Origin of the sequence: Pseudohongiella sp. O18 (assembly GCF_021729085.1) — a bacterium.
Lineage (GTDB): Bacteria > Pseudomonadota > Gammaproteobacteria > Pseudomonadales > Pseudohongiellaceae > Pseudohongiella.
Window position 1 is genome coordinate 57,672 of record NZ_JAJSAR010000001.1, and the last position, 57,671, is coordinate 115,342.

45 protein-coding genes and 1 pseudogene (2 of these 46 cut by a window edge) are annotated in these 57,671 nt (G+C 55.7%); 22 read left to right on the forward strand and 24 right to left on the reverse strand.

Annotation, left to right across the window (positions count from 1 at the left end; genetic code table 11):
• Both LVD14_RS00285 and LVD14_RS00290 read left to right on the forward strand, forming a co-directional pair.
• Positions 1–423, forward strand: partial view of a hotdog fold thioesterase gene (locus LVD14_RS00285; protein WP_237132029.1) — the 3' portion only. It extends 3 nt beyond the left edge of the window; 423 of the gene's 426 nt are visible here — the last part of the coding sequence; its start codon lies off the left edge, out of view; the stop codon is at positions 421–423.
• Between the two features lie 77 nt (positions 424–500).
• Complete coding sequence (locus LVD14_RS00290; RefSeq protein WP_237132030.1) at positions 501–2,030, forward strand: alanine/glycine:cation symporter family protein; 1,530 nt, start codon at positions 501–503, stop codon at positions 2,028–2,030.
• Between the two features lie 15 nt (positions 2,031–2,045).
• Here LVD14_RS00290 and LVD14_RS00295 read toward each other — a convergent pair whose 3' ends face one another.
• Complete coding sequence (locus LVD14_RS00295; protein WP_237132031.1) at positions 2,046–2,645, reverse strand: YhgN family NAAT transporter; 600 nt, start codon at positions 2,643–2,645, stop codon at positions 2,046–2,048.
• Positions 2,646–2,719: 74 nt separating this feature from the next.
• On the opposite strand from LVD14_RS00295, the gene LVD14_RS00300 reads away from it, so the two are divergent.
• The 9 genes from LVD14_RS00300 (at position 2,720) to LVD14_RS00340 (ending at position 13,814) form a co-directional block, all read left to right on the forward strand.
• Positions 2,720–4,222, forward strand: coding sequence for a UbiA family prenyltransferase (locus LVD14_RS00300; protein WP_272907145.1), 1,503 nt, complete (start codon positions 2,720–2,722; stop codon positions 4,220–4,222).
• Positions 4,219–5,532 carry an FAD-dependent oxidoreductase gene (locus LVD14_RS00305; RefSeq protein WP_237132032.1) on the forward strand — a complete coding sequence of 438 codons (1,314 nt, stop codon included), beginning with the start codon at positions 4,219–4,221 and terminating at the stop codon, positions 5,530–5,532. The genes LVD14_RS00300 and LVD14_RS00305 overlap by 4 nt, the downstream gene beginning before the upstream one ends.
• Positions 5,533–5,557: 25 nt before the next feature.
• Entirely contained in the window at positions 5,558–6,322 is a 765-nt protein-coding gene (locus LVD14_RS00310) for an SDR family NAD(P)-dependent oxidoreductase (RefSeq protein ID WP_237132033.1), read from the forward strand.
• Positions 6,323–6,326: 4 nt separating this feature from the next.
• A complete protein-coding gene (locus tag LVD14_RS00315; RefSeq protein ID WP_237132034.1) occupies positions 6,327–8,060 on the forward strand; it encodes a hypothetical protein in 1,734 nt (577 codons plus the stop codon).
• A 5-nt stretch (positions 8,061–8,065) separates the two neighbouring features.
• The gene (locus LVD14_RS00320) at positions 8,066–9,049 is read left to right on the forward strand and encodes an NAD-dependent epimerase/dehydratase family protein (RefSeq protein ID WP_237132035.1); all 984 of its coding nucleotides are present in this window, start codon (positions 8,066–8,068) and stop codon (positions 9,047–9,049) included.
• Positions 9,050–10,354: an NAD(P)/FAD-dependent oxidoreductase gene (locus LVD14_RS00325; protein WP_237132036.1), complete on the forward strand. Its 1,305-nt coding sequence runs from the start codon at positions 9,050–9,052 to the stop codon at positions 10,352–10,354.
• Positions 10,351–10,758 (forward strand): GtrA family protein, encoded by a 408-nt coding sequence (locus tag LVD14_RS00330; RefSeq protein WP_237132037.1) that lies wholly within the window; start codon positions 10,351–10,353, stop codon positions 10,756–10,758. Before LVD14_RS00325 ends, LVD14_RS00330 begins: the two co-directional genes overlap by 4 nt.
• Positions 10,759–10,833: 75 nt before the next feature.
• Positions 10,834–11,814 (forward strand): calcium/sodium antiporter, encoded by a 981-nt coding sequence (locus tag LVD14_RS00335; RefSeq protein ID WP_237132038.1) that lies wholly within the window; start codon positions 10,834–10,836, stop codon positions 11,812–11,814.
• 41 nt (positions 11,815–11,855) lie between these two features.
• Positions 11,856–13,814 carry a NosR/NirI family protein gene (locus LVD14_RS00340; RefSeq protein ID WP_237132039.1) on the forward strand — a complete coding sequence of 653 codons (1,959 nt, stop codon included), beginning with the start codon at positions 11,856–11,858 and terminating at the stop codon, positions 13,812–13,814.
• Between the two features lie 160 nt (positions 13,815–13,974).
• On the opposite strand, the gene LVD14_RS00345 is transcribed toward LVD14_RS00340, so the two are convergent.
• The gene (locus LVD14_RS00345) at positions 13,975–16,107 is read right to left on the reverse strand and encodes a TonB-dependent receptor plug domain-containing protein (RefSeq protein ID WP_237132040.1); all 2,133 of its coding nucleotides are present in this window, start codon (positions 16,105–16,107) and stop codon (positions 13,975–13,977) included.
• 205 nt (positions 16,108–16,312) lie between these two features.
• On the opposite strand from LVD14_RS00345, the gene LVD14_RS00350 reads away from it, so the two are divergent.
• Positions 16,313–17,587 (forward strand): DEAD/DEAH box helicase, encoded by a 1,275-nt coding sequence (locus tag LVD14_RS00350; RefSeq protein ID WP_237132041.1) that lies wholly within the window; start codon positions 16,313–16,315, stop codon positions 17,585–17,587.
• On the opposite strand, the gene LVD14_RS00355 is transcribed toward LVD14_RS00350, so the two are convergent.
• Positions 17,571–18,224, reverse strand: a complete 654-nt coding sequence (locus LVD14_RS00355) for a response regulator (protein WP_237132042.1) — start codon at positions 18,222–18,224, stop codon at positions 17,571–17,573. The genes LVD14_RS00350 and LVD14_RS00355 overlap by 17 nt on opposite strands.
• 165 nt (positions 18,225–18,389) lie before the next feature.
• Here LVD14_RS00355 and LVD14_RS00360 point away from each other — a divergent pair, with 165 nt between their 5' ends.
• Entirely contained in the window at positions 18,390–20,255 is a 1,866-nt protein-coding gene (locus LVD14_RS00360; protein WP_237132043.1) for an ATP-binding protein, read from the forward strand.
• On the opposite strand, the gene LVD14_RS00365 is transcribed toward LVD14_RS00360, so the two are convergent.
• On the reverse strand, positions 20,218–21,489 hold the full coding sequence (locus tag LVD14_RS00365; RefSeq protein ID WP_237132044.1) for a Glu/Leu/Phe/Val family dehydrogenase: 1,272 nt from the start codon (positions 21,487–21,489) through the stop codon (positions 20,218–20,220). The two genes, LVD14_RS00360 and LVD14_RS00365, sit on opposite strands and share 38 nt — an antisense overlap.
• A 134-nt stretch (positions 21,490–21,623) precedes the next feature.
• Here LVD14_RS00365 and LVD14_RS00370 point away from each other — a divergent pair, with 134 nt between their 5' ends.
• Both LVD14_RS00370 and LVD14_RS00375 read left to right on the forward strand, forming a co-directional pair.
• A complete protein-coding gene (locus LVD14_RS00370; protein ID WP_237132045.1) occupies positions 21,624–23,789 on the forward strand; it encodes an EAL domain-containing protein in 2,166 nt (721 codons plus the stop codon).
• A 93-nt stretch (positions 23,790–23,882) separates the two neighbouring features.
• Positions 23,883–24,500 carry a glutathione S-transferase family protein gene (locus LVD14_RS00375; RefSeq protein WP_237133382.1) on the forward strand — a complete coding sequence of 206 codons (618 nt, stop codon included), beginning with the start codon at positions 23,883–23,885 and terminating at the stop codon, positions 24,498–24,500.
• 41 nt (positions 24,501–24,541) lie between these two features.
• Here LVD14_RS00375 and LVD14_RS00380 read toward each other — a convergent pair whose 3' ends face one another.
• Complete coding sequence (locus LVD14_RS00380) at positions 24,542–26,464, reverse strand: hypothetical protein (RefSeq protein WP_237132046.1); 1,923 nt, start codon at positions 26,462–26,464, stop codon at positions 24,542–24,544.
• 162 nt (positions 26,465–26,626) lie between these two features.
• Here LVD14_RS00380 and LVD14_RS00385 point away from each other — a divergent pair, with 162 nt between their 5' ends.
• Both LVD14_RS00385 and LVD14_RS00390 read left to right on the forward strand, forming a co-directional pair.
• Positions 26,627–27,043 carry a hypothetical protein gene (locus tag LVD14_RS00385; protein WP_237132047.1) on the forward strand — a complete coding sequence of 139 codons (417 nt, stop codon included), beginning with the start codon at positions 26,627–26,629 and terminating at the stop codon, positions 27,041–27,043.
• 5 nt (positions 27,044–27,048) lie between these two features.
• Entirely contained in the window at positions 27,049–27,513 is a 465-nt protein-coding gene (locus LVD14_RS00390) for a CYTH domain-containing protein (protein ID WP_237132048.1), read from the forward strand.
• A 4-nt stretch (positions 27,514–27,517) separates the two neighbouring features.
• On the opposite strand, the gene LVD14_RS00395 is transcribed toward LVD14_RS00390, so the two are convergent.
• Positions 27,518–28,864 (reverse strand): MFS transporter, encoded by a 1,347-nt coding sequence (locus LVD14_RS00395; protein ID WP_237132049.1) that lies wholly within the window; start codon positions 28,862–28,864, stop codon positions 27,518–27,520.
• A 100-nt stretch (positions 28,865–28,964) separates the two neighbouring features.
• On the opposite strand from LVD14_RS00395, the gene LVD14_RS00400 reads away from it, so the two are divergent.
• Together LVD14_RS00400 and LVD14_RS00405 are read left to right on the forward strand one after the other, a co-directional pair.
• On the forward strand, positions 28,965–30,275 hold the full coding sequence (locus tag LVD14_RS00400; protein WP_237132050.1) for a parallel beta-helix domain-containing protein: 1,311 nt from the start codon (positions 28,965–28,967) through the stop codon (positions 30,273–30,275).
• Between the two features lie 5 nt (positions 30,276–30,280).
• A complete protein-coding gene (locus LVD14_RS00405) occupies positions 30,281–31,423 on the forward strand; it encodes an SO2930 family diheme c-type cytochrome (RefSeq protein ID WP_237132051.1) in 1,143 nt (380 codons plus the stop codon).
• 60 nt (positions 31,424–31,483) lie between these two features.
• Here LVD14_RS00405 and LVD14_RS00410 read toward each other — a convergent pair whose 3' ends face one another.
• Entirely contained in the window at positions 31,484–33,718 is a 2,235-nt protein-coding gene (locus LVD14_RS00410) for an acyl-CoA dehydrogenase (RefSeq protein WP_237132052.1), read from the reverse strand.
• A gap of 251 nt (positions 33,719–33,969) precedes the next feature.
• On the opposite strand from LVD14_RS00410, the gene LVD14_RS15500 reads away from it, so the two are divergent.
• The 3 genes from LVD14_RS15500 to LVD14_RS00425 all read left to right on the forward strand — a co-directional run bounded on the left by LVD14_RS15500 (position 33,970) and on the right by LVD14_RS00425 (position 37,718).
• Positions 33,970–34,251, forward strand: coding sequence for an alkaline phosphatase (locus LVD14_RS15500; protein ID WP_317622687.1), 282 nt, complete (start codon positions 33,970–33,972; stop codon positions 34,249–34,251).
• 73 nt (positions 34,252–34,324) lie between these two features.
• On the forward strand, positions 34,325–36,433 hold the full coding sequence (locus LVD14_RS00420) for a 3-hydroxyacyl-CoA dehydrogenase NAD-binding domain-containing protein (protein WP_237132053.1): 2,109 nt from the start codon (positions 34,325–34,327) through the stop codon (positions 36,431–36,433).
• A complete protein-coding gene (locus tag LVD14_RS00425) occupies positions 36,426–37,718 on the forward strand; it encodes an acetyl-CoA C-acetyltransferase (protein WP_237132054.1) in 1,293 nt (430 codons plus the stop codon). Before LVD14_RS00420 ends, LVD14_RS00425 begins: the two co-directional genes overlap by 8 nt.
• Here the strand turns inward: LVD14_RS00425 and LVD14_RS15505 are convergent, their stop codons facing one another.
• The 17 genes and pseudogenes from LVD14_RS15505 to LVD14_RS00505 form a co-directional block, all read right to left on the reverse strand.
• Positions 37,719–38,816, reverse strand: a complete 1,098-nt coding sequence (locus LVD14_RS15505) for a phosphate acyltransferase (RefSeq protein ID WP_317622688.1) — start codon at positions 38,814–38,816, stop codon at positions 37,719–37,721.
• A pseudogene (locus LVD14_RS15510) lies at positions 38,790–40,016 on the reverse strand (malic enzyme-like NAD(P)-binding protein); the annotation flags it as partial. The pseudogene LVD14_RS15510 and the gene LVD14_RS15505, both read right to left, overlap by 27 nt.
• A gap of 225 nt (positions 40,017–40,241) precedes the next feature.
• Positions 40,242–41,276, reverse strand: coding sequence for an alpha/beta fold hydrolase (locus LVD14_RS00435; RefSeq protein ID WP_237132056.1), 1,035 nt, complete (start codon positions 41,274–41,276; stop codon positions 40,242–40,244).
• A gap of 96 nt (positions 41,277–41,372) precedes the next feature.
• On the reverse strand, positions 41,373–43,097 hold the full coding sequence (locus LVD14_RS00440) for a potassium/proton antiporter (protein ID WP_237132057.1): 1,725 nt from the start codon (positions 43,095–43,097) through the stop codon (positions 41,373–41,375).
• Between the two features lie 120 nt (positions 43,098–43,217).
• The gene (locus tag LVD14_RS00445; protein WP_237132058.1) at positions 43,218–44,510 is read right to left on the reverse strand and encodes an adenylosuccinate synthase; all 1,293 of its coding nucleotides are present in this window, start codon (positions 44,508–44,510) and stop codon (positions 43,218–43,220) included.
• 25 nt (positions 44,511–44,535) lie between these two features.
• A complete protein-coding gene (locus LVD14_RS00450) occupies positions 44,536–45,747 on the reverse strand; it encodes an ATP phosphoribosyltransferase regulatory subunit (protein ID WP_237132059.1) in 1,212 nt (403 codons plus the stop codon).
• Positions 45,748–45,814: 67 nt separating this feature from the next.
• Complete coding sequence (gene hflC, locus LVD14_RS00455) at positions 45,815–46,681, reverse strand: protease modulator HflC (RefSeq protein ID WP_237132060.1); 867 nt, start codon at positions 46,679–46,681, stop codon at positions 45,815–45,817.
• A gap of 6 nt (positions 46,682–46,687) precedes the next feature.
• Complete coding sequence (hflK, locus tag LVD14_RS00460; protein ID WP_237132061.1) at positions 46,688–47,908, reverse strand: FtsH protease activity modulator HflK; 1,221 nt, start codon at positions 47,906–47,908, stop codon at positions 46,688–46,690.
• A gap of 76 nt (positions 47,909–47,984) precedes the next feature.
• Complete coding sequence (hflX, locus tag LVD14_RS00465; protein WP_237132062.1) at positions 47,985–49,253, reverse strand: ribosome rescue GTPase HflX; 1,269 nt, start codon at positions 49,251–49,253, stop codon at positions 47,985–47,987.
• A gap of 13 nt (positions 49,254–49,266) precedes the next feature.
• A complete protein-coding gene (gene hfq, locus LVD14_RS00470; protein WP_237132063.1) occupies positions 49,267–49,539 on the reverse strand; it encodes an RNA chaperone Hfq in 273 nt (90 codons plus the stop codon).
• A gap of 86 nt (positions 49,540–49,625) precedes the next feature.
• Positions 49,626–50,606 carry a tRNA (adenosine(37)-N6)-dimethylallyltransferase MiaA gene (miaA, locus tag LVD14_RS00475; protein WP_237132064.1) on the reverse strand — a complete coding sequence of 327 codons (981 nt, stop codon included), beginning with the start codon at positions 50,604–50,606 and terminating at the stop codon, positions 49,626–49,628.
• A 4-nt stretch (positions 50,607–50,610) separates the two neighbouring features.
• Positions 50,611–52,467, reverse strand: coding sequence for a DNA mismatch repair endonuclease MutL (mutL, locus tag LVD14_RS00480; RefSeq protein WP_237132065.1), 1,857 nt, complete (start codon positions 52,465–52,467; stop codon positions 50,611–50,613).
• Between the two features lie 14 nt (positions 52,468–52,481).
• Entirely contained in the window at positions 52,482–54,098 is a 1,617-nt protein-coding gene (locus LVD14_RS00485; protein WP_237132066.1) for an N-acetylmuramoyl-L-alanine amidase, read from the reverse strand.
• A gap of 26 nt (positions 54,099–54,124) precedes the next feature.
• Positions 54,125–54,634 carry a tRNA (adenosine(37)-N6)-threonylcarbamoyltransferase complex ATPase subunit type 1 TsaE gene (gene tsaE / locus LVD14_RS00490; RefSeq protein WP_237132067.1) on the reverse strand — a complete coding sequence of 170 codons (510 nt, stop codon included), beginning with the start codon at positions 54,632–54,634 and terminating at the stop codon, positions 54,125–54,127.
• The gene (locus LVD14_RS00495; RefSeq protein ID WP_237132068.1) at positions 54,631–56,205 is read right to left on the reverse strand and encodes an NAD(P)H-hydrate dehydratase; all 1,575 of its coding nucleotides are present in this window, start codon (positions 56,203–56,205) and stop codon (positions 54,631–54,633) included. The genes tsaE and LVD14_RS00495 overlap by 4 nt, the downstream gene beginning before the upstream one ends.
• 7 nt (positions 56,206–56,212) lie before the next feature.
• On the reverse strand, positions 56,213–56,653 hold the full coding sequence (locus LVD14_RS00500) for a MarR family winged helix-turn-helix transcriptional regulator (protein ID WP_237132069.1): 441 nt from the start codon (positions 56,651–56,653) through the stop codon (positions 56,213–56,215).
• A protein-coding gene (locus LVD14_RS00505; protein ID WP_237132070.1) for a 2Fe-2S iron-sulfur cluster-binding protein crosses the window boundary here: on the reverse strand, positions 56,650–57,671 show its 3' end. It continues 1,039 nt past the right edge of the window; the window shows 1,022 of its 2,061 coding nt (coding positions 1,040–2,061); its start codon lies off the right edge, out of view — the gene reads right to left on this strand; it ends in the stop codon at positions 56,650–56,652. The genes LVD14_RS00500 and LVD14_RS00505 overlap by 4 nt, the downstream gene beginning before the upstream one ends.

Consider the following 57,671-nt stretch of genomic DNA (forward strand, 5'->3'; position numbering starts at 1 on the left):
GCCATCTGGAAGCGCACACCCTCACTGGAACGGCTTGCCGAGAACGCTAAAAACACCGCTGTCGCCCACCTTGGCATAGAAATTACAGAGATTGGCGATGATTTTCTGACCGGGCGTATGCCCGTTGACCATCGCACAGTGCAACCACATCGTATTCTTCACGGTGGCGCCTCGGTGCTGTTTGCCGAAACGCTGGGCAGCATGGCCGCGAATCTGTGCCTTGGCTCTGAGACTCAGGCAGCGGTTGGTCTCGACATCAATGCCAACCATCTCCGCCCTGTCAGCAGCGGCTGGGTGTATGGCACGGCCCGCCCGGTTCATATCGGAGCCACCACACAGGTGTGGGAAATCAAGATCAGTAATGAAGCAGGCAAGGCAGTGTGCATTTCGCGCCTGACCATGGCAGTAATCAAGGCACGTTAGAACCAATTCGGGATTGAATACACCCACCCCCTCGGTTATTGTTTGGCAGCGGCCTAACAATAACACAGGGTACTTAGATGGAAGCTCTCGTCAACACGATCAATAATATCGTCTGGAGTCCGGCACTGGTGTTCCTGTGCCTGGGTGCCGGTCTCTTCTACTCCATCCTCACTCGCTTCGCCCAGCTTCGACATTTCAAAGAGATGTGGCGCCTGCTGTTTCAGGGCAGTGAATCAGCCGAGGGCATTTCATCTTTCCAGGCGTTGGCGGTTTCCCTGTCGGGTCGTGTTGGCGTCGGCAACATTGCAGGCGTCGCGGCAGCCATAGGATTCGGCGGGCCCGGCGCTGTTTTCTGGATGTGGGTCGTGGCATTCCTCGGGGCGAGCACAGCCTATGCAGAATCCACATTGGGCCAGCTCTATAAAGTCGAGGAAGATGGCCAGTATCGGGGTGGCCCTGCCTATTACTTCGAGCGATGTCTTGGACAGCGCTGGCTGGCCGTCCTGTTTGCAATTGCCGCCATTGTGGCCTGTGGTGTGTTTCTGCCGGGTGTTCAGGCCAATGCCGTCGGCAATGCCGTCACTCAGGTTTTTGGCGAGGGCAACATTGTTTCGACCCAGTTTGGCGACGTTGGCACCAATAAACTGGTGGCGCTGGCAGTCATCCTGATGATCCTGGCATTTATCATTTTTGGCGGCATCAAGCGTATTGCCCATTTTACCCAGATCGTTGTTCCGTTCATGGCGCTGGGTTACATCATCATGGCGCTAATCATCGTGTTCATCAATTTTGACCAGATTCCGGGTGTATTTGCGCTGATCGTGGGCGATGCGTTTACTGCCCAGGCCGGTTTTGGCGCGGCAATAGGCTGGGGCGTGAGACGCGGCATCTATTCAAATGAGGCTGGCCAGGGAACCGGGCCGCATGCTGCCTCTGCAGCTGAAGTCGACCACCCGGCCCAACAGGGCCTGGTGCAGGCATTCTCCGTGTATGTCGACACGCTGTTTGTCTGCTCGGCAACCGCATTCATGATACTGATCACTGAACAATACAATATTCAGGGCACCCTGGAAGCCGGTCAGTTTGTCCTGCAGAATGTGCCTGCTGACACCGAGATAGCCTCTGCCGCCTTTACACAGATGGCGCTGTTCAGTGTGTTTGGTAACTTTGGCCCCGTCTTTGTGGGCATTTCCCTGTTCTTCTTTGCCTTCACCACCATACTCGCCTACTACTACATCGCCGAGACGAATGCAGCCTACCTCAATCGCTATTTCAAGGCTCGCATCCCACTGGTTCTGGTCAAAGTTGTGATCATGATGATGGTCAGCTATGGCATGGTGAACAGTGCAGGTTATATCTGGATGATTGGTGACATTGGCGTGGGCCTGATGGCCTGGATTAATATCGTTGGCATCCTGGCCATCTTTTTTGTGTCAGGGCCTGCCATGGCATGCCTCAAGGACTATGAGGAGCAGCGCGCTGCTGGCGGCCCCATTCATTTCGACCCCAGAAAGCTTGGCATCAAGAACGCGACTTTCTGGGAGCAGCGCATGGACAAGCAGGTAAAGCAGGCTGAAGAACAGGCTGATGGTGAGACCCGGCACTGATTTAACATCAGTGCCTTATGCCGGAGCTGAGCTCAGATAACTGGCAATGCCATTGAGCAGCATCTGCACCGATACAGAAATGAGGATCATGCCCATCAGGCGCTCGATGGCCTTCAAACCACGGGCGCCCAGCACCTTGTAAAGTCGCTGCGACATCATCAGGATGATGGCCGTGACAGTCCACGCGCCACCCAGCGCGATCAGCCAGTCAACACTGCGGTCGGGGCCGGATTCGGCGAGTAGAATGAGCGTAGCAAGCACCGATGGGCCAGCAATCAGGGGAACCGCGAGTGGCACGACCAATGGTTCGCCATCATCGTCATCGGAGCCCATGACACCGCCCCGCGACGGGAAAATCATACGTACGGCTATGATCATCAGTACCAGACCGCCGCCGATGGAAACGGCCTCGCGTGACAGGGCCAGCAAATGCAGAATGCCTGGCCCCATGAAGAGAAACAACAGCATAAGCCCCAGGGCGATCAGCAGCTCGCGCAGCAGGACTCGCCTGCGACGTTGCTCAGGCACCCTCGACAGCACGCTGAGGAATATGGGTATATTGCCCAGAGGATCCATAATCAGAAACAGAGTGACAGCAGCAGCGAACGTTTCCATGTACAAGATCACTATGTGTGTAGTGGCTGAAACCGTTATCTTACGCCGGTCTGTAAAAAATTCCCACGGATTTTATGATTACTGCTACCATACCGCCTCATCAGACATGGCTGGCGGATACGTATGCCTGCGCTTTTCAGGGACTGGAGACATTGCGACCACTGGTAGTTGACCTCGACGGCACGCTGATTCATACCGATATGTTGCACGAATCAGCATTGAAGGTGTTCCGGGAATCACCCTGGAGCGCCTTGCTGCTGCCTGTCTGGTTGCTGCAGGGAAAAGCCGTCTTGAAACAACGATTGGCGCAGCGCACCGCGTTCAACGCTGGCGTCCTGCCCTATAACCAGACGCTGATTGACTGGTTGCGCGAACAAAAGCAGCTGGGTCGTGAGATCGTGCTGTGCACCGCATCCGACCAGCGTTTCGCAGAGGCTATCGCTGAGCAGCTGGGGCTGTTCGACAGCGTGCTGGCCAGCGACGGTCAGACAAACCTGTCGGGGCGACAAAAAGCTCAGGCACTGGTTGATCGCTATGGCGAACAGGGATTTGACTATGCAGGCAATTCAACCAAAGACCTGCCTGTCTGGGCCAGCGCGCATCAGGCTGTTGTGGTGAATGCCTCCACGGCAGTCACCGAACGCGCCCAACAGTGTGCGCGCGTAGAGACGGTATTCCCTCCTGCACCCACCGGTATCATGGCCTGGCTGAAAGTAGTTCGTGCTCACCAGTGGCTGAAAAACCTTCTGCTATTTTTTCCGGCTATCGCCGCACACGACCTCAACGACCCGGCGATTCTGGGGGTCCTGGCTTTGGCGTTCTGCTCATTCAGCCTCTGTGCGTCAGCGGTTTACATTACCAATGACCTGACTGACCTGGAGAGTGATCGCCTGCATCCACGCAAGCGCAACCGTCCCTTTGCATCAGGTGCGATTGCAGCCTGGAAAGGTGTGCTGCTGTCACCCATGTTGCTACTCGGCAGCGTTGTGATCGGAAGCCTGGTAAGCATGGAGTTTCTAGGCTGGCTGGCAGTATATTTCCTGCTGACGCTGGCCTACTCATTCGGACTCAAGCGCCTGATGATCGTCGACTGCCTCGTGTTGGCAATGCTGTACACGCTGCGAATTATCGCCGGCGCGGCAGCCTCCGAAAATGCCCTGACCTTCTGGCTGTTGACCGAGTCCGTTTTCCTGTTTTTGTCGCTTGCTTTTGTCAAACGCTATGCGGAACTGAAACTGCAGTCGAAGGCGGGTGCCAGTCAGGCACATGGTCGCGGCTACCTGACCAGCGACGCGCCGCTGATTCAGAACCTCGGGATCAGTGCAGGATTCATTGCGGTGCTGGTACTGGCACTTTACCTGAATAGCGACTCCGTGCTTGGCCTTTACCAGAATACGGCGTTGGTTTGGGCCGCCATCCCTATCCTGCTGTTCTGGATCAGCTGGATGTGGATGCAGGCTAACCGCGGCAATATGAACGACGATCCCCTGGTTTTTGCCGTGAAAGACAAGACAAGTCTGATGGCAGGCGCGGCGTTTGCTCTGGTTCTGGCGCTGGCAACACTGGGGTGGCCATGATAAAACTCAGCTCCTGGGGCCGCCTTAGCCGTCAGCCGCATACCTGTATTGCCTTAAACGACCGCAGCAGCGTGGCAGGCCAGCTTGAACAGTTCCAGCCCGGCATTTGTTATGGCATGGGGCGCAGTTACGGGGATGTGTGCCTGAACAGAGAGGGAATAAGCTGGCAGACTCGCGGTCTGGACCGCCTGATTGAATTCGATGCAGAGACTGGCGTGCTCGTCTGCGAATCAGGAGCCCTGCTAAAGGAAATCCAGGATCTGATGGTACCCCGAGGCTGGATGCTGCCGGTGACACCTGGTACCCAGCTGATCACCGTGGGGGGAGCAATCGCCAATGATGTTCATGGTAAAAACCATCATGTGCACGGCACCTTCGGCGAGCATGTGCAGGAGCTGATTCTGCAGCGCACCGATGGCCAGCTGCTGCGCTGCAGCTCTGCGGAAAATGCCGATATGTTCCGGGCCACCATCGGAGGCCTTGGATTAACGGGCGTCATTCTGCAGGCAAGCCTGAAGCTGCGGCCGGTCGGCTCCGCCTGGCTGGACACAGACACACTGGCTTACCAGTCGCTACCCGAATTTTTTGAACTGTCGCAGGCGTCGGAGGCAGACTGGGAACATACTGTATCCTGGATCGACTGCCTGTCCGGGGACACGCCAAGGGGCATTTTTCTGCGAGCGAACCACCGGGAACAGGTACCCCCTGATCATAAATCACAGTCTTCACGAAAAAAATCAGGCCTGCAGATGCCATTGGTCCCACCAGTGTCTCTGGTCAACCGTCTTAGCCTGCGGCCCTTCAACACTGCCTACTACGCGCTTAACAAACGCAAAGAGGGTGCCGGTATCGCACATTACCAGCCATTTTTTTATCCACTTGATGCAATCGGTCACTGGAACAGAATGTACGGCCCACGCGGCTTCTATCAGTACCAGTGTGTGGTGCCAGAGGACAACATGCATGGAGCGATAGGCGAAATGCTGACTGCCATTGCCCGCAGCGGTCAGGGTTCTTTTCTGGCTGTACTAAAAACATTTGGCAAGCGGCCAGCGGCCGGCCTGCTGAGTTTCCCTATGCCAGGCGCGACACTGGCGCTGGACTTCCCCAATCAGGGGCAAAAAACACTTTCATTGTTTACCAGGCTGGATGACATCGTCAGTCAGGCTGGCGGCCGCCTTTATGCTGCCAAAGACGCACGCATGCCGGCGGATATGTTCCTGCGCGCGTACCCTGCTTTGTCCGAATTCACTAACTACCGAGATCCTGGCATCAGTTCCGACATGTCACGTCGGCTGATGGGCAGTTAAAACAACGGTACGGAGAACTCCACTCATGAGCAGTCCCTCTGCCAATAAAGTACAGCGAATTGTCATCGTCGGCGCCACCTCGGCAATAGCCGAACGTTGCGCCAGATGCTGGGCCGAACAGGGCGCCACGCACTTCTACCTGCTGGCCCGTAATCAGGAGAAGCTGTCGGCAATTGCGGCAGATTTGAAAGTACGACAACCGCAGGCGGAAATCGTCACAGCCGTTGGCGATTTTGTTGACCCTGCAGCCATACAGTCGCAGGTAACTGAAATCATGACGCAGGCGGCAGATATCGTGCTGATTGCGCATGGCAATCTTCCTGACCAGCAGCAGTGCCAGGCCTCACTTTCAGAGACTGCCGAGGCCATACAGATTAATGGCATTTCTCCGGTGTTATTCGCCGAGGCGTTTGCGACATTAATGAGTCAGGCAGATCGTGGCACTCTGGCAGTCATTGGTTCAGTTGCGGGTGACCGGGGACGAAAGTCCAATTATGTTTATGGTTCGGCAAAAGGCCTGGTGACCCGCTATGTGCAGGGTCTGCAACACCGCACTGCCGGCTCCGGGTTTAAAGTGGTGCTGGTAAAACCAGGCCCGACGGACACCCCCATGACTGCGCATCTGAAGCAGAATGGCGCCGCACTGGCCAGCGTAGAGGATGTCGCTGACGACATCGTAAACGGCATAGCAAAAGGCAAACCGGTAATCTACACGCCATCAAAATGGGCGTTGATCATGATGATCATTCGCCATCTGCCACGTTTTATTTTCAACAGAATGGATATCTGATCTCATGCAATTGCAATGGATGCGCCGCAATCCCGCGATGACCGCTGCCTGGTCGTTCGCAATCATTATTGTCCTGCTTGCCGTCATCGGCGCAATTCGTGCGTTTTCGGTAGTGCCGTACTGGGACATGTGGGGTGGCACGCTTGGTTTCTACATCGCCGCTGCGCTGGACGGTAATTCGGCGGCTTGGTGGGCACAACACAATGAGCACCGCATCGTACTGTCGCGACTCTTGTTCTGGCTGGACTATGCCCTGTTCGGCGGGACCAGCGTATTTCTCATCATCATGAACTTCGTGATTGTTGGTCTGGCATTGCTGACCTTTTACCGTATCGTCAGACAACGCATGAGGGATGTGTCTGGCGGCAATCAGTCAGCAGACGTCACGGTATGGGCTGCCATGGCCTTCCTGGTCGCCTGGCTCTACCACTGGATGCAGTGGGAAAATCTGGCCTGGGGATTTCAGAGCCAGTTCTTTCTGGCACAGTTGCTGCCACTGGTCGCTCTTTATTTGTTAAGCGCTGCGCGACAGGCTGACGCGGCTGGGCGCAATCGTTTTGTCCTGGCCTGCATCACTGGGTTTGCGTGTATAGGTACCATGGCAAACGGCGTCATTGCCCTGCCACTGATGACAGTGTATGCCCTGCTCACACGTTTCCCATGGCAGCGCAGTCTGACTCTTGCCCTGCTTACCCTGTTCGCATTATCGCTGTATTTTTATGGCTATAGCTCGCCAGGCAATCATGGTTCGATTCTGGAAACCTTTCTGCGTCAGCCCGATGACCTCGTCTACTATGTTTTACTCTACCTTGGTACGCCGTTCTACTTCCTGACCGGCGGTGATGTCGGCATGCGCTTTGCCGCCGTAGGCACTGCGGTGATGGCGGCACTGACCGTTTACGCTCTGGTTAAAAGCCTGCGCTCTCCGACGCAGAACCTGCTTGCACTGGCGCTGGTGTTTTACATTGCGTACATCGCTGGCACGGCGCTGGGAACCGGTGGTGGTCGACTGGTGTTCGGCGTAGAACAGGCTGCCACTAACCGCTACACCACACCTGCGTTGATGGCATGGGCAGCATTGCTGGTGCTTTTTCTGCCTGCGGTGGAGCGTGCCTGGCGGCAATACCGGCCGGTGGCGCTGATCGCGATAGTCTGCCTCGGCGCAGCCATGCTATGGCGTCAGACACTTGCTCTGCAGCCACAACAGCAAGTGGTATTCAACCGCGAAGTGGCTGCGCTCGCATTGGAACTCAGAGTGAGGGATGAGCAACAGATCAACTCGGTATATGTCATGGACCAGGGATTGTTCAATACCGTTGCAGTCGCTTCGGAATATAATATCGGCATATTTGATCGCTTCCCATGGCGGGATCTGGCACCGCAACTGGGGGATATTGTTCGAGCTGGTGAAGCGGCAAGCTGTCAGGGACATATTGATCAGGTCAGCGCCATTGATGGTGATACCAACTACCTGCGTGTTGACGGCTGGCTCTTCAGCAACACTGAGGACAGCGCGCCTCAACTCATTCAGATACGTAACCCGATCGGAGAAATAAGCGGCTTTGCGCTCACTGGCCAGCCGCGCCCGGACGTCGCCGAAGCAGTTGACGACGACGCTGGACGCTCAGGCTTCCGTGGTTATATTCGCCGTGAATACAGCCAGCCACAAATGATACTCAGTGGTGTTGATGTCGGCTGCGACTTGCAGGTCGACATACCTGCCACTTTGTTAGAGTAAATACAATGACAGCTCAGCCCTCTGAAAAAGACAATTCAGTAAAGTTTGGCACGGAGGCCAGAATAGTGCTCCCCGGCGGCGCCGGCCTGGTCGGCCAGAACCTGGTAGCAAGGCTGCGCGACCAGGGCTTCCACAATATTGTCGTGCTGGACAAACATGAAGCAAATCTGAGCATCCTGCGCCAGGTTCAGCCGGAAATTTGCTGTGAATATGCAGACCTGGCTGAGCCAGGTCCCTGGCAGGAGCACGTTCGCAGCGCAGATGTCGTTGTCATGCTGCAGGCGCAGATCGGTGGGCTGCATTACGACGAATTCATTCGCAATAACGTCACAGCAACCGAGCTGATTCTTGAGTCGATAAAGGACGCTACCGAACAACCCTACCTGGTGCATATCAGCTCTTCGGTAGTCGAGTCGGTAGCCGACGACTTTTATACGCGCAGCAAGCGCGCGCAGGAGCAATTGATTCTCGATAGCGGTATCACTTGTCCCATTTTACGGCCAACACTGATGTTTGGATGGTTTGACCGAAAACACCTGGGCTGGCTCTCACGTTTCATGCAAAAAGTACCGGTTTTCCCTATCCCAAGTCACGGCCGCTATATGCGACAGCCTCTCTACGTTGGCGATTTTTGCGATATCATCATCAGCTGTATTCGCAGCCGCCATGAACAGGGTATCTACAATATTTCCGGGCATGAAAAAATCGACTATATCGACATGATTCGCCTGATAAAGCGGGTTACGGGCAGCAAGACACGCATCATCAAGATCCCCTACCGGCTGTTCTACGCCTTGCTGTGGGTGTGGGCCCTGTTCGATCGCAAACCGCCATTTACTACCCAACAGTTAGAGGCACTGGTCGCCCGGGACGAGTTCGAGGTCATAGACTGGCCTGAACTGTTTGGTGTTCAGTTCACGCCTTTTGCACAGGCACTCGAAGAAACCTTTCACGATTCACGTTACAGCGACATAGTACTGGAGTTTTAAATGCGGATAGCCGTCATTGGCGCCGGCCCGATGGGCCTGGCCGCAGCCTACCAATTGACACGCGACGGCCATCAGGTGGTTGTCTACGAGGCGGATGACCGTCTTGGCGGCATGACGGCGAGTTTCGATTTCTCGGGTCTGAGTATTGAACGTTATTACCACTTTCACTGCACCTCGGACCGCGGCTTTTTGCAGATGCTGGATGAACTCGGCATTGCGTCGTCGATGCGCTGGACTGAAACGCGCATGGGGTACTGGTACGGTGGTTTGTTGCAGGACTGGGGCAACCCGGTGGCCCTGCTCAAATTCAGGGGACTTGGACTGCTCGGCAAACTACGCTACGGGCTGCACGCTTTCGCTTCAACCAAACGTCGTGACTGGCAGCCACTGGATCGTGTCGAGGCCAGTGGCTGGATCAAACGCTGGGTGGGTACGGCGGCCTGGGACGTATTGTGGCGCACACTGTTTGACTACAAGTTTTATCAGTACGCAGACAACCTTTCGGCTGCCTGGATATGGAGCAGAATCAACCGCGTTGGCCGATCACGATACAGCCTGATGCGGGAAAAACTGGGTTATCTGGAGGGTGGATCCGAGACACTGCTGCAGGCGATGGCAGCGGCCATTAAAGCAGCTGGCGGGGAAATCCACCTGTCCTGCCCTGTACAGCAGGTGGTCAGCGCAGACTCCGGTCAGTCGGTCGCAGGGATTCAGCTGACTGGTGACAAATTTGAAGCCTTTGACCGGGTAGTCAGCACCATACCGCTGCCATTTGTGCCAAGGCTGATCCCGGACCTGCCTGCTGAAGTACAACAGCAGTATCAGGCCCTGAACAATATCGCCGTGGTCTGTGTGATCGTCAAACTGGACCAGCCGCTTAGCGACAAGTTCTGGCTGAATATCAACGACCCTGAGATGGACATCCCGGGACTCGTTGAATACAGCAATCTGCGTCCTCTGGATCAGCATGTGGTCTATGTGCCATTTTACCTGCCTGGCGATCATCCCAAGTTTCAGGAGCCAGACAGCAACTTCATAAACAAGGTAAAAAGCTACCTGAGAACAATCAATCCGGGATTAACGGACGACAGCTTTATTGATATACGCGCCAGCCGGTATCGCTACGCGCAGCCAGTCTGTCAGCCGGGTTTCCTGGACAGCCTGCCACCCTACCGCAGCTGCATCGACGGACTGTGGGTAGCAGACACTTCCTACTACTATCCCTACGACCGCGGCATTTCTGAAAGCATAGACTTTGGCCGCAGGCTGGGCCGCGAAGCCGGCAATACCGGGAACAGTCAATGATCAGACAGTTTGCTTCACGTCAATTTCTGATTTTTCTGGCCACCGGCGGCACTGCAGCGCTAGTCAATTTTGTTTCCCGTATCATTTACGACCAGTGGCTTGCATTCTCCACGTCCGTATTACTTGCTTACATGACGGGCATGGTGACTGCCTATGTGCTGGCCCGCGCATTCGTGTTCAAGACCAGCGTTCAACCTCTGTATCGATCGATTGCCTTTTTTGTGCTGGTCAATGTCCTGGCCATTGTGCAGACCTGGGCCATCAGCCTGCTGATGCTCTACCAGGTGCTGCCCGCGTTGCAAATTGACCTGCTCGCGCCAGAGCTGGCGCATGCTACCGGCATCGTGGTGCCTGTATTCACCAGTTACCTCGGGCACAAATACTGGTCATTCCGCTCCGGTTAAAGCTGACAGCCAGCGTCCTTTCAGCATACACTGCAAGGTTCAGTTTTCTGGATTGTTTTGCCAGGTTAGAGCGCTATGTTGTTACCCGTTGTTGCAGTTGTTTCCGGTTTGCTGGTGCTGGTCTGGAGTGCAGACCGCTTTGTTGATGGCGCCGCCAGTGCAGCCAGACATTTCAACGTGCCCGCCCTGCTTATCGGTATCGTCATTATCGGATTCGGTACCTCAGCCCCAGAAATGGTGGTCTCCGCGCTTGCCTCATCGCAAGGTAATCCGGGTATCGCACTGGGTAACGCCTACGGCTCTAATATCACCAACATCGGTCTGATTCTGGGCATCACCGCAGTGCTGGCACCGATTGCTGTAGATTCGCAGGTCCTGCGCCGCACACTGCCTCTGTTGACCATCGTGACCCTGCTGTCTGCTGTGCTGATGCTTGATGACAATATCAGCCGCATTGACGCAATCATCCTGCTGGTGCTGTTTGCCGTTTTGATGGCGCTCACCATCATTCAGGGCATGAAGGATCAAAAACGCCCGGTTCACGATGCCTGGGCGGATGACGTCAGCGAGGCCACTGCCCACCCGATGCCGCTCAAAACGGCCATCATCTGGGTTGTTGTTGGACTCATACTGCTGATTGCCAGCTCCCGACTGCTGGTCTGGGGTGCGGTAACAATCGCGCAGAGTCTTGGTGTCAGCGACCTCATCATCGGCCTGACGATAATCGCCGTGGGTACCTCACTGCCCGAACTGGCCTCATCCATCATCGCCGCTCGTAAAGGCGAACATGACATGGCCGTTGGCAACATCCTCGGATCCAACCTGTTTAACACGCTTGCGGTGGTGGGTATTGCCGGTGCCATCCACCCAATGGCGGTGGGTCACGAGGTGCTGACGCGTGACATGCTGGTCATGGTAGGACTCACCCTGTCACTGTTCGTATTCGGTTTCGGTTTCAAGCGCCGTCAGGGTTGTATCAATCGATGGGAAGGCGCTATTCTTGTGGCGGTTTATCTGATGTACACCGCCTGGCTGGTCCGGACAGCATTTGCCTGACGCGGTGTGTGGTCCTTTTGATCCGGGAACAATAATAAAACATGACACTTCATATCCTGTCGCCAGGATCTCTCCTGCGACCCTTCCTGGCGACCTGCCTGATAGTCATCAGTTCGCTTTTGAATCATACCGCTCTGGCTCAAACACCCTTTACCACTCAGGTAGATGAGGAGCTGCTAAGACAGGTATTCCCGGCTGCCAGCAGCTTTAGCGCAAAAGCAGGTGAACCACCCGTGTTCACCGCTTATGGCACCTCCCAGGGTTCCGAGCCGCCGCCTGTGCTTGGTTATGTCTTCCAGACATCCGACCTGCCACCTGAGGAGATCGGCTTCAGCGCGCCGATTGAGGTGCTGGTGGGTCTGGACAACTCGGCCACAGTGACCGCTATCAAGGTTCTCGACTACCACGAATCATTTCGCTCAAGTCGTGGTGACTTTATGGGAGGGCCGGTTTTCCATGGTCAATTCCGCCAGAAACCACTTAGTGACGACTTCCGCGTGGGGCGGGACATCGACGGCGTTTCCCGGGCAACCATCACTAGCTGGGCAACCACCCGCGGCGTATACAACGCGGCGCGACGTGTGGCCGCCGTTTACCTACCCGACAGTGGTGTGACTGCCCAAGCCGATGACGCCGAGCGAGTGCGCACCATTCTCGAACCGCTGAGCTGGCAGGACATGCTCGACACAGGCCTGATCAGACAGCTTAAGCACGATTACCCCGATGGCACACAACTGACCTTGTCGATGACCTATATGGGCAATGAAGTGCTGGGTGAAATTCTTGTCGGGCTGGATGCCTACTCGACTGCAGAGCGCGCCGCCAGCGCCCGCTTTGACGACGGCCGGCTGTTTCTGGTGGGCATAGCGGGCAATGCATCCGATCCCTTCCGTCAGGAGCGTTTATCCATCACGCAGGGAGATACCGTTTATCCGATGCCGCGACTGCGCACGGTCTATGCCGGCAGTGCGAACGCCGGCAAAATTGCGGAGATGGAGAACGGCACGTTTGCGGTTGCCATGGTGCTGGATCCAGCGATGGATTTCAGCCAACCGTTTACTGTCTACTACGATCCGGAGAATGGACAGCCTCCTGCCAGTGCAGACGTCGAGATTCTGGGCGTTCAGCGCAATCTGGCGCTGGGGCAGGAAGTGCCTGACCCGAACGCGCAGTTGGCAGCAGACTCGGGCAGTGATACCAACTGGGTACGGGTTGCCGGATTGATCGCCATACTCAGCCTGGTCACGCTCACCTTCTGGCGGAAAAGTGCAAAACTGCGCTGGGTCACGCTGTCTGCAACCCTGGTTTATCTTGGCTTTGTTACCGGCGGATTTCTGTCAGTCTCGCATATCACCAATACCATCAACCTTGGTCCATCGATGATTCTCAGCGATACGCCTTTGCTGATCATGGTCCTGTTTACGCTGATCACAACGCTGATATGGGGGCGCATCTTCTGTTCGACGGTCTGCCCATTCGGTGCTTTACAGGATTTTATTACCCGCTTGAGCCCAAAGCGCTGGCAGATTACCGTACCTGCACACATCCATGACAAAGCGATCTATCTGAAATATGCATTCCTTGGCCTTATCGTGGTGATGGCTATCGTGCAGGGCAGCGTCAGCATTTTTCAGTACTTTGAACCCTTCGGCACACTCTTTTTCTACAGCACCTCACTGGTATTGTGGGCGATCCTGATTGCCATCCTGTTGGCCTCAGTTGTGATCAAGCGCTTTTACTGCCGCTACGTATGCCCGCTGGGCGCCGCACTCGGTGTGCTTTCACTGATCAGCCTGAAACGCATCAAACGCGTCCCGCAATGCACAGCCTGCAAAGTCTGCGAACACAGCTGTCCAACCGGAGCGATCCGCAGGGAGGCAATCGATTTCAAGGAGTGCGTGCGCTGTGACGTTTGTGAAGCAAAACTGATTCAACGCGCAGGGGTATGCCGGCACTCAGTTGAGTCGCTGCAGCTGCGTGGCGTGATAGCACGCGGCTGAGCAGCAACGCCTGTGCCGAGGATCTGATCGATAGACGGTGATTCGCAAGGCGACTCACAGCTCATACTGCACGAGCCAAAACAAAACGCCCCCGGATGATTCAGCCATCCGGGGGCGTTTTTCTTAGGTCAGGTCTGTTCAGATCGATGGTCAGCTCCGGTCAGAACGTACCGTTGATCTTGATTGATACAACTCGCGCAGCCTCAAAACAATAGTTCTCAATCTCGCGGATGCTGCCAGTGCTGATGCGTCCATCATAACGGGTACGAATGCGACACTGGTCATTGTTGGTTGCATTGCGCGCGTCGAAGCGGATTCGAATATTGCTGGCTGTGACAAACTCCAGGAATGCGGTAACGTTCGGATCACCATAAACCGACTCGATATTGTCGATATCATAGCGCTTGATATTGCCATCGAGACGATTGTTCCAGTTCAGGCCGTAATTCATGCGCCACTCCGGGATGTCATGACGGAATCCAAGCTGGAATCGACCTCGATCATAGTCCTGGAAGCGACGGGTGATGCCCAGGAACGGATCGGTAATCTCCGAATCCTTGACATTGAACCGGCTGGTGATCATCAGATTTGGCATGTTGATCATGGCCATACGGATACTGGCGTTCAGCTCCATACCCCACATTTCGCCGTCACCGATGTTGCCATTGGCGGACTGCAGGGAACCACCCTGACGTGTCACGTCAACACGCTCAATGACGTCGTAGTGCTCCATGTAGAAAACGCTGCCATCAATTACGCCGAGGTCATTGGGCAGACGGTATTCACCGCCGACGTTGAAATTCCACACCTGCTCCTGACGCAGGTTGGCATTTCCGGCCATGGTGTTAGCATCATCATCGCGAGTGTCACTGGAAGCAACAAAGTCCGAAAAGCTAAGCTGCCGCACCGCTTTAGTAGCCGAAGCACGCAGCTGCATGCCCGGCATGATGTCGAAACGCCAGTCCAGCTTGGGTTTGACAAAGCTGAAATCACGCTGGTTATTTACATCACCAGTCTGGGTTATCTCAGAGGCTTCATAGATAACAGAGGTTTCCAGCGACATGCGCGGACTGATCTGCCAGTTATGAACAACGAAAGGTTCGTAACGGATCTCTTCAACCATAGAGTCGGCATTGCTCACTGCGACTGGCGTCAATCCACCATGACTGGGCGACCCGGCACCTGAGCCAGCAACACCAAGTTTGAGCAGAGAGTCCAGAGTTGTCTGAGCGCGCTCGACACCAAACTCAACATCCTGTGTTTCAGCAACGCCAAGCGAATACGAGGTACGGACAATCTTCTCTTCCAGAGTGGAGTCCGAGCTTACGTAAAGATCTTTCTGCTCGGAGCCATCAGCAGCTACCTGGAATCGCTCACGTTCACTGAACTCATTGCGCTGGTTGGTAATAAAAAGAATCTTGAAACGATGGTCGTTGGCAAGACGTAGTTCATAGTCTCCGCCTATTTCCCAGTTATTGTTCTCGCCGGGCGTCTCTTCCCGCTGCAGATTTGTCTGCGGTGGATTGACAGTCAAATCGGTAATTGAACGATCAACTTCCAGGGTATTATCGAAGTCGGAATACAGCATGTTGAGGCGAGCGCTGCTGTCGGCGTTGATGTCGTACGCCAGGTTAGCCGCGTAGGTATAGGTATACTGATCGCGTGTACGTTCTTCGACAATCCGGTCGTTTGGTGTGAAGTCGCCAAGAATACTTGATTCGCGGCTGGGACGATAATCGTGGCGCGGCTCTGCCTCAGCGCTTAACAGATAATTCAGCCCACCCTGTGTGCCGTTGACAGAGAACTTGCCACCCGGCTGGACATGGTTATCCATGTAACGATCAGTGTTGATTTCGTACGCATAGCTGCGACTCGACAATGCTTCTGTCAGGACAATATTCAGGATCTGGTCGCCACGCACATCCAGCTCGGCGGAGGTACCACGTATCAGTTCGATATGCTGTACTTTGTCGGCAGAAATACGTTGCAACTGGCTGTTGGCCTCGTTGCTCTTGCCTGCCACGCGTTTGCCGTTAATGAGAATCTGATTGCCTCCGCCACCACCCAGGCCACGGCCAGAGTTGTTATTGGCAAAGTTACCGCCTGTCGGTGACCCGATTCCTGGAATACGATTGATCATATCCTGAGCGGTTACTGGAGCCCACTGAGCAAAATACTCTGATGTGTAGACTACCGTGGAATCTTCAGCGCTGGTCTCCTGAGCCTGCAGCAACACAGGTGCTGCAGCCAGCGTGAGGGTGAGTACGACGCGGGGGAATACAGAAAAACGCATTATTACTATCTCATTATTTTTTAGTTATTGGTTGGTTAAAAACCCGGTAACTTAAGCAATATGGCTGCCTCTGGCAATCAATTTGTATCGGCAAGTTGCGCCAATGTGTTACAATCTTCGATCGTCGATTTAACTGCACAGCGGGCAATCATTGCCTGACTCGATTGATGCTCAAGTCCTGAGCTTCCTAATTCCCGGATATTTAATGACTTTTAATGACCTTGGCCTGTCTCAGGCACTTTTGAAGGCTGTTGCCGAACAACAGTACACCCAACCTACTCCCATTCAGGAAAAAGCCATTCCGGCGGTATTGCAGGGCCACGATCTATTGGCCTCGGCCCAGACCGGCACTGGAAAAACCGCAGGGTTTACGCTGCCAATTATCCAGCGTCTGAGTGGCGGAGAAACTGTTGGACGAACACGCATTCGGGCACTGGTTTTGACACCGACACGAGAACTGGCCGCCCAGGTTCACGACAGCATCAAGACCTATGGCAAATATGAGCGCACGCGAAGCGCGGTGGTGTTTGGCGGCGTCAAAATAAACCCGCAGATCAGTATTCTGCGCGGCGGCCTGGACATTCTGGTTGCGACACCCGGGCGCCTGCTGGACCTGCACCAGCAAAATGCAGTCAGCTTTGATCAGCTGGAAATACTGGTACTGGACGAAGCCGACCGGATGCTGGATATGGGGTTCATCCGGGACATTAAAAAAATCCTCGCGCTGCTGCCAAAGAAACGGCAGAACCTGTTGTTCTCGGCAACTTTCTCGACTGAAATTCAGGCACTGGCCAAAGGCTTGTTGAATCAGCCTGTGGAAATCAATGTGGCACCTGCCAATGCTACTGCAGACCGCGTTGACCAACGTATTCATCCGGTCGACAAGTCCCGTAAAACAGCACTGCTCAGCCACCTGATCAGCAGCAATAACTGGTATCAGGTACTGGTTTTCAGCCGTACCAAACATGGCGCCAATAAACTGGTCAAAATGCTTGAAGGCGATGGTATTGACGCTGCAGCCATCCATGGCAATAAAAGCCAGGCGCAACGGACTCGTGTACTGGAGTTATTCAAAAATGGTGGCCTGCAGGTACTGGTCGCAACCGACATCGCGGCCCGCGGTATTGATATTGAACAACTGCCACATGTGATCAACTATGACCTGCCCGATGTTCCAGAAGACTATGTCCACCGGATCGGTCGAACTGCCCGCGCAGGCTCGGACGGTGAGGCCATATCACTGCTGTCAGAAGACCAGACCAAGCAGATCAAGGCCATCGAGAAAGTCCTGAAGCGCTCATTGCCTCGCACTGTCATCCCTGGTTTTGAGCCCAGCGCGAGACCAGCGGTGGCGGCCGAAGACAAACCGGCTCGAAAAGCACCGGCAGCAAGGCGAAGACGCCCCCAGTCTCGCCCTGGCCGTCAGTCGTCTGAAAATTCACGTTTTGATGCGGACCGTCCGGTCAATCGGCGTCGATAATACCGAGCCGGATAGCCTCAAGGGTTGCTTCTGAGCGGTTGGATACACCAAGTTTGGCATAAATACTCTTGATGTATCCCTTCACGGTATCGGACGACAGCGCGAGCATCTGCGCGCTGTCATCCACGCTGTAACCTTTGCCAATCAAGCAAAGCACATCCGTTTCTCGCGGCGTGAGTCTGGCATCCTGCAGCGCATCGCCTTTGCTGTTGAAGTGCTGAATCAGTCGCTGTGAAGAGGCTGGCGACAGTGGCGGTTGATTCTTCTTGATGCCCTGCAGATAGCTGACAATCCGGGCTCGATCCTGATCCTTCAGGATATAGCCCCTGGCACCTGCCTTGAGCGCAGAGAAAAGGTTTTTGTCGTCGTCATAGATCGTCGCCACCACGACATAGCAGGCACCAGACGCCTGCTGCAAAGCCCGTACGACATCCATTCCACTGCCGTCAGGCAGGCCAAGATCCACCAGCGCCAGATCAAACTGTCCCGTCGAAACAAGCTCCATGGCGGATGCAAGGTTGGCCGCATCGACCACCTGCAGCTCGGGAAATGCCGAATTGACGCACGAAACCAGCCAGGCCCGAGTCTCGGCATTGTCTTCAACTACCAGTGCGCGGGCGTGTTCTGACGACCACATGTTGCGTTTTCCTTGGTCTCAAGCATTGCTTTTCCGTGCCGACTGTAGACAATGACCTGACGGTTGTATACCCCACAATGAGGGGGACGCGAACAGATACCTTGAATACCTGCGGCGCACCTCGCAGCGTCCAGACCAAAACCGGCTACCAGGATTCACTGACACGTGTTGAGAATCGCGACTTTTTGGGTGTTGTTGCTAGCGGCCGCTGCCGGTTGGCCACAGACAGATGATATCACTGAACTGGAAAGTGCCAGCCAGCTGGTGTTCTCCGGCGCTGGGCTGCCACCGGTCAGTGCCGACTGGCAGCCGACCCGACTGCCATTCAGGGGCATTGATGTCGAGCCTGATGTTTGGCAACAGGCGGTAGAGGAAGGTGCCATCTGGCTGCGTTTCCGGATCGAACGACCGACACAAAGCCCCAACATCAGCCTGCTATTGTGGCGATACAATCATTCTTTAACTGTATATTTCAATCGAGTTGAAATAGCTGGCAATGCCTATCGCGAAGGCAGGCTTACAACAGCATGGAACCGGCCTCTACTTGCCAACATTGACGATGACCAGTGGCTGCCGGGAGCCAACGAGGTTTTGATCCGCTTGAATGTTTCGGAATGGGGCGGCTTGCTGGCACCGCCTCTGTTGGGTAATAAAGCCGAGCTACAGCAGATTCAGGAACAGCGCCTGTTTCAACAGGTCGATATCAACCGCATATTGCTGGCGTTTGCTTTCTCGATGGGGTTGTTTACTCTGGGCCTGTGGGTGATACGCCGGTCTGATACGGTTTACCTGTGGTTTAGCGGCATATGTTTTGCCTGGGCAACTGGCGCTGCTCATACCGTGATTCTCTACAATCCGCTTAGCTATGACATCTGGCTGCCGGTTGTGCATTCGGCCATGGACCTGACCATCTTTTTCCTCTATGGCTTTATTGGAAGACTTGCGCGTGCCAGACGACCTGCTCGTGAACGCCTGTTTTTCGCATGGACATTGGCAGCCTGTATTGCGCATGCTCTGATGCCAGCGCAGCTGTTCTGGTACAGCGCTTACCTGGCGCACCTGGTCGGTGTGACAGTACTGCTCATTTTGATCGGACGTGTCTCAGTTATTGCGTGGCGCCGGCGCGAGCCAGAGGCGGTCATCCTGTCTGTCGCCATCGTTGGCCAGATAATGCTCTTTCTCACCAATGCCTTTCAGATGTTTTTTGAGGGCGGCTCCGGCTGGGATGGGACATTGGTCTACGCGCACTTCGGCATACCAGTGCTGTTATTGATCTTTGCCGCAGTGTTGTTACATCGGTTCACACAGGCACTGAAGGTTGCGGAATCTTTGAATCGTGAACTCGAAAATAAAGTCGAAGTCAGTCGTCAGATAATCGCCAAGAGTTTTGAAGAGCGCAGGTTGCTGGAGATGAAGCAGGCAACCGAACAGGAGCGCCAGAAAATCTATCGTGACCTTCACGATGATGTCGGCTCCCGTCTGCTGTCAATGATCCATGCCAGCGACGATCAAAAAGTAGGCAACATGGCACGATCCACTCTGGAAAGCCTTCGCCAGGCGGTTTCCAGAGCGAACACTCCTGATCAACTGCTGGAGGACATGCTGCATGACATCAACGAGGAGTCAGCGCTCCGATTGCAGGGTGCCGGGCACCTCGTTGACTGGCACCAACCAAACCTGATGCCGGCGCTCATGCTGCCATCGCTGGTGGCATTCAATATCAATCGCATCATGAAGGAACTGGTCAGCAATATTATTCGTCATGCCCAGGCACATGCTGTGAAAATCGATATTGATATATCCGATGACTCACTGGTTATCAGTATCACGGATGATGGCGTTGGATTTGGCGCCAACAACATGACGTCACGCAGTGAGGGCAATGGCCTGAGTAACCTGCGCGCCAGGGCAGTCGAAATCGACGCGCAGATCGACTGGCAGAGCACGCCACACGGCACCCGGACGCGACTGGTGCTGCATGAGCTGAGTCAGCTTATGGACAAAAGTATGCCTGAGTCCCCACCGCTTTGATGGCATCAACAAGCCGCTCCAGACCCAGAACATACGCCGCAGTACGCAGGGTAATTTTCTTGGATTCAGCGAGATCCCAAACCGCCTGACTCTCGGTCTCCATCATTGGTTTCAAGCGGTCGTATACTTCCTGCTCGATCCAGTAATAGCCTTGCTTGTTCTGTACCCATTCAAAATATGACACAGTAACACCGCCCGCGTTAGCCAAAATATCCGGCACGACTATTACATCATTTTTCTGCAAAATCTCATCGGCATCCGAGGTCACAGGCCCGTTTGCCAGCTCCAGAATCACGCGGGCCTTGATTGCCGAAGCATTGTCACGGGTAATCTGGGACTCGAGCGCCGCAGGTATGATCAGGTCACAGTCACACTCGAACATCTCATCGCGCTCAATCGACTCAATCTTGCCACCGCCGCAAGATTTATCGTAGTCACGAACCGATCCTTTCTTGCGTTTGCGCTCGGCCAGCGCGACCGGGTCCAGTCCCTCTTTGCAATAGATACCGCCCGACGAATCTGATACTGCCACAATTTTCCAGCCGTCTTTATGAAGCATCTCCGCCATCGTAGCCCCGGCATTTCCGAAACCCTGGATCACAACCCGCTTTTCGCACTTGTCGAGATCGAGGGATTTCAAAAGCTGCTGCAGCACGTAGAAACCACCAAGAGCCGTTGCGATGCTGCGTCCCTGAGAGCCGCCTATGGCCAGAGGTTTGCCAGTAATCACCCCGGGCACATGCTGCCCCACCAGCGAGCAGTACTCATCCATCATCCAGCCCATGACCATGGGGTTGGTATACATATCAGGAGCCGGGATATCCCGGTCCGGTCCGATAAGACCCGCGAAGGCATGTACATAGGCGCGTGACAGGCGTTCCAGCTCGGCCTTGGAAAGCTCCCGGGTATCCACTTTAACTGCGCCCTTGGCACCACCATAAGGGACACCGATTACGGCACATTTGAATGTCATCCAGAACGCCAGACTCACTACCTCGTCCATGTTGGCATCAGGATGAAACCTGATACCGCCCTTGGTTGGCCCCCGCGAGCCGTCGTAACGACAGCGCCAGGCCTGGAAGGAGCGGCGGGCGCCATTATCCATACGAATGGTAAGACGTGAACTGAGGACTTCTGCCGGGAACTGCAGGATGTCCAGGATCTCGTCTGGAACTTCGGTGTACTTGGCTGCTTTGTGAAGTTGACTGATAGCTCCTTGCAATGTCTCAGACATACTTGTTTCCCCTTCAGCTGTAGTGAAATTGCGAACAACGTCTCACTATTGTGAGACGATTTACTATCTGTGTTAACGTGCTGCTACAATGATTGGATCATAATAAATTCCGTGCAAGTACAGCGGCCTCTACGATGTTGCCTACCACACCTGCCGAAAAACCCGAACGCCTGTTGATTCTCGACGATGATGCGCTGACCGGGCAAACCATTCTCAATATGGCTCGCATTGCAGGTATTGAGGCGCAATTCACGGACATGCCCGATGAGTTTTTCAGGCTGGTGCAGAGCTGGCAGCCTGACTTCATCGCTATAGACCTCATCATGCCACGAATGGATGGCGTGCAGGTGCTTATCGAACTGGCAAAACTCGACTGTGAGGCTGGGATCATCATCTCCAGCGGTGTGGGTGGACGCGTACTTGACGCCGCAGCCCGCTCGGCAAGCGAACACGGACTCAAGTTACTGGGCGTGCTGGCCAAACCATTCTCACCGGCCAAGCTGAGGGGAATTTTGCGACGGAACTTGCCAGCCGCATCTACTGACGCTGCACCTGTCCAACAAACCGAGAAGGCGCCATATATTCCTAGCAAAGAGGAGCTGATGCTTGCCTTGCAAAACAGGGAAATCCACGTCGCCTATCAACCCAAGATCAATTGCCGAACCCGTCTGCTGGCAGGCTTTGAAGCTCTCGCGAGATGGCGCCACGCTGAGCATGGACTGATCCCACCCGACACATTCATTCCCCTGGCGGAGGAGAGCGGTCTGATCGATCCGCTAACCGAGTATGTCGTTGCCGAGGCGCTCAGCTGGCTGGCTGCTTTGCCCGACCAGTTTTTTGTGCTCCCCGAGCACCAGTACCTGGTGCGCAGACTGAACGAGGTTTCTCTGGCAATCAACATTTCCAATCGATCGCTGAGCAACCTTAACCTGTTCGAAACTCTTGAAGATCTATGTTACGCGACAGGAATTGCGCCGCAGCGGCTGATATTCGAATTGACCGAGAGCTGCGCGACAGAAGACCCGGTGACGGCGCTTGATGTTTTAACTCGCCTGCGCATGAAAGGGTTTCAATTATCGATTGACGATTTCGGTACTGGCTACTCCTCCATGGTACAGCTGGCACGGTTACCTTTTTCCGAGATCAAAATTGACAGATCTTTTGTGACCACTCTCTCGAAATACAAAGAGTCACGAACCGTTGTCAAAGCCATCATCGACCTTGGGCACGGTCTGGGTCTTTATACTGCAGCCGAGGGCATCGAGAGTTTCGAAACACTGGAATATCTGCGCAGCATCGGCTGCGATCTTGCGCAGGGATATGCCATCAAGGAACCGCTGGACGCCCAGGGCATACATGAATGGTTAAGAAGCCAGCACAGGGATGACGAACAACACCGACTCAGAGTGCTTCACAGCCTGGGGCTGCTTGACACTCCAACTGATGAACGCTTTGACCGCATAACCCGTCTGGCGACTCGTCTGTTCAATGTTCCTGTCGGCCTGTTCAGCCTGGTAGACGAGAACCGGCAGTGGTTTAAATCCCACACCGGCACTGACGTGCGGGAGACCCCGCGCGAATACTCCTTTTGCAGTCATGCCATTCAGAATGATCAGGTCATGGTGGTCGAAGACACCTGGCTTGATACCCGGTTTCAGAATAATCCCCTGGTTACCGGAACACCGCATATACGCTTCTACGCAGGAAGCCCGGTCCGCGCAGGCATGGGCAGTCGGCTTGGCACACTGTGTCTGATTGCTGAACAGCCTAGAACGCTCGATGACGACGGTCGCATGCTGCTCAAGAATATGAGCGTGATGATAGAGAGTGAATTGGCAGGAGACTATCTGGCTCATATAGACCCGATGACGCGCCTGCTCAACCGCCGCGGATTCGATGCGCGCTGTGACGATGTGATCAACATATGCAAACGATCTGGCCTGCGTGCCTGCCTATTCCTTATTGATCTGATCGATCTGAAGCGGTTTAATCAGGAGCATGGACCGGCGGCAGGCGACCGTGCTCTGCGCGAATTCGGCCAATTGCTTGGCAGGGTTTTCCGGGGTTCGGATCTGAGCGCGCGCTACGGCGATGATGATTTTGTTGTCTTACTGATTGATACTGCACCACCCGGCCCGGAGAAGGTTCTGAGTCGCTTCCATCACGCGGCGCAAAGCCTCTATCATCGCATCCCGATTCGTTATCAGGTCGGATGGACAATGCTGGAGCCAGACGACAACATGCAACAGGTGGTCGCACGCGCGAGTCAACGTATGCATGCCCACAACGAAGCAGTCTGACACTGACACATCTGGTTTCGACGCCATTGCTGTGCCAAACTCAGAATCACAAAAATACAAGCTATCAGCGACATAAACAGGTCAGCCATCATGATGAAACTTTACGAAACCCGCGTTGCACCCAATCCCCGCCGAGTGCGGATTTTTCTGGCAGAAAAAGGTCTGCTTGATCAGGTCGAATTGATCGAAGTGGATCTGCAGAAGGGTGACAACCTGACCCGCGAATACGCCGCTCGCAATCCATTAAAAAAAGTTCCGGTGCTGGAACTGGAGGACGGTACCTGTATCGCAGAAACGATGGCCATCTGCCGCTACGTCGAGGAAGCATTCCCCGATACGCCCAGGCTTTTGGGTACAACGGCTCTGGAAAAAGCACATGTAGAGCAGTGGCTACGCTGGATCGACTTCTACTTCATGATGCCTACCGGGATGGCGTTTCAGCATACGACTGGCTTCTTCAAGGATCGCATGACGCCGTACCCTGAATGGGGTGAAGAATGCAAGCGCCAGGCAGCGCGCTTTTTTGATTTCCTTGACAGGTCACTGAGCGACTCTCGATATCTTTGCGGCGATGAGTTTACAGCGGCCGACATCAATGCGCTGTGTGCGCTGGACTTCAACAAAGCGATTCAGCAACGTATAACTCCAGAGCAGCAGAACCTGCGCGCCTGGCATGAACGTCTGTATGAACGCCCATCTGTATCAGCATGAGTGTCAGTCGAAGACGCAGTGAGAGTTAGCAGCGATAACGCTCACTCGTCGCCGACCAGACGACGCGCCAGTACAAGGCTGCGATACCATCGGCGATGTGCATTGGGCACCGCGGTAGGTCGCACCGTCAGCAGGCTTTGTGAAGGCGGATTGTCGGTCTGTTGGTACTGAACCAGGATATCCAGCACTGATTCACGTGCACCATAGGTTTCATAAAGAAACCTGCGCGCTTCATCGCTGAGACTGACGCGGTAGTGGCGTACCAATGCAACGGCCAGGTATTCAGCCGCCTGACTCATATCCTCTTCAACATCCTGAGCCATGGACTCACCCAGAAGCTTTTTATCCTGAGCGCTCATCCCTGGCTCCAGCCCACCCAGATAAGAAGCAAGAGTCGCACTGATGCCACGCTGAACTTCCGGATACGAAAGATGGATGTGTGGTTCAAGAGCAAGAGCAACTTCGATTGCAAGCTGACGTGCTGAATCGAATGTAAGTGGGTTGTCCCGCTCCGCCCGGCGTTTAAACAGTCCCTTGGTTTCGTGTGACTCCAGGTGCTGATGACGCATGTAACGCACCAGGTGCTGACAGACCTCCTTGCGCTCTTCGTCATCCAGTCGAATTACTTTCTCCAGAATATGCACACCGCGACCGCGCGGCCCAATACGCAGCTCAGCGGTATCCAGCTCGACCGAATCCAGCATACGGTTCCAATCTTCCGCTGCAAGCAGAAATTCAGCGTGCAGCTCACCGATCCGACGAAACGAGTCATTTGCGTTGCGATACAGTCTCAATGCGGCAGTCATGATCTCTGCGTACTCACGCAATTGCGCACGGTACTCGACCTGACCATCATTCACCTTCTCGACCAGCAGCTTCATGGTATCGGCAAGGTCATCCAGCGCCGCTATTACGCGATCCGTAAGCAGGTTTGCTGCAACTCCTTCGGGGACGTCCTCATATTTCATGACGTCAACCTCAACCAGCCAGGAAGCCAGGCTCCGAATACGATTACTGCCGGCCGCCTGCGCGATACGGTATCGACTTCGCTTGCGCTCCATTCGGTCAAGCGCCGCGGCCAGCCGCCAGCGGCCTCGGTAATCGAATATCAGCGTGGGTATCTCGCGACCATTGATCAGCTCGAATGCCAGCACCAGCATCGACTCCACGTCCTGCATGGTAATCAACAGCAGATTATCCTGTTCGATTGCAGCCAGGACCCTGGCGATGAAATGCTCGGTGCGTGGCACACCATGACGCAGCGTGGCAATATCACCATGGTATCGATGCCTGAGCACCTCCACCGCCTGCGGAAGTGTCGTGGACAGCTCCGTGATCAGAATATCGAACCGCTGATCCCAGTCACGATGAATATCGCGGATTCTCGAGAAAAGCCCGGCCCTGCGAAAATTGTCGATGTTCGCCAGCATCTGGCTGAAAGCCGGATCACTGGTCAGTTGTTCTGCCGCCATCGCCACACCACCAGGTGACAGATCTACGCGCTGCAGCAGCTGGATGGCTGCCTCTCGCTCACGTATCTCACCCTCATAGCTGGCCACTACCAGGTTTTTTACCGAGAGTATCAAGTCACCCAGTTTATCGATTGCCTCAACAACAGAGCGCTGTGCCTGCTCCGATCTGACGCCCCAGGTACTGTCATAGACAATCTTGGCAATCAGCGCGATAAGCCCGCTCAGAACCGTGAAGCTGACGAAATAGATTAACTGCTGTCTGGACGGTGCCTGACCAAAGCCTATGTAGTAACCGCCGTAAAGTCCCAGGGCAGTCACCGGACCTGCCGTCCAGGCCAGCCCCAGCAGGCTGCGGGAGATTCGCACCCGTCGTACACTACGGGCAATCTGATCCAGTTGCTCGGTATCTTCCCGATTCAGAGAGATACCCTGCTTTACCTGCTTTCTGCGCCAGGACCAGCGCAGCAGATTTGTAATTGATCGATTCAGCAAGTGATCACCCGATTTTCTGGTCTTGGTTCGTGTCGGCAGTATACATGAGCAACTCTGGTGCATCGAACAATGCAATCGCCCTGATAAACCGACTTACTGTGTGGTTATAATGCAGTCCGTATTGAGTAACAACAAATCTGATGACTCTCAGGAGCCAGTTACATGAATAATTCTGCTCAGCCCTCTGCGCGCGCTCGCCTGGTCCGTGTCCTGGTCACTCTCGCCTGCCTGGTCGTTGTCGCGACCATACTTTGGCAGTTATTGCCCAAAGCGGCGTTTTCCAGCGATCTGAGCCAGGTCGGTCAGGGCCGCCCGGCCCTGGTCATGCTGCGAGAGGTAAATTTTGTCGGTGGTGACCGTGTGATAGAGCATATGCTGGAAATTTACCCCGATTACGAGCAAAACATGGTGTTTCTGGTCGTCCATACCGGTAATCCGACGGGACAGAATTTTGCGGCTGAGCATGGGGTCACTGACGGCGATCTGGTACTGTTTGATGCTGAGGGCAACGCTCAGAGTCAGCTATCGCAGCCCTCTGGCATCAACGACATCCGACAGTTTCTGCAGCAGGCCCTGTAAGGGATATGGCTACAGAGATTGAGCGCAAATTTCTGGTCGTTAGCGACAGCTGGCGCGCTCACAGCTGCCGCCAGATCGTTATCCAGCAGGGGTATTTGTGCCGTGGAGCCACCACTGTGCGTGTCCGACGGGCTGACGATGAGGCATGGCTGACGATCAAGGGACCCACCACCGGCATCAGCCGCAGCGAATTCGAATATCGAATACCGCTGGCAGACGCCGAACAGCTGCTCAAGGAACAGTGCCAGGGTCCGCTGATAGACAAGACACGCCACTGGGTATTGTTTGATGGGCATCGCTGGGAAGTCGACGAGTTTCGAGGTGCCAATGCGGGGCTGGTGCTGGCAGAGCTGGAGTTGACATCAGAGAATGCCCGATTCAGTAAACCGGAGTGGCTGGGCCGCGAAGTATCGGCAGACCCCAGATACTCCAACTCAGCACTATCGTTAAATCCTTTGCCGGAGCAATAGGGGCTCAACCCGACACTTCACGCCAGCGCAGACTCAAAATCGCTCCCAGAAGTCCGGCAATCGCCAGCGAAACGATTGTCAGCTGCACCGAGATCACAGCTGCCAGCGCCCCCAGCAGCCCGGTCAACAGTAACAACACACCGATAACCGAGTTGCTGACTGCCACGTAGTCGGTCCGCTTGTTACCGCCTGCCATGTCGACCAGATAGGTTTTGCGCCCCAGCCGGACCCCGGCATGCGCGATGCCCAGCACAAAAAATGCCAGTGGATAAAACCATAGGGAGGCCTCACTTGGCAGCCCTGCAACCGACCAGGCCGCTACCGCCAGCGATGTCAACGCTGCCAGACCGCAGGCAACTGCAAACACCTGGCGACTGGAACGGTCTGCCCAGCGCCCCCACACTGGCGAGCTTACCAACCCTGCCAGCCCCTCCGCGGCGATGAATATACCAAGTAATGAGGCGGCGCTACCGAGATCCTCTCTGGCCAGCGTCACATAAAATGGCGCAACCAGACCGGAGCCCATGGCCAGGGCTCTACCGATAACAAACTTGCGAAAGGGTGCGTCATCGCGCAACAGGGACAAACTCGAAAACGCTTCTGAAAACCCATTCGCCCCCCCATCGGTGGCGCCCGGAAATTCGACTATTCGTGCGTAGCTGGCTATTGCCAGAAACCACAGCATGGCAGCCACCGCCAACAGATCAAGATAGAGGCCGGAAGCGGCCTCGCCCTGCCCAAACGCACCCAGTGCCAGACCGGCGGCAAACGCTGCCAGTCCTGCGATGGCGCTGATCCAGCCAGACAGGCGACCACGACGGGTTTTGGGAATCGTCTTGCCCAGCACGTCCTTGTAGGCTACCGAACAGGCACCACGCGCCAGACTGAACAGTATCAGCAGCCCGGTAACTGCCAGCCCGGCCTGCAGGCCTTCAAGCGTCATACCACACCAGACCATCAGCAGCAGGGAGAAACCCTGCACCGAACCACCTGCCACCCATACCCATTTGCGCACCGCCTGTCGACGGACCACAGCGCCAATGAGCATCTGCGGCAGCATGGAGCCGGACTCACGGATAGGCACCAGCAGACTGATGATCCAGGCCGGCGCACCCAGCTGCATCAACAACCAGGGTAGCGTAGTTTTGGCGCTGGCCAGCTTGTCCGCAATGCTGCTGCAGGTATTGGCCAGCAGAGTGGCCAGAAAATTGCCTGGCGTCTCGCGACAGGCGTCATCACTGATATCCTTGCACACCCGCCCCTCATCATCTTCGGCGAGGCGTTCATACAACAGGGTTTTCCAGTCTTCTTCGGCACCAGCAGCCGTTCTTTGATCGTTGCTCTTAGTCATGACCCGGAGCATAGCCCGATGCGAAGGTGCCGACAAGTTGCAAAAAATACTGGAGCGGCGTAGCTTTAGCAGGTCACTACAGCTTAACCTGAGGTGTTCCATGACAATAAGAACATGCTGGACCCGCCTGACAAGCCGCGTATCTGATTTCACACCGAAGCAACTTACGATCCCTGCTCACAGCCGGCTTCTGCTTCTTGCTATTGCTTCAGTGCTGGCAGCCTGTTCGCCGCCTGCCGATTCCCCGCCCTCTGCTGCATCCATAAACATCGAAATCAATGATCCTGTGTCAGAGTTGCAACTGGCGCTCCTGGAAGCAGAACCAGGTTCCGTCATTACATTGCCCGCAGGCCGTTATGGCTTTGATCGCAGCCTGACACTGAACACTGACGGAATCACGCTGCGCGGCGCCGGAATGGACGAAACGATTCTCACATTTCAGGATCAGGTGGCCGGAGCCGAAGGTCTGCTGGTCAACGCCAGCAACTTTACAATCGAGGATATCGCTATCGAGGACACCCTGGGCGACGCACTCAAGATTGCCAGAGGCGATCATATCGTGATTCGTCGCGTCAGAACTGAGTGGACCAACGGCCCCGATACCAGTAATGGCGCTTATGGAATCTATCCCGTCCAGACACAACACACACTGATTGAAGACTCTGTGGCAATCGCTGCTTCTGACGCTGGCATCTATGTCGGCCAGTCCCAAAACGTGATTGTGCGTGGTAATCGGGCAGAATATAACGTGGCAGGCATAGAGATTGAGAACACAGTTGGTGCAGATGTTTATAACAACACTGCCATCAACAACACCGGCGGAATACTGGTATTTAACATGCCCAACCTGCCGGTCGCCGGCCATACCACCCGCGTTTATGAAAATGATATCCGGGATAACAACACCGCGAATTTCGCACCACCGGGGACCGCTGTTTCCAGCGTGCCGGCAGGTTCTGGACTGATCATAAACTCCAACGACAAAGTCGAGATCTTCAATAACGAGTTCGACAACAATGACACTGCCAACATTCTGATCTCCAGTTATTTCAGTGCTGGGTATTCAGACCGGCAAATGGCTGAAGCTTTCGACCCCTACCCTGAAACGATTTTCATTTATGACAATCAATTCGGCAGCAGCGGCGCATCACCTTCCCGACCGGAACTGGATGCACTGCGGCTCGCCATGTTTGGTGAGCAGGGTCGTCTGCCTGATGTTGTCTGGGACGGAGTCACCCATCCGGAACGGATGGCGGCAGAGTACGCAATCTGTATCGACAATGGCGAGGCTCAGTTACTCAATATAGATGCTGCCAACAACAGTGCCAATCCACACATGGGTGGTGAAGCGCACCAGTGCCGGCATTCGGCACTGCCTGCTGTCAGCCTGCCGACCACCATGGATATGTAAGATCGATGAGTTGGCGTTTTTCATTACTGGTGACGGCGCTGGTTCTAGGCGCCTGCCAGGATCCGTCGGCACCGAAACTGTATGCCCGCGATAGTATTCCGACCCAACTGTCTGACTGGCAGATTGCGCAGGTAGCGGACCGACAGCTGATCCTGAATGCTGCCGTTCTTCCTTACGATCTGGCGACCCCGCTGTTCAGTGACTATGCATTAAAACTCCGCACGTTGTGGCTGCCCGACGGTGCCACTGCCGAGCTGACCGACACCGGCAGCCTGGACTTCCCGGTTGGCACGGTGATCAGCAAAACATTCTACTATCCGCGCGCCCGCGACGCCGCCGACGCCGCGGATGTACAGCTGACCGAACAACGACTTGTTGCATTTGATGGGGCGAGTCTGGCACTGGACCAGGTGCGGCTGATCGAGACCCGACTGCTGGTTCATCAGGCGGATGGCTGGCAGGCACTGCCCTATGTGTGGAATGAGGAGCAGACTGACGCAACGCTGCAGATAACCGGGGCCGTCAAGCGCCTGCGATTACACAGCAACGAAAATCCACGCGCGACGGTTGAATCATTTGCCTACGTGGTTCCCAATCGCAACGAGTGTGCCGCCTGTCACAATCTGGATCAGAATCAGGACACACTCTCGCCAATCGGCCCCTCGGTAGCCAATCTGAATCACGCAATGGTCGCCGACGGCTCTGCGGAAAATCAGTTGGCCGCGCTATGGTCGCGACAATGGCTTGATGAAGAGCCTGCTGTCAACGAGCTGCCTGCCGCGGCAGTATGGCAACCGGGCGCTACTGATAATCTGGAGCAACGCGCCCGAAGTTATCTGGATGTTAATTGTGCACACTGTCATCAGCCTGGCGGTAGCGGCGACACATCCGGCCTGTTTCTGCACTCTGGCGCGAGCAAGCCTCTGGAACTTGGGGTATGCAAACCACCCGTTGCAGCGGGCCGAGGTTCGGGAGGGCGACCTTACTCAATAGTACCAGGTCACCCTCAAGATTCGATTCTGAGTTTCAGAATCGAAAGCAATGAGGTCGGAGTATTGATGCCGGAGGTGGGACGCAGCCTGACCCACGACAGCGGATTGTTGCTGATCGATGAGTGGATCCGGCAGCAGACAGGCAATTGTAGCTAAGGCATCAAAAGCACCTTAGTCCACTATTACCTGCTTGGCGACCAATCCGGACCCTACAACTCAGGCAGCGTTTCTGGCTGCCGTCTGCTGTATCTGAAAGTACTCTTCAGGCCTGAACTCATCAACCTCGATGGCATCCATCGCCGCCTGATTGGCCGCTTTTAATGCCTCTCCCTCAGCCTTGCTGATGACCTTTGCTGACACAGCCTGATCAGCCAGTGCGTACGCTGTGCCGCGCGGCAGGTTCCGTTCTTTTTGAGCCTTGACGATTTTCTTCACGATGGGTTGCACTTCTGTGTACAAGCGGAAGGCCTTCAGCAGACGCCCCATACCGGGGGCGTCCTCGGCGAATGGCGCGATTCCCTGCGTCACTCTTGCGTATTGCTCGTTCATTAGCTGAATGGACGCTGCTGCCTGCTTCATGACCTTGTCTGAAGGCCCACGTGACAGTGGGTTCAGGCGCAGGAACAGGGCGGAAGGTCCGCGCAGCCACCAGCCTACAACGGGCACGTCAAAATTCGCGTGAATGCCTTCAAATGCCTCCTGAATCTGCGCCAGGGCGAATTCACAGCTGAACTGCACCAATGGGAGGTCTTCAGGCTTGTTGCCTTCCGCTTTGTAGCGGCGCAGTGCGGCCAGCGCCAGCACCTGCCAGGTCAGTGCATCAGCAAAACGCCCGCCCAGGCTTCCGCGTGCCTTCAGCTTGCCACCAATCAGGTAAAGTGCAAGATCGGCGAGCAGTGCAAAGCGCGATGAGGCCCATGCCAGCCGTCGATAATAGGTGGCCACCGGACCTGATTCCGGGCTGCCGGCGCTGAAACCACGCGTCAGGCCCCGCAGTTTGCTGCGACCAAAATTGCTGGTCGTGTGCCACAACCAACCCAGCAGCTTATTGCGGAATGCCGTTGCGTCGTTGTCTTCAACCGCTTTCACAAGCGGCAGAGCGTAAGGATGACAGCGGGTTGCACCCTGTCCGAAGGTGATCAGCGTCCGCGTCATGATGTTGGCACCTTCCACCGTAATGCTCACCGGTGCACTCGCATAACCGCCACCCAGGATGTTGTTCGGCCCCTGCATGACACCGGCACCGGAAAACACATCCATACCGTCGATCAGGCTGCGCTGCCCGTAGTCAGTGCTGCTGGACTTCAGCAAGGCAGACACCACCGGTGGCTGCTCTCCGGCATCCAGTGCGGAGCACGAGTAGATACGCGCGCCTTCAAACAGGTAGGCAAATGCGGCGATGCGGGCAACTTTTTCCTGCACGCCTTCCATCAGGCCAATCGGAATATCGAATTGATTCCGGATCATCGAGTAGGCGCCTGTTGCCGCAGCGGCAATCTTCATACCTCCAATCGCGCCGGCTGGCAGGGACACGGCACGTCCACCTGCCAACTGCTCCATCAACATGCGCCAGCCCTGCCCGGCATACTCTGGACCACCAATGATCTGATCCACGGGTGCCACCACGTCTTCGCCAATGATGGGGCCGTTGTAAAAGCTCATGCCGATGGGCAGGTGGTGATTGCCGGTGGTCAGGCCAGGCGTGCCTTTATGAAGCAGCATCACTGTAATACCAGGATACTCGCCTTTGCCGAGGAGGTTCTCCGGATCGTGCATCTGAAAGGCCAGTGAGATCAGGTTGGCAATCGGCGCGAGCGTAATATAGCGCTTGCGGAAATTCAGCTTAACCTTGATGACCCCGTCGTCGTCCTTGAAGACCACACCTTCAGCCTTGATGGATGCTGCGTCAGAGCCAGCTGTTGGTTCTGTCAGGCCAAAACATGGCACATACTCACCACTGGCCAGTTTGGGCAGATAGGCGTCCTTTTGCTCCTCAGTACCATAGTGCTTCAGTAGCTCGGCGGCACCCAGCGAATTTGGAATGACTACGAGCGTACCCACGGTGGGGTTGTAAGCGTTAATCTTGGCCATGATGGAGGATATGGCCAGTGTCGAAAACTCTTTGCCACCGTACTGCTTGGGAATCAACAAACCCATAAAACCCTGCTTTTTCAGGAATTTGATGACTTTATCGGGCACTTTCCGGGTTGTAACAACCTCATAGTTGTCGATCATGCGGCACAACTCTTCGACTGGCCCGTCGATAAATGCCTGCTCTTCCTCGGAATGCTGGTTATAGGGCTCAGCCAGCATCTTGCTGAAATCGGGATTACCGGAGAAGATCTGGCCATCCACCCAGACGGTGCCCGCCTCCAGTGCCTGTCGTTCGGTATCGGAGATACGCGGCAGCACATTGTTGTCGCGCATGAACTTCATGATTGCACCAAACATAGCTTCCTCTCACCTTGTCACAACAAATGAACAAAAACGTGTTATCCACATTGTACGCATTAAACGACCGATCGTCTTTATGAATATATTCACTTTTTTACAACACCATTGTTTTTCCGTCCAGGAGTAATAATGGTCGCTCTTGCTAAACTGTCAGTCGCTCTGCTGGGCCTGTGCGTCCCACTAGTGCTCACCGCCCGGAATCTGCAGACTGCCCCATACCCCGCTCCTGCGAACGAAACCCCTGAATACTGGTTGAACAGCGGCCGGCGGGCTCTGGAACAGGCGCTGGCGTTGCACTTTCCAAGACCTATAACACCAATCAGCAAACACCGGACTGTGCCGGCACCATGACAGCCATGATGAGCGGCATCAAGACACGTGCTGGTCTTATCGGCGTTAACCAGCATGTCAATCGGGCCGATTGCGCCTCATCCATGGGCAATGAGGTACCATCACTGATGCTGCAGGCGGCGAGGCATCTGACATCACTGAACCCTCGCTGCCGGAAATGGCACGCGCTGGGCTGGTAGAAGCATTTGTCAGTCTTGGCCCGCTCAGGCAGAATGAGGTAAGGAAGTTCTTTTCAGACTGAGTGAGGTCGCCATGACAGAGACGTCTGCCACGTCAGTACCCGAAGCCGTAGACGCCAATGCCAACAAGTTCCGACACTGGCGTCTGTCGCGTGATCGCGACAATATCATCTATGCCTATCTGGATCGTGAGGGAGAGCGCGTCAATTCGCTTTCCCGCGCCGTGCTTGAGGAGTTTGAGCAGCTTGTCGCGCTGGCTGAGACGTCTTCGCCGCGCGGCCTGGTGCTGATGTCCGGCAAAACCACTGGCTTTGTGTTCGGCGCCGACGTCAAGGAATTTGAAGGTTTCGACGACGCCAGCGCTGTGACACGCGAAATAGAGCGCGTCCACGAGATGTTCAACCGGCTTGAACAACTCAAGTGCATCACCGTCGCCGCAATTGAGGGCTACTGCCTTGGCGGCGGCCTGGAAATGTCGCTGGCCTGTGACTACCGTATTGCCAAAGATGTGCCGTCGACCAAGCTTGGATTCCCTGAGACACAACTGGGTATTTTCCCTGGCTTCGGCGGCTCGGTGCGATCAGTGCGGACCATCGGCGGCATCAAGGCCATGGAACTGATGCTGACGGCTCGCCAGATCAGTGCGCGCGCGGCCCGCTCGATTGGCCTTGTGGATCAGGTGATCGGTCGTCACGAAGAACTGCTCTGGGCGGCCCGTGACGCCGTTCTTAAAGGCAAAAAGCACCGCGGGCCTGGCCTGATGCGCAGCATGAGCAACGTCTGGCCGGTAAGATCGATTCTCGCAGGCCAGATACGCAAGCAGACCCAGCGCAAAGCGCGTCCCGAACACTACCCTGCTCCTTTTCGCTTGATCGATACCTGGCAGACCTATGGCGGTAACCGCAAGAAGATGATGCGGGAGGAGGCACGGGCTGTCGGTGAATTGATGGTATCGCCGACAGCCAAAAGTCTGCGTCGCGTCTTCCACTTGATGGAACGCCTGAAATCTCAGGGCAAGAATGTCGATTTTGCCGTTCGTCACGTTCATGTAGTGGGAGCTGGCACCATGGGCGGTGATATCGCCGCATGGTGTGTTCTGCGAGGCCTGACGGTCACTTTGCAGGACCGCGACATGAAGAGCGTCAGCGCAGCCATAAAGCGGGCCGAGAAGCAGTTCCAGAAAAAACTGAAGGACACTGCAAAGGTCAGGGCAGCGCTGGATCGATTGCGTCCCGATGTCGAGGCCGAATTTGTGGGTCAGGCCGACATTGTCATCGAAGCCATCTTCGAGAACGCCGAAGCCAAACAGTCACTGTTCAAGGATATTGCGCCAAAAATGAAATCAGGCGCGGTACTGGCTACCAATACATCCGCCATTCCGCTTGAGACGCTGGCCAGCGTGCTGGACGACCCAAGTCGTCTTATCGGCCTGCATTTCTTCAACCCGGTCGCAAAAATGCCACTGGTAGAAGTTGTATCCGGGCCAGAAACCTCTCAGAAAGAAGCACAGAAAGGAGCAGCCTTTTGCCAGCAGATCAGCCGTTTCCCACTGCCCGTCAAAAGCAGCCCCGGCTTTCTGGTTAACCGTGTGCTTGCGCCCTACATGATGACAGCCCTGCGATTGCATCGCGAAGGTGTGCCAGCCGAGGCGCTGGATGCTGCCGCCGAGGCCTTTGGCATGCCGATGGGGCCTGTCGAACTCGCCGACACAGTAGGCCTTGATGTCTGTCTGATGGTTACCGATGTGCTTCAATCCGACCAGGACGACGGTTTGCCTGAAAGCCCGGAAAAAGCATTTATCCAGAAGCTGGTAGATGACGGCAAACTGGGTAAAAAATCCGGACATGGCCTTTACCGGTGGGAAAAAGACAAACCCCAGAAAAACAGCAACAATGTGTCCGGGCACAACCTGGCCGAACTCGCCGAGAAGCTGGTCGATGCCTACATCAACGAGTGCCGTGCGGCACTTAATGATGAAGTAGTCAGTGATGCAGACCTGCTTGATGCAGGCATGATATTCGGCACTGGCTTTGCGCCGTTCAGGGGTGGGCCACTTTATTACCTGGAACACCAGGACGAGCAATATCGGATTGCATCGCCTTCGAATCAGGAGACATCCGAAAAAACGCCCGACGACAACGCGTCAGAAGAGCCTGAGCAGGAGACCGAAACCCGTGTATAACGCTGATGCAAATACGTCCCTTCGCAAAGTAGTCATTGCTGGCGGCGTGCGGCTGCCATTTTGTCGGTCAAACACGGCCTATGCTGAACTCAGCAATCTGGACATGCTGGCTGACACACTGCAAAAGCTCAGTGACCGCTTCGAGCTGTCCGGTAAAAAGATTGACGAGGTAGTCGCAGGCGCTGTAACCACACACAGCAAAGACTGGAACCTGGCACGTGAGGCAGTGCTGAGCACCGATCTGTCACCGGCCACACCCGGCATTACTCTGCAGATGGCATGCGGCACCTCGCTGCAGGCGGCCCTGATGTCTGCAGCAAAAATAGCCACCGGCCAGATCGACTGTGCGATCGCCGCAGGAACAGACACCACCAGTGATGCGCCGATCGTGTTTCAGCGACGCTTTGCACACCGCTTGATCAAAATGGGTCAGGCCCGGACCTTCAAGCAGCGGCTTGCAGCCTTCAAGGGTTTTGGACTTTCTGAACTTGCACCACGCCCGCCTGCCAATGGAGAGCCGCGAACCGGTCTTTCCATGGGTCAGCATTGTGAGTTGATGGCGCAAGAGTGGGGAGTGACACGCGAAGAGCAGGATCAACTGGCACTGGAAAGCCATCAGAAAGCCGCCGCAGCCTACGATGCCGGATTCTTTGATGATCTGGTGAGTCAGTATGAAGGCGTTGCTCGCGACAATAATTTGCGGGCTGACTCATCGCTGGAAAAACTGGCATCGCTGAAGCCGGCATTCGATCGCAAACACGGCACATTGACTGCTGGCAACAGCACACCACTGACCGACGGTGCTGCAGCAGTACTTCTATGCAGTGAAGAATGGGCTAAAGCCAACAATTTGCCCATACAGGCATACTTGACGGCCGGCCGCAGCAGTGCTGTCGACTTTGTGCATGGCGAAGGCCTGCTGATGGCACCTGCGGTCGCCGTCAGTGAATTGCTGCAGCAGGCAGGGCTGTCATTGCAGGACTTCGACTGTTATGAGATTCATGAGGCTTTTGCCGCTCAAGCCCTGTGCACACTCAAGGCTTGGGAAGATGACGACTTTTGCCGCTCCCGACTCAATCGGGACAAGGCCATGGGCGCTATCGATCGGGAAAAGATGAATATCAAAGGCGGTTCTTTGGCGTTTGGTCACCCCTTTGCCGCAACGGGTGCCCGCATTCTCGGCTCACTGGCCGCCATCCTCGAGGAGAAGGGCAGCGGCCGTGGCCTGATATCAATATGCACCGCTGGCGGCATGGGAGTTGCCGCCATCGTCGAGCGCCCGTAATCAGGCGCCCGAATGGCTGCTTTGATCGCGCTGGTAGATATCTGCCGATGCCAGCGCAGTCAAATTCAGGATGCCCCTGCCTGACACTGACGGAATCAGGATGTGCACTGGCTTCTCCAGCCCGTTAAGGAAAGGTCCGATCAGGCGGGCGTTTGTCAGCGAACGCAATAACCCCAGGGCAATACTGGCCGCGTCCATATTAGGCATGACCAGAATGTTTGCACGCCCCTTGATATTGGCGCCGTCAAACACAGTCGCGCGCATCTCAGGATTCAATGCGGTCAACGAGTGCATTTCCCCGTCTATCTGAACCTCTGGCAGTTCCATGCGCAGACGATGCGCAGCGCGCTTCATCTTGATCGCCGAACTATCTTCATAAGTTCCGAAGTTTGAATGTGACAGGAGTGCTACTACCGGTTCGATGTCGAATGACTGCTGCACAAAACGGACAGCATCCTTGGCAATCTCGACAACATCCTCTTCGGTCGGATCCACATTAACAAAGGGATCGGTCAAGAAAAGGGGGCCATCATCCATCAGCAATACACATATGGAAGAGAGGCGGCCTCCCGCCTTGGTAGATCGAATGATGGGCCGAATATCGTGCAGGTGCGTATCAAACCGCCCTACTTTGCCACACACCATGCCATCTGCCTCACCAAGTGCCACCATCAGGGCTGCAAGCACGGTGGTGTTGCTGTGAACAGCTGTTTTGGCTGCCTCGACCGAGACGCCTGAACGGCCGACATGCTGATGATAAAACTGCCAGTAGCGTTCGTGGACGTCAGCTTCCTCAGAGTTGAATACCTGGAAGTCCTTGCCCGGCTCCAATCGCAGACCAATCTTTTTTATCTTGTCATTAATGACCGGAGGCCGGCCGATCAGAATGGGTTTGGCGACCCCCTCGTCCACCACTGCCTGCATGGCAAGCAGTACATCGTCGTTTTCACCCTCGGCATAAACGATTCTGGCCGGGTGTCGGCGCGCCAGGTCTATATTGGGCTGCATGAACAGACGACTGCTGTTTACGTATGCACTGAGCTTGTTGCGATAGGCGTCCAGATCTTCAATTGGTCGGGTAGCGACACCACTTTTCATGGCCGCCTTCACGACAGCCAGTGGCACCTCTTCGATCAGGCGCGGATCGAATGGCTTGGGAATCAGGTACTCGCGTCCGAACTTGAGATCCTCGTCAATATACGCTTTGGCAACTGTCTCGGATACTTCCCGCAACGCAAGGTCAGCGATCGCCCGCACACAGGCTCGCTTCATTTCATCATTGATATGCGTGGCGCCACAGTCGAGTGCGCCGCGGAAGATGAACGGAAAGCACAGAACGTTATTCACCTGGTTCGGATAATCTGAGCGACCGGTGGCAAGAATGGCGTCAGGGCGGGCTTTACGCGCTTCCTCAGGCATAATTTCCGGAATCGGATTGGACATGGCCAGAATAAGAGGGTCACGTGCCATACTTTTGACCATCTCCGCATCCATGACACCTGGACCCGACAGGCCCAGAAACAGATCTGCATCTTTGATTGCATCACTTAAAGTACGATCTTCGGTATCAACAGCGAACTTTTCCTTCCAGGGGTTCATGCCTTCCTGGCGACCTTTATAGATCACCCCATTGCGGTCCAGCATCCGTACGTTATCTTTGCGCACGCCCATGCTCAGCAGCAACTCGACACAGGCAATACTTGCAGCGCCCGCACCTGAAGCAACCAGCTTAATGTCTTCGAACTTCTTGTTGACGATTCTAAGTCCGTTATAGACCGCCGCGGCCGCCACGATTGCCGTGCCGTGCTGATCATCATGGAATACCGGAATCTTCATGATGTCGCGCAGCTTGCGCTCGACCAGGAAACATTCTGGTGCTTTGATGTCCTCGAGGTTTATACCACCGAATGTCGGCTCCAGTGATGCGATGATCTCAACCAGCTTGTCGACGTCTGTCTCATTGATCTCGATATCAAAAACATCGAGGTCAGCAAATTTTTTGAACAATACCGCCTTGCCTTCCATGACTGGCTTGGCGGCCAGCGGCCCGATGTTACCAAGTCCCAGCACGGCGGTACCATTTGAAATAACCGCAACCAGATTGCCACGCGAGGTTAGACGCGCAGCTTCGGTGGGGTCTTCCACGATAGCTTCACACGCAAACGCAACACCGGGTGAGTAGGCGCGGGATAGATCCCGATTGTTCGCCAGTGGCTTGGTGGGACGAATGGCCAGTTTGCCGGGGACAGGTTCGGCGTGGTAGCGCAGTGCGCTGTCCTTGAAAGAGTCGTCTGACATGAATTCCTTCCTGATCCTTCACAGTAAAAAAGTTAACGACACTGTCGCTGCAATGCCCGCGATCCAGCTGACTCTATGACGTCCAACACACTGAACGATCGCTCGGACATTATAGCTGGCTATGAGCGTCAATGCAGCTTTCAGAATTTACGGGCAAGAACTCAGTATAGCGCAAATAAAAAAGGAGCCACCGGGGCTCCTTTTTTACAGTTTTTTAAAAAACTCTTACCAATCAGTTGCTTCCGTATCAGGGTCTGAGCTCAGGAAAGCAATCAGATCTTCATGATACTGCTCGGGATACTCAAAGTGCGGGTTGTGGCCGATGCCCGGATACTGATGAATATCAGCGTTCTGCAGCGTATTGGCAATATGCTGTGACTGCTCGGCAAAGTTCGGAGTCAGACGGTCATCCTGACCACCCAGCACCAATGCTTTGGTATCGATGTGCTGCCAGTCATAAACAACAGGATCGAAGTACAGAATACCCTGCTGCCATGCACGAATGCGGGCCAGCTTTGGCCATGAGTCAATCAGGGTCTGACCGTACTGCATCCGGACGAATTCCAGATATTCTGGTTGTATTTCAGTATTGTAGTACCGCATATGGTTGGCGAGAATGGATTGATAGCTGGTGCCAGTTCTCACACCCTCTGCCGCCTCATGGATATCGCGCCATGGGCGACCCTGGCGCTGATCGCTCATGCCAATCTGGTTGACCAGCACCATGTGTGTGGTGGTATCCGGATAGGTCATGGTGAAGCGCGCGGCCAGCATGCCACCCATGGAATGGCCCACGATGGCGGTCTGTTCAATTCCCAGATGATCCAGCAGTTTCTTGGCGTCCGCGGCGAACATGCTCAGATTGTAGGGGATATCCAGTTTTGATGATTTACCATAACCGACACGATCCGGCACGACCACCCGGAAGCCTGCCTCGGAGAGGGCGTCAATAGTCGGCGCAAACCCAATGCCACCAAAGTTCATACCATGGAACAGCATCACATTCTGACCGTTAGGCGTGCCAGTTGGTGCGACGTCCATGTATGCCATCACACCTTCCTGGCTGAAATGCTCGATGTCCATGAATTCGACTGGATGGGGGTATTCAATCTCCTCCATCATCTCCGACACGGGGCCCCAGTCGGCTGGCGGCTCATCCGGTGGTGTATAACCTTCCTGCGCAAACACAGGTTGGAAGGCCAGCCCGGCCGACATCGCTGCCGCGACGCTCAGACGGGTTATCAGTTTACGGAAGGGCATGTAAGTCTCCTGTTTTACTCAATTCTTATAGTTGGTAGTCGTATGTATCAGGGTAGCTCAGTGTACCTGAAACGGGATCAATTGACAGGTGGCCGCTCAGCGCGCCAGCTTCATGCCAACCCGCTTAATCTGTCCTTCGTCCATTGCAGCGATGGTCCAGACAAATCCCTGCCACTCGAGCTGATCGCCCAGTACTGGCTTACCACCCATGCGGCGGTTAAGGTACTCGCCAATCGTCTGTTCGCTGATATCAGTGCCTGGATGCAGACCATAGACCGGCGCCAGATCGGCAAGTCGGGCGGCGGCGTCCAGAATGAAGTCACCGAAGAACCAGTCATCCATGCCGCGAGCGGGTGCTTCGCTGAACAGCTTGCCCAGCGCTGGAAGGTCGTGTTCATGACCAACAATACACAGAATATCGTCAGCCAGAAGTCGTGTACTACCGGTAGGGTGCAGCAGCTCACGGCCGCGGAACAGCGCCGCAATACGTGTGCCCTCGGGCATGCGCAATTTGCGCAGCTCTCGCCCAATGCACCACTTTTCCGCCCCAAGCCGGTAAACAAACAGCTCCCATTCACTGGTCGGGTGTATCTCCAGCCCAGAACGCGAGATCGGCTGAGGCTGTGAAGGCACCTGCACCCGTGCCAGGCGGGTGGCCATCGGAATGGAGGCACCCTGGACGAGCAGCGACACCAGCACCACGAAGAAGGCCAGATTGAAGTATAGCTGCGACTCCGGCAGCCCTGCCATTACCGGGAACACAGCCAGAATGATGGGCACCGCACCACGCAGCCCCAACCAGGAGATATACCAGCGCTCGCGCCATTTGAAGCGGCTGAAAAATGCCAGGCTCAGCATCACGGCCAGCGGTCGTGCAACCAGAATCATCCACAGTGCCAGCAGCATGCCAGGCACTGCGATGGGTAGCAGCTCGCTGGGAGTCAGCAAGAGCCCCAGTATCAGGAACATGCCAATCTGACTGAGCCAGGCCAGACCATCCAGAACACTGAGAATGGAAACGCGGCTGCGCAGCGGCCGATTGCCCAGAAAAAGGCCACACAGATAAATGGCCAGGAAACCGCTGCCACCGGCATAGTTGGTCAGAGCGAACAGTAGCAAGCCCCCACTTACCGCTAGCAGCGGATATAGCCCATTGGCCAGCGTGGAGCGATTGATCAGTTTGAGCAGCAGCCATCCGCCCGCAATGCCGAACACAATACCGAAACCAAACTGCTGTGCCAGTTGAACGGCAAAGCTCAGCACCGAGGTCTGTCCTGCCTGTTGCACCTGCGCCAGCATGCCAATCAGCGTGACCGTCAGGAAGATTGCCATCGGGTCGTTACTGCCCGACTCAATCTCCAGCGTGGCCTTGACTCGCTCATTGATGTGTTTGCCACCCAGCAGCGAAAAAACTGCGGCGGCGTCAGTGGACCCGACGATGGCACCGATCAACAGTCCCTGTAACAGGCTGAGCTCAAATAGCCACGCGGCCACCAGGCCGGTGAGGCTGGCAGTAATGACAACGCCAAGGGTAGCCAGTGACAGAGCAGGACCGAGTGCGACTTTAAAGGTTGCCACCCGCGTGCGCATACCACCGTCAAACAGGATGACGGCCAGCGCGAGATTGCTGGCGATAAACGCCAGGGTATAGTCATCAAACTGTATGCGGCCTATTCCCTCTTCACCCGCGAGAATGCCAACACCAAGAAAGATGACCAGGATGGGAATGCCCAACCGGGATGACAGGGCACTGACCAGCACACTGAAACCCACCAGCAGTGCGCCAATCAGAAAAAGACTGTTGATGGACAGAAAATCCATGCTTACCCCGGGCTGTCGATTTAGCGTTGACTATCAGTTTAGCAGGCCAACCGCATCATGCGTGAAGTTGGCCAGGGCTTATTTTGCAGACAGTCAGGGTACAGGACAATGCCGGCGGTATCAGGCGCCGAAGGGGTGTCTGAGAATGATGGTCTCATCACGATCCGGACCTGTGGAGATAATATCCACCGGCGCCTCAATCACCTCTTCAATATACTTGATGTAGGCTCGGGCATTTTCCGGCAGCTCCTCCAGAGAACGAATGCCGACAGTCGACTCGCTCCAGCCCGGCAATTCCTTGTAGATCGGCTTCAGCTGCTCGTAGCGATCAACGGTCATCAGGCCGTTCTGTGCTTCATCCTGGCCCTCGTAGCCGGTGCAGACTTTGATGGACTCCAGTCCATCGAGCACGTCCAGCTTGGTCAGACAGATACCCGAAACGCTGTTGATGCGAATGGCCAGCTTGACGGCTGCGGCATCAAACCAGCCACAGCGACGATCACGTCCTGTTGTAGCGCCTTTCTCCATGCCTACTGTTGCCAGATGCTTACCGACATTATCGAACAGCTCGGTCGGGAAGGGACCGGACCCCACGCGGGTTGTATATGCCTTGGTGATACCAAGCACGTAATCCAGATACAGCGGGCCATAACCACTACCAGTGGCTGTGCCGCCTGCGGTTGTATTGGATGAAGTTACAAACGGGTAGGTGCCATGGTCGATATCCAGCAAAGAGCCCTGTGCACCTTCGAACATCAGGTTATCACCGGCCTTGCGGTGAGCGTGAATCAGGTCCACGGTATCCGCCAGCATCGGCCGCACCTGCTCAGCGTATGCCAGGCAGTCTGCCAGAGTCTTGTCATAGTCAACGGCGTCGACCTGATAGTACTGAGTCAGCATGAAATTATGGTACTCCATGACTTCACGCAGACGCTCCGCGAAATGCTCAGCATTAAAGAGTTCGCCGATACGAATACCGCGCCGGGCTACTTTGTCTTCATAGGCCGGGCCAATACCACGACCGGTGGTGCCGATCTTGCCGGCGCCAAGTCGCTGTTCACGTGCCTGATCCAGGGCCACATGGGATGGCAGAATGACAGGGCTGGCACCACTGATTTTGAGGCGTTCGCGCACCGGAATGCCTTGCGCTTCCAGTTGCCCGATTTCTTTGAGCAGGGCTTCCAGACTGACTACCACGCCATTGCCGATAACACAGGTTACGTCTTCGCGCAGAATACCAGAGGGAATCAGATGCAGAACTGTTTTCTTGCCACCAATCACCAGCGTGTGTCCGGCATTGTGTCCGCCCTGAAAGCGGGTCACTACCGCCGCCTGCTCAGTCAGCAGGTCGACAATCTTGCCCTTGCCTTCATCTCCCCATTGTGTGCCCAAAACAACAACGCTTTTACCCATGGTACTAATCTCTGTGCAAAAAATTTCAAACGGTAGTGGATGTCAGTGCGACCAACTGCCAGCCACCCTGCGGCGCGGCAATTATACGATGTGTGCACTGTAATTCATGCAGTAATTCTTCCGAAACAGTTGCCTCGTCGAGCTGTGTGATGACTATTGCACCACTGCCCCTGAGTGTTTCGATCTGGGCCAGCAACGCCGGATCCACGCTGGCAGGCGCCAGAACGCGCTGACCAGTCGCCATTTCCCGGGCGCTGAGCCGCGTCAGAATCTTCAGATCTGCGTCGAATCCCGACGCAGGGCGTGCTCGCCCGAATACCTGTCCGATATCATCGTAGCGCCCGCCTCTGGCGATGGCCTTGCCATATTGGGGGGTGTAAGCCGCAAATACGATACCGGTATGGTATTCATACCCGCGTAACTCCGACAGGTCAAATCCGACTGAAATAGATGGATCAAGACGCTGGCCCAGTGCGTCGGCAATACTCACGACTTCTTCCAAAGCTTCCCGCACCTGAGGTGGAGCGTGTGCCAGCGCTTCGCGCGCCTGATCCAGCACCTCGCGACCACCACTCAGGCGCGCCAGTGTGCGTAACATCTGCGCATGATTGGGATTGGCTATCTGCGCATCAACCCATTCATCGATATCGTTGTAGGCCTTGCGCTGCATGGCGTCGAACAGTTCGATCTCCAGCTCTTTGCTAAGGCCGGCGGCAGCAACCAGGCTGCGGAAAATGCCCACGTGCCCAAGCACAATGTGAATCGACCCGGCATCAGCCACTTGCAGCGTACGTGCCATTAGCGCAATCAATTCAATATCACAGGCGACACTCTGGTGACCGAACAGCTCCGCGCCAATCCGGATCGGCACGCGTGAGGTGAGTAGTCCCTGAGGACGTGTGTGCACAACACTGTCGGCATAACACAGGCGCACCGGGCCATTGCGATGCAGGTTTCTGGCATCGATGCGGGCAACCTGTGGGGTGATGTCAGCACGCAGGCCCATCATTCGCCCGCTTAATTGATCAGTCAATTTGAAGGTATGCAGATCCAGATCGTGAGAGGATCCAACCAGAAGTGAGTCCAGATATTCGATCAGAGGGGTCATGACGAACTCATAACCCCAACTTCGGTACAGATCGAGAATTTCGCGACGCAGAGTTTCCAGTTTCTGGGCTTGCGGGGGCAATAATTCCTCTACCCCTTCCGGCAAGAGCCAGCGGTCAGCGCGTGTCATGATGTCATCCTGTGTTCAAGCATTGCCCGACGAGTCCCGGCCGGGTTATCCGGGCCGGGACAAGCAGTCATGGCGTCTGGTCTTCTCTCATGTAGCGGAAGTAATCGCTGTCTGGTTCCAGCAACAGCACATCCTGTTTTGAAGAGAACGTATTACGGTAGGAGTTAAGGCTGCGCGTGAAGGCGTAAAACTCCTCATCCTTGGTGAATGCTGATGCGTAAATATTGGACGCCTGAGCATCTCCCTCACCGCGGATTCGCTCTGCGTCCCGGTAAGCTTCTACCAGCAGTACTGCTTCCTGACGATCAGCATCAGCTTCGATGCCAATGGCCAGCTCGTTACCACGAGAGCGCAGCTGCTGCGCTTCACGCTGACGCTCCGAGGTCATGCGCTCATAAACAGATGAGCGAACGTCATCGGGCAGGTCGATACGCTTGACGCGCACATCAATAACCTCAATGCCGTATTCGTCGGACGCGTAGGTATTGAGCTCCTGAGTCAGTTCCATCATCAGCGCATCACGCTGACCGGACACCACTTCCTGCAGGTCGCGCTCACCAAACTTGTTACGCAGACCGTCGTTCACCCGCTGCGCCAACAGCTGGTTGGCGCGTGTTTCGTCGCCAGATGTTGCCGTGTAGAAGCGCTGCACATCAGAAATTCGCCACATGGCATAGGAGTCCACCAGCAATGCCTTCTGCTCGAGCGTCAGGTAGCGCTGGGGAGACGAATCAACTGTCAGTACCCGCGCATCAAACTTGCGAACGGTATTCACATAGGGAATCTTGAAATGCAGTCCCGGTGGGATATCTGCCTCAACGATGTTACCGAAACGCAGCATCACGGCACGCTCGGTTTCCTTGACCACAAAAATCGAGTTGGCACCTACCAACACGGCAACAATAACAAATGCTCCAACAAAGATATTCTTCATGTACTGTTACCTCCTAACCGGCAGGTTCTGGACTCGCGAGCGATCCGACCCTGCCTGGGCATTGAGTTCACGCGTCACCTGGTCAGCCAGATCACGCAGCTGCTGGCTGTTCAATTGCAGTCGTCCTGACTGCTGCTCGCCAGATGCTGAATCCATGCTGCCTGACATCAGACGATCAAGAGGCAGGAACATCATGTTGTTACCGCCCTCCACATCAACCAGCACTTTGCTGGTATTCGACAGAACGTCTTCGATGGCGTCGATGTAAAGTCGCTGACGGGTTACCGATGGGGCTTGTTGATACTCGGTCAGCAATTGCTCAAAGCGGAAGGATTCACCCTCGGCCCGGGCAATCACTTCATCACGGTAGGCATTTGCCTGCTCTATGATTCGCTGCGCCTCACCGCGCGCCTCCGGAATCACCCGGTTGGCATAGGCGAGTGCCTGGTTCTGGGCACGCTGCTCATCTTCACGGGCGCGGATCACATCGTCAAACGCTGCCTGCACGGCAACCGGCGGCTGCGCGTTTTCAACGTTGACCTGAGTAACCATGATACCGGTCTGGTAATTCTCCATGTAGCTCTGGGTGCGTTCGCGAACTTCGGCAGCGACGTCTGCACGACCCTGAGTCAGAACACGGTCCATGGTGGTTCCACCTACCACGTGGCGAATCGCGGACTCGACGGCCTGGTCAAGACCGCGCTGAGGTTCACGAACCTGCACAACATACTGCACCGGATCATTTACCACATACTGCACAGACACAGACACAGTTACGATGTTCTCGTCAGTGGTCAGCATGTCGTTTGAGTAGGAACGGGTATTTACACGCGAGATGTTAACCTTGGTAACTTCGTCGATCAGCGGGGGATTCCAGCGCAGACCGGGCATCACCACTTCTTCACGCAACTCACCGAATCGGAGAACAACACCGCGCTCCGCTTCGTCGATCGTGTAGAAGCCCATTGCAGCCCAGACCACGGCTACCAGTACGATAACTCCGCCCAGCATGCCGGCAGATACGCCGGAACCACCGGAGCCTGAGGAGCCACCACCAGACCGACCACTTTTGCCGCCCAGCAGCGAGTTTACCTTTTTGCTCAGATTACGCAGCACCTCATCCAGGTCGGGCGGACCCTGATCGCCGCCACGACGACCGCCGCCACCACCACCACCCCCCCAGGGGTCGTTGTCGTTACCTTTGTTTCCAGGTTCGTTCCAAGCCATCGTTTACTCCATACCCAGCGAATGCCGGTCGATTTTAACGAATTATTGTCTATTAACCCAGCATTACTGCCGGTGATTAGCGCCTGTCGTCTTCCTGCAGCAGCCGTTCGAAGTCGGCACGTGGCATCTTGATCCCGAGCACAACCTGACCCTGCTCATCGACGCGTTCGGCGGTCACGGCCCCACGCGCGTAAAGCTTGGCTCGCAGCCGCCCCTGATCAGGCGCCAGTGTCAAATGCTGATTGACTATATCGTGACCCAGCATTTCGCTGATTGCTTGCAAGAGCAGATCAGCACCTTCACCAGTGCGGGCTGACATCCAGACACGCTGGGGTTGCCCCTGATCGTCACGATCGATGCGCGGTACGAATCCGTCCAGCAGGTCGATTTTGTTCAGAACCTGCACTGTGGGTATCTCATCCGCACCGATTTCTGTAAGAACTTCATGGACCTGTTCGATGTAATAATCATGATCTTCATTGGCGACATCAACGACATGAAGCAGCAGGTCCGCCTGGCTGGTCTCTTCAAGCGTCGCACGAAATGCCTCGACAAGCTTATGAGGCAAATGACTTATGAAGCCAACCGTATCGACCAGAATCGCCTCGCCGAAGGAGGGAACGTCAATGCGTCGCAGCGTCGCATCCAGCGTCGCGAACAGTTGATCGGCGGCGTAAATTTCCGCTGATGTCATGCGGTTGAAGAGTGATGATTTGCCCGCGTTGGTATACCCAACGAGCGAAACAATCGGAACCTCGGCACGCTTGCGCGAGCGACGACCCTGTTCACGCTGGGCACGCACCTTCTCCAGGCTCTTGTTGATATTCTTGATGCGCTGACGAATCATGCGCTGGTCAAGTTCCAGCTGGGTTTCACCCGCACCACGCAGGTTCACGCCGCCCTTCTGGCGATCAAGGTGCGTCCAGCCACGCTTCAGGCGAGTTACCGTGTGCTGCAGCTGCGCCAGCTCGACCTGGAGTTTGCCCTCGTAGGTTCTGGCACGCTGAGCGAAGATATCCAGGATCAGGCCTGTGCGGTCAAGCACCCGGCATTTGAGCGCTTTTTCAAGATTCCGCTCCTGGCTGGGGGACAGGGCGTGATTGAACAGCACCAGTGCTGCCTCATATTCCCTGACCGCAGCCGCTATTTCCTCGAGCTTGCCCTGACCCACAAAAGTCCGCGCGTCCGGCGTTTTCCGGCTGCCTTTAATAAAGCAGACTGGATCGGCACCGGACGACCTGACCAACTCTTCAAACTCTATCGGATCTTCCTGTTCTCGCTCGGAATCCAGGTCGATATGAACAAGAACGGAGGTCTCACCTCCTTCAGGACGCTCAAAAAACAATCATGCCCTCGATTCAGGCAATATTACCTGGTGCAGACTCATCGTCATCTTGGTTCAGGTCGCTGCCCTGGGTCGGGATCTTGACCGTTCGGGCCGGGACGACCGTGGAAATTGCGTGCTTGTAGACCATCTGGTTCACGGCGTTTTTCAGCAGGATCACAAACTGATCAAAAGACTCGATCTGGCCCTGCAGCTTGATGCCACTGACCAGGTAGATGGATACGGGAATACGCTCTTTTCTGAGCACATTCAGGAAAGGGTCTTGTAAGGAATGCCCTTTTGACATTGCTATTCTCCTTAAAATTTACGCTAAAACCGTGTTAACCAGCATTTGGGATCCGTCCAGCCGAACTAAGTTCCGTCACGGCTATGTCATCTAAGCGAAGATATGGAGGCAGCCTGGATGGTTTTCAAGACCTTGTCCAAAACGTCGCTGCTTTCACTGTCAAAGTCCGTCAGATCGGCCCAGCCTCTAAGCCAGGTTACCTGCCGTTTAGCCAGTTGCCGCGTCGCAATGATACCTCTTTCCAGCATCTCATCATAGCTGAATTCGCCATCGAGATACTGCCATACTTGACGATATCCCACGCACCGGACCGAAGGCATCGTGGTGTCCAGATCACCGCGCCTGTACAACCGCTCTACCTCTGCCACCAGGCCGTCGGCAATCATCTGCAAAAAGCGTCGTTCGATTTTCATATGCAATACGCTGCGCTGTGACGGCTGGATCGACAGGAACAGCAACGGCTCTGATGTAGCCGGCGAAGCCTGCTGTTCGTGCAGCTCGGACATGGGGCGACCACTGACCATAAAAACCTCCAGCGCCCGCTGCAGACGCTGGGGGTCATTGGGGTGAATGCGTTGAGCAGCCTGAGGGTCGACCTCGGCCAGACGCTGATGGACCGCGGGCCAGCCCTCTGCATCAGCAATCCTGATAATCTCATCACGCACCGCCTGATCAGCCGCCGGCATGTCTGCCAGCCCATCCCGCAAGGCCTTGAAGTAGAGCATGGTGCCACCAACCAGCAATGGCACTTTGCCCTGTTCGCGGATGTCCTGCATTTCCCGGCGGGCGTCAATGCAGAACTGAGCTGCCGAATAACTCTGCGCAGGATCCAGAAAATCGATGAGCCGGTGGGGCGCCAGTGCCAGTGTCGCCGCATCTGGCTTGCCCGTGCCGATATCCATATCGCGAAATATCTGTGCCGAATCGACGTTGATAATTTCCATGGGCAGTCGTTGGACGAGCTCTATTGCCAGCGCGGTCTTTCCGGAAGCGGTGGGTCCCATCAGGCAAATGGCAGGACAGTTTTCGGGCTGAAAACCTGCAAGATCAATTTTGGTGACTGGCATTGGCCTACCTGCCACGCAGGAAAAGTTTGTCCAGGTCACTCATACTCTGGTAGACCCAGGTGGGACGCCCGTGATTGCACTGTCCGCTGCGTTCGGTCTGCTCCATCTGGCGCAGTAGTGAGTTCATCTCGGGGATACTCAATTGCCGATTGGCGCGCACCGACCCATGGCAGGCCATGGTCGACAGCAACTCGTCACGATAGGCACTGATTCGTTCACTCTGGCCGTGCTCGCGAATATCAGACAACACATCGCGTACCAGCTGTTCAACATTTGCGCGGGCCAGCAGAGTCGGTACCTGGCGCACGACAATCGATTCTTCGGCAACTCTTTCCAGCTCGAAACCCAGCTCGGCCAGTGACTGTGACTGCTCCTCAGCACAATCCGCCTCGGCGCGACTGACCGCCAGAGAGACCGGCACAAGCAGCGGCTGAGCCTTGATGCCCTGCGTGTCGCAGGCGGTTTTCATGCGTTCATAGGTGATGCGTTCGTGCGCAGCATGCATATCCACAACAATCAGCCCTTCAGCATTCTGCGCCAGAATGTAGACGCCGTGCAGCTGCGCCAGGGCAAATCCGAGTGGCGGAACTTCCTTGTCTTCACCCAGGCTCTGATAGAGCGCCGCCTGGTCAGCCAAGACGCGACTGTTGCTGCTTGCCCCGCTGTAACTGGAAAAGCGCTGAGCACTGTTTTGCGACACCGGCGCAGAATCAGTATGGAGAATTTCGCCCGTGCTCTGATCAACACGCAAGCCCAGGGATGCCTGCTCAACCGGCTTCTGCCAGTTGTCAGCGCTCGACTGCCCCATGACATTATCGTCGCGATCTGACGAGCCCTGCATGTGATCGCTGGGGCGCACATCGGCCAGGGCCTTGTGTAATGAGCGGAACAGAAAGTCATGAACCAGGCGCTGGTCACGGAATCGCACCTCATGCTTGGTCGGATGAACATTGACATCGACCAGCGATGGCTGCAGCTCCAGGTATAAAACAAACGCCGGATGCCGGCCGCCAAACAGCACATCACGGTACGCCTGCTTGATAGCATGCGAGACCAGCTTGTCGCGTATCACACGGCCATTGACGTAAAAGTACTGCAGGTCTGGCTGACTGCGCGAAAACGTCGGCAAACAAACCCAGCCCCACAAACGCAGACCGGATGCTTCCATCTCGATAAAAACAGCATGCTCCAGAAATGCAGGCCCACAGACCAGGCCAATGCGTCGCTGTTTCTCCTGAATAGTCTGCGCGGGCTGCAGTTGATGCACCGTGCGCTGGTTGTGACGCAGGGTCACTCCGACATCAAAACGGCTCAGCGCAATACGTTTGACAACCTCATCAATCCGGCCGAACTCCGTATTTTCAGTCCGCAGAAATTTTTTGCGCGCCGGTGTATTAAAAAACAGATCACGAACTTCAACGCTGGTACCTTGCGGGTGTGGCGCCGGGCTAAGCGTGGCAGTCATTTCCTGTCCTGCTGCTTCGACCTGCCAGCCACCCTCTTCCTGGGCGTGCTCAGACCTGGAGACCAGCATCAGTCGCGAAACCGAGCTGATACTGGCCAGAGCCTCACCACGAAAGCCCAGGCTTTCTATGTTCTCCAGATCGTCCAGCTCGACAATCTTGCTGGTGGCGTGACGGCTCAGCGCCAGCGTCAGGTCGTCGCGGGGAATGCCCGTCCCGTTGTCGCGAATCCGGATCAGCTTGCTGCCGCCCTGCTCGACCTCAACATCTACACGGCTGGCCCCTGCATCGAGGCTGTTCTCCATCAGTTCCTTGACGACCGAGGCTGGGCGCTCGACGACCTCGCCGGCCGCAATCTGGTTGGCCAGACGTTGGCTGAGCAGTGCAATGCGTTTCATGGGTAAACCTGTTGTTACGATGCCGGGATGATCAGGATCTGACCGACCCGAATTGTATCACCCCTGAGCTGATTGGCCTCGCGCAATCGCGACAGACTGACCTGATAGCGGTCGGCAATACCGGAGAGCGTCTCACCCCGGCTGATGGTGTGTTCGTAAACGGTCGGTGGCGCAGACAGCGCGATTGTCTGCGGCCCGCCGCCCGGAATCAGCAGGCGTTGACCAACATGAATAGTGTCGCCACTCAGGCTGTTGGCGGCACGCAGTTGGGCCAGACCGATATTGTGGCGCTGCGCAATCATGGAGAGACTGTCGCCACGGACCACAACATACTGCCGATCCGGCCCCTGATTATTGGCCTTTTGCCATGCCAGTAGCGAGCCTTCCGGCGGGCGTTCGTAAAAATAGTTCATGACACCCTGGACGATGGCGTCGGCCAGACGCTGCTGGTAAGCAGGCGAGGTGAGTTTTCGAGCCTCGCTCGGATTGGAAAGATAGCCGGTTTCGATCAGCAGTGACGGGATGTCTGGCGAGCGCAGCACCCAAAGATTGCCCTGCTGGGGCTTGTCGCGACGCAGGGTGGCGACCTGACCCAGAGAATTTAAGATGTAGGAGCCGGCCGCCATGCTTTGCTCAATACTCCAGGACATGGAGATATCCAGCAGCGTCAATGCCAGATCATCCTCAAAGTCGCGCAGACTGGTGTCACCGGCGCTGCCACCCAGCAATGCGGCAGAGTTTTCTTTCTCGGTGACCCGACGGATATTTTCGTCTTCGGCGGTGGTTTGCGACAGCGCGTAGACCGTTATGCCCTCGGCTCGGGAGGTGCTGTAGGAATCTGCATGGATGGACAGGAATATGTCGGCCCGATTGTCACGTGCCAGCATCGGGCGCTCCTGCAGCTGCACATGGATATCTGCATTGCGAATCATTACCGGCTGGTAGCCCGGCAGTGAGCGCAGGCGATCACTGATTGCCTGCGAAATTGCCAGCGCCACGTCTTTCTCGCGGATTCGCCCATCATAGCCGATGGCACCGGGATCGCGGCCACCGTGTCCGGCGTCAATCGCCACGACGATATCCCGGAGGCTCACCGTGTTCTGCTCAACGGCTGCTGGCGTGCTGACCATCTGTGCGGGCGGCGGCACTTCGCGATCAAGCCCGTAAAGATCGATCACCAGCCGGTCGCCGGCCTCAACATCAGGCGGCAGCAAGTAGCTGCTCGGGTTAACCGCTTCGGCCATATCCAGCACGATTCTGGTGTCGGTCTGGTTGCGCGCAGCGCTGCGGATATTGCGCACCGGTACATCAGTCAGGGGAACGCGACCCGTATCGACTCGCAATTGGGAGCGTTCGATGTCGATCACGACACGATGCGGGTTATCAAGTACAAACACTGAGTACTGGGCTGGTTCACTCAGGTCCAGCACGACCCGTGTGTAGTCAGGTGACTGCCAGACGCGCAGATCGTCAATATCAGCGGCCAATACCGCACCGCTCATCAGAGCCGACAGAAGCAGTAAAACCAGGCGGGACGCTGCAGATTTTCGGTCAGCATGATTCGAACGACAGAAGACATGGCCTCTGACGTTTCTGACATGACACTGGAAAACTGCTGCCTGCGATCGCATCGACCGTAACCCTGCTCATAGCTGCTTCAGCGAGCGGGGCTATGCGGCCACACGACTCGCTCCATAATTTCTCGACCTGCCTGCGTCGTTGCACGACACTGAATCTGCCGTCCGCGCTGTTTCACTCCCGGACCACTGGACAAGGTCAACTCGATGTCCGGCAGCGGCAAAAATCCTTTGCCTTTCTCAGCCCATTCGATCACGCAGACCGCGGGCGGCTGGAAGTAGTCGTCAACGCCCAGGAATTCTACCTCTTCAGGATCTGATAGTCTATACAGATCAAAGTGATAGAGGGGAAACTGAAAATCTTCGTAAGGTTCTACCAGCGTGTAGGTCGGACTTTTCACTGCGCCCTGATGCCCGAGGGCCCTGATCAGTCCGCGACTGAGTGTCGTCTTACCCATACCGAGATCACCGTGCAGGTAGACAACAGCGCCATGTCCGGCAGCAGCACTGACACTTATCGCATTGGCCAACACAGCACCAAACTTCTCGGTCTGGCCTTCTGTTTCAAGATAGTAACTACTCACATTCATGCCAGGCTATCCTGCTTTTTATTGAGCAGCTTGCGGAAAGTGGCGGGCAGGTCACTGGCCAGGAGGCCGCGCTCGCCGAATTGCGCCGCCAGCAAATCTGCTGCCTTTGCGTGCAGACACACCGCCAGCCGGGCGGCGTCGGCAGAGGGCAGTCCCTGAGCCAGCAGCGCCACCATAAACCCTGACAGCACGTCGCCCATGCCGCCTGATGCCATGCCCGGATTACCATGCATGCATACATCAATCACATCCGAATCGGGGAAAGCCAGAAGAGATCCCGCTCCTTTCAACAGACAGACCGTACCCGCCAAAGACTGCAACTTGCGAACCGCGGCGAAACGATCAGACTGGATTTCCGCCACGCTACAGCCCAGTAGCCTGGCGGCCTCGCCAGGATGAGGCGTGATGACCCAGCGCGCTCGCGCCTCAGCCGGCGCCAGATCACCCCAGGCCAGTTTTTGCATAGCCAGCAGATTCAGCGCATCAGCATCCAGAACCAGCGGTGCGCCAGCGTCAGCCACCCAATCCAGAATTTCGCGCAATACATTGATTGACCAATCACTTTTTCCGAGCCCGGGGCCAATTGCCAGTGCGCTGGCCTGAGTGAGCAGTGATCGCAACGCTGCGCCCTGCAGGACATGCCAGTCATCCACTGGCTGAACCATTACCTCGGGCTGGCGTACCAGCATCGCTGTTCGATGCTGGCTTCGCGTCAGCAGGGTTACTGTGCCGGCTCCCCCCCGGACTGCAGCGCCAGCCGTCAGGAGCGCAGCACCACCAAAACCGTCATCGCCTCCGACTACCACCGCACGGCCAGCCGCACCTTTGTGGGCGCTCTTTGCGCGGGGTTGCAATGCCTCAAGAGCATCATCAGCGAAAATGGCGCGCGCGACTGGTGGCCAGCTCGCTGTCATGTTACCAAGACGTTCAGGCAGGCCAAGATTGTCGAAGCAATGCCTTCCGCAGTAGTCGACAGCATCCCCGGTATACAGCCCCTGAGTCCGGGCGATGAAACTGATGGTCGCGCTGGCGCGAACTGCCACGTCCTTGACCGACCCTGAATCGGCATTGACGCCGGTGGGCTGATCGATGGCCAGCACAGGAAGATCCAGTGAATTGACACATTCAGTGGCAGCCAGGAAGTCACCCGTCAGGCCAGCGCGCGCCCCATTGCCAAGCATGGCATCAACAATCACCACTGACGCCGACTCGGAGCGGCAATAATTATAAAAATCATCATCTTGCCAGGGCTTAATGGCGACTTCAGACTGCCTTGCCAGTTGCCACGCCTGAGCAGCAGCACCCTTCAACCTTGAACTGTCGACCATCAGGAACGCTGTCACGTCCAGCCCCTGTTCACGGGCAAGTGAGGCCATCACAAGGCCGTCCCCACCGTTATTGCCTGGACCGCACAACACGGCAATCCGCTCGGCATCGGGCCACAGTTTCTGCATCTGTCGCCATGCTGAGGCGGCGGCCTGACACATCAGATCAAACGCATCAATGCCGGAGGCGATGGCTCTGGCATCCATATCCCGAATCTGGTCGGTACTGTAGAGCAGCTCCGCCATGAATGGCCTACTCCATCCGGTTGATCAGTCGCTGAATCAGACGCAGACTGGTTTCCAGCTCTGCTGTTGGCACGTCATCCGTCAACCCAATGGCCCAAGGGTCCTGAAGTGACCGCAAGGCGCTATAGACCTCCTGCCCGTGTTCGGTCAGCTGTACCAGTGCCGAGCGTTTGTGGCGCGGATTTTCAACATAGGCAAGCAGGTCATCAGCCGCCATGACGTCAGTGATTCGCTGCACTGCCTGACGCGATTGGCCAAGCGACCTGGCGATGGAAGGAACCGTGACACCAGAGTTCGACAACGCCACGATACCAATAACCTTCCAGCGGGCGCTTGTCAGACCAACCCGCTCGGCCATTCGGTCACCATCAGCAAGCAATAGTCCGTTAAGCCGGAAAACGGCGCGCACCAGATCCAGAAAGAGTTTACGTTTGGGGGAATGCATCATCGTCGCCGCAGCGCTGCTCGTTTTAATGCCTTGTGTATAGAGGCAGGGTTGATGGGGAACTCGCGTAGATTGCCACCCACAGCGTTGGCTACCGCATTCGCGATCGCTGCTGCCGCAACAGCCGTGGCAACACCCAATGCACTTTGTGTGCTGGCACCAGGCTCTGCTTGTTCTGTGTTTTCACTGCTGGCCAGCCACACGGCCTCGACTGCGGGCAAATCCAGCACAGCCGGCATACGATAATGCATGACGTCAATATCGTGCAAACTTCCATTTTCGTCGAACATGACCGCTTCGTTCACTATCTGACGAAATGCCTCGGCCAGCGCCTGCTGAAAAAGATTGTCATCCCCACCGGCTTTTGCATCGGCAGCGCCCACGAACACAGTATATCTCGTGACCCTGACCTGCCCGGACAGGGCATCCAGCTCGACGTCACACACATGCGTGCAGCCCATGGCGTGAGCGATACCCCGCCCACCTGTTGCAGCCACTGGCTGCCGATATTGTTCGTGCTCACTTGCTGCCATCAGCGAGTCGCGCTGCCTGGCATTTTGCAGACGCAAGGCCAGAGGGTCGATCCGCAGCTTGCGTGACAATGCATCCATCGCGGTTTCGGTAACAAGCAGTGCGGCCATAGCTGCTGCTTCCAGATGCAGGTTCTGCGGCGGCGTATTGGCAATAACGTCGTAGGCGATCAGGTTCTGATTCGGCAATTGATAACTGGCAAACGCGAGTGCGCATATTTCAGCTGCCAGGGGTGCCGCCGCTGCCCCCGATTGACAGCAAAACACGGCTTCCGCAACCTTCAGAGTGCCATCATTGAGCGCACCCAGACGAAAGCTGGCAAAAACGGCCGGCGTCAATGAGAGCACCGATGCAGGATGTGACTTGATGCAGACAGGCTGTCCTGTCTGCAGGCGCAACAGCTCGGCCAAAGGCAATACCTGCCTGGACAGCGAACGGGCTGGGGGCGAACTATCGTCGTCGCAGCCGACCCGGTCCTCCCCAGTTTCAT

Excerpts from the sequence above, each read along its gene's own strand:
- LVD14_RS00340 (WP_237132039.1), top strand. The coding sequence starts at position 11,856 with ATGACACTTCATATCCTGTCGCCAGGATCTCTCCTGCGACCCTTCCTG.
- LVD14_RS00345 (WP_237132040.1), bottom strand. The coding sequence starts at position 16,107 with ATGCGTTTTTCTGTATTCCCCCGCGTCGTACTCACCCTCACGCTGGCT.
- LVD14_RS00295 (WP_237132031.1), bottom strand. The coding sequence starts at position 2,645 with ATGGAAACGTTCGCTGCTGCTGTCACTCTGTTTCTGATTATGGATCCT.
- LVD14_RS00500 (WP_237132069.1), bottom strand. The coding sequence starts at position 56,653 with ATGATGCATTCCCCCAAACGTAAACTCTTTCTGGATCTGGTGCGCGCC.
- LVD14_RS00315 (WP_237132034.1), top strand. The coding sequence starts at position 6,327 with ATGCAATTGCAATGGATGCGCCGCAATCCCGCGATGACCGCTGCCTGG.
- LVD14_RS00405 (WP_237132051.1), top strand. The coding sequence starts at position 30,281 with ATGAGTTGGCGTTTTTCATTACTGGTGACGGCGCTGGTTCTAGGCGCC.
- LVD14_RS00300 (WP_272907145.1), top strand. The coding sequence starts at position 2,720 with ATGATTACTGCTACCATACCGCCTCATCAGACATGGCTGGCGGATACG.
- LVD14_RS00330 (WP_237132037.1), top strand. The coding sequence starts at position 10,351 with ATGATCAGACAGTTTGCTTCACGTCAATTTCTGATTTTTCTGGCCACC.
- tsaE (WP_237132067.1), bottom strand. The coding sequence starts at position 54,634 with ATGAATGTGAGTAGTTACTATCTTGAAACAGAAGGCCAGACCGAGAAG.
- LVD14_RS00305 (WP_237132032.1), top strand. The coding sequence starts at position 4,219 with ATGATAAAACTCAGCTCCTGGGGCCGCCTTAGCCGTCAGCCGCATACC.
- LVD14_RS00335 (WP_237132038.1), top strand. The coding sequence starts at position 10,834 with ATGTTGTTACCCGTTGTTGCAGTTGTTTCCGGTTTGCTGGTGCTGGTC.
- LVD14_RS00310 (WP_237132033.1), top strand. The coding sequence starts at position 5,558 with ATGAGCAGTCCCTCTGCCAATAAAGTACAGCGAATTGTCATCGTCGGC.
- LVD14_RS00325 (WP_237132036.1), top strand. The coding sequence starts at position 9,050 with ATGCGGATAGCCGTCATTGGCGCCGGCCCGATGGGCCTGGCCGCAGCC.
- LVD14_RS00445 (WP_237132058.1), bottom strand. The coding sequence starts at position 44,510 with ATGGGTAAAAGCGTTGTTGTTTTGGGCACACAATGGGGAGATGAAGGC.
- LVD14_RS00370 (WP_237132045.1), top strand. The coding sequence starts at position 21,624 with ATGTTGCCTACCACACCTGCCGAAAAACCCGAACGCCTGTTGATTCTC.
- LVD14_RS00290 (WP_237132030.1), top strand. The coding sequence starts at position 501 with ATGGAAGCTCTCGTCAACACGATCAATAATATCGTCTGGAGTCCGGCA.
- LVD14_RS00450 (WP_237132059.1), bottom strand. The coding sequence starts at position 45,747 with ATGACACGCGCTGACCGCTGGCTCTTGCCGGAAGGGGTAGAGGAATTA.
- hfq (WP_237132063.1), bottom strand. The coding sequence starts at position 49,539 with ATGTCAAAAGGGCATTCCTTACAAGACCCTTTCCTGAATGTGCTCAGA.
- LVD14_RS00355 (WP_237132042.1), bottom strand. The coding sequence starts at position 18,224 with ATGTGGTCGTCAGAACACGCCCGCGCACTGGTAGTTGAAGACAATGCC.
- LVD14_RS00350 (WP_237132041.1), top strand. The coding sequence starts at position 16,313 with ATGACTTTTAATGACCTTGGCCTGTCTCAGGCACTTTTGAAGGCTGTT.
- LVD14_RS00440 (WP_237132057.1), bottom strand. The coding sequence starts at position 43,097 with ATGGATTTTCTGTCCATCAACAGTCTTTTTCTGATTGGCGCACTGCTG.
- LVD14_RS00385 (WP_237132047.1), top strand. The coding sequence starts at position 26,627 with ATGAATAATTCTGCTCAGCCCTCTGCGCGCGCTCGCCTGGTCCGTGTC.
- LVD14_RS00400 (WP_237132050.1), top strand. The coding sequence starts at position 28,965 with ATGACAATAAGAACATGCTGGACCCGCCTGACAAGCCGCGTATCTGAT.
- LVD14_RS00395 (WP_237132049.1), bottom strand. The coding sequence starts at position 28,864 with ATGACTAAGAGCAACGATCAAAGAACGGCTGCTGGTGCCGAAGAAGAC.
- hflK (WP_237132061.1), bottom strand. The coding sequence starts at position 47,908 with ATGGCTTGGAACGAACCTGGAAACAAAGGTAACGACAACGACCCCTGG.
- LVD14_RS00365 (WP_237132044.1), bottom strand. The coding sequence starts at position 21,489 with ATGTCTGAGACATTGCAAGGAGCTATCAGTCAACTTCACAAAGCAGCC.
- LVD14_RS00420 (WP_237132053.1), top strand. The coding sequence starts at position 34,325 with ATGACAGAGACGTCTGCCACGTCAGTACCCGAAGCCGTAGACGCCAAT.
- miaA (WP_237132064.1), bottom strand. The coding sequence starts at position 50,606 with ATGCCAGTCACCAAAATTGATCTTGCAGGTTTTCAGCCCGAAAACTGT.
- mutL (WP_237132065.1), bottom strand. The coding sequence starts at position 52,467 with ATGAAACGCATTGCACTGCTCAGCCAACGTCTGGCCAACCAGATTGCG.
- LVD14_RS15505 (WP_317622688.1), bottom strand. The coding sequence starts at position 38,816 with ATGAAAAGTGGTGTCGCTACCCGACCAATTGAAGATCTGGACGCCTAT.
- LVD14_RS00390 (WP_237132048.1), top strand. The coding sequence starts at position 27,049 with ATGGCTACAGAGATTGAGCGCAAATTTCTGGTCGTTAGCGACAGCTGG.
- LVD14_RS00485 (WP_237132066.1), bottom strand. The coding sequence starts at position 54,098 with ATGCGATCGCAGGCAGCAGTTTTCCAGTGTCATGTCAGAAACGTCAGA.
- hflC (WP_237132060.1), bottom strand. The coding sequence starts at position 46,681 with ATGAAGAATATCTTTGTTGGAGCATTTGTTATTGTTGCCGTGTTGGTA.
- LVD14_RS00435 (WP_237132056.1), bottom strand. The coding sequence starts at position 41,276 with ATGCCCTTCCGTAAACTGATAACCCGTCTGAGCGTCGCGGCAGCGATG.
- LVD14_RS00410 (WP_237132052.1), bottom strand. The coding sequence starts at position 33,718 with ATGTTTGGTGCAATCATGAAGTTCATGCGCGACAACAATGTGCTGCCG.
- LVD14_RS00495 (WP_237132068.1), bottom strand. The coding sequence starts at position 56,205 with ATGGCGGAGCTGCTCTACAGTACCGACCAGATTCGGGATATGGATGCC.
- LVD14_RS00320 (WP_237132035.1), top strand. The coding sequence starts at position 8,066 with ATGACAGCTCAGCCCTCTGAAAAAGACAATTCAGTAAAGTTTGGCACG.
- LVD14_RS00375 (WP_237133382.1), top strand. The coding sequence starts at position 23,883 with ATGAAACTTTACGAAACCCGCGTTGCACCCAATCCCCGCCGAGTGCGG.